Genomic DNA, 46401 nt, shown 5'->3' with positions numbered 1-46401 from the left:
ATACAGCCCTTTTGCTTTCAGATCTGTTTTCAGTGCATCTGCAAGTTTGCTTAAATAGATGACATCATTTGCCGCATAGCACATCTGCTCTTGTGTCAAAGGTCTCGCAAGCCAGTCTGAACGGGTCTGATCTTTTTCAATCTCAATATTCAAACAGGTTTTAAGCGCGTTTTGATAACTAACTTGAAGCCCATGTCCGAGAAATGCCAACGCAATTTGCGTATCGAACACATTATTGAGTGGTTTTTGATCGGCATAATGATAGATCAGATCAATATCTTCACCACAGGCATGAAAAATATTCTGTTGAGCCGCGAAAATCTTTGGCCAAAAATGACTGAGATCTAATGCTGCACCATCAAGTAATAGAATTTGACCATTTAAATTGATTTGGCAAACACCAAGTTTAGGGTATAAGGTATCAACCTTAATAAACTCGGTATCAAGGGCGTAGACAGAACACTGTTCCATCTGTTTGAGGAGAACAGCTAAATCTTGTTGCTGTTGGATAAACTGAAACATGTGTGCTCAAATAAAATAATAAAGAACCATGTGCAATAAAACTGCCAAATGTCAGTCATTGCTCAACTGAAAAATACAAAAAATTAATTGGTATTCCACATACACGACATGAAATCACTCCTCTACCCATTTTATCAAAAAACGAAAATCCTTTTCGCTTGATAATAGTGCCACAAATCACAATAAATTGATCTACGATAATGTTAGACAAAATGTAAAATTTAATTATTTGTTTAAATTAACAGCATGAATTTAATATAAATATAAAAAAATGCGAATGAAGCCTATTATTTCATTCGCATACGGTTATGTACAGCCTGACTTAAGGTATGGCTATCGACATATTCCAGCTCACCGCCTTGAGGTACGCCTTGTGCAATACGGGTCATATGAATAGGCAAATGTTTAGTGGCTTCAACCAGATAATGTGCTGTCGCTTGCCCTTCTACGGTAGCATTGGTTGCCAAAATGACCTCTTGAATCTGCCCTGCACTGAGACGTTGAATCAGATAAGGAATACCAATCTCTTCTGGACCAATTCCATCTAGTGGCGATAAATGTCCACCAAGAACATGATATTTTCCGCGAAAACTACCACTCTGTTCAATCGCCATTACATCAGCAGGAGATTCAACCACACACAACAGTTGCTCATCACGTTCTGCTGAAGCACATATATCACATATTTCATTTTCGGTGAGCGAGTGGCAGATACGACACTCATGAATATGGCTCGACGCTTCATGTAGGGCATGTGACAAAGCAAATGCACCTTCACGATTTTTCATTAATAAATGCAATGCCATACGCTGTGCTGATTTCGGACCAACACTTGGTAATATACGTAATGCTTGAACTAATTGTTCAAATCGTTCACTAAACACAAATCAACTCTCATAATCTCCCCTAACCCCTCTTTATTAAAGAGGGGTACTCCTCCCTTTATTAAAGGGAGGCTGGGAGGGATTTAAAATAAACCAGATAAGCCTGGTGGTAAGCCCATACCTGAATTTGCACCTTGTAATTTCTCTTCAGAAATTGCTTCAGCTTGACGAGCTGCATCATTCATTGCCGCAGCAATCAAATCTTCAATCATGTCAGCTTCGTCTTGTAGCAAGTCTGGGCTAATTTCGATACGCTTCACTACATTGCGGCAAGTCATCGTCACTTTAACTAAACCACCGCCTGCTTCAGCGTGAACTTCAGTATTTGCAAGCTCTTCTTTGGCTTTTTTAAGATTTGATTCCATATCTTTTTGCATGCGCTGAGCTTGCTGCATGAGCATATTAATGTTCATAAGTCTCTCTCGTTAAATTAAATCTAAACCGCGTGATATGTCGCGAATAATATCATCAATGTCTTCTAAACCAACAGACACACGAATCAAACCTTCTTCAATTCCTGCAGCTTGTTTAGCTTCAGCCGACATTCTACCATGTGAGGTCGTTGCTGGATGTGTAATTGTTGACTTAACGTCACCCAAATTACTGGTAATTGATAAGAAACGTGTATTATCGATCACCGTCCAAGCGCCTTCACGTTGACCTTTCACTACAAAAGATACAACACCGCCAAAGCCTTTTTGCTGTTTTTTCGCAAGCGCATGGCCTGGATGATCAGGTAGACCTGCGTAATACACTTTTTCAACTTTTTCGTGCTGATGTAACCATTCCGCCAATTTTTGAGCACTTTCACAATGGGCTTTCATACGAATGCTAAGCGTCTCTAAGCCTTTCAAGAAAATCCATGCATTAAATGGACTCATCGAATTACCTAAAGTACGGATCACACCATTTACTTCCTCAAGCAAATCATATTTTCCGACAACAGCACCACCCAAGGCACGACCTTGGCCATCAATATATTTGGTTGCTGAATAAAGTACTAAATCTGCACCAAACTTAATCGGCTGTTGCAATACCGGTGTACAGAAACAGTTATCCACTGCAAATAAAGCCCCATTGGCATGGGCAATATCGGCAATCGCCTGCATATCACCCACTTGGGCCAATGGATTAGATGGTGTTTCGATAAATAAAATACGTGTATTTGGACGAATGGCTTGTTTCCAGCCTTCTAAATCACCCAAATCCACAAAGGTCACTTCGACTGCAAATTTTGCAACGTATTTTTCAAATAAGGCAATGATTGAACCAAATACTGCACGAGAGCAAATCACATGGTCGCCAGCTTTTAAATAGGCCATACACATGGCATGTACCGCTGCCATACCTGAACTGGTTGCAACCGCACGTTCTGCACCATCCAATACAGCCAAGCGTTTTTCAAATGCTTGTACAGTCGGATTGGTATAACGTGAATAAGTATTCCCTGCGATTTGTCCTGAAAATTTTGCTGCAGCATCAGCCGCACTTTCACACACAAATGATGAGGTCAGGAAGATTGGTTCACTATGCTCACCTTCAGAGGTCCGATCATGCCCTGTGCGAATTGCCAGTGTTTCTAATTGGTATTCTAAATCATCGCTTGGATTCATCGTTCTGTATGCCTTATGATCATAATGTCGAAATGTGCCAATATTTTGAGCGCCTAAGGTATTTAAGGTCAAGGCGTAAGATGAAATTATCGCTTAGACTTCGTGCAATCTTGACTCATGATGAGACTTTCTAAGATGAAATCGCTTGTGGAACAGCAAAAAATAAATTTTAAACATCTAGCTATGCGTGTCTTCGATGCAGACAAACTGGTTTTGTCTCAATCTACGCCGTATCAAGTGATTGCTCAATTTAAACAGACCTGTGTGCGTTTCTACGCATCAGAGAACAAACGCTATAAAGAACCATTGGTATTTGTTGCACCTTTGGCCATTAATATGGATATCTATGATTTATATCCTTATCGTTCATTGGTAAAGCATTTTCAGGAAAGTGGTTTTGATGTCTATCTGATTGACTGGGGCAAGCTTACGTATAAAAACTATCAGGTTAACTTTCTATCTTTTATTGATAAGTTTATTCCAAAATGCATAGAAGCTATTCAGCAACATTCTACATCTGAAAAAATTTCGCTGCATGGTTGGAGCATGGCAGGAATTTTCGTCACCCTTTATACCGCACGACATCAACCGAGTGTAGTCAAAAATCTTGTGGTCTTAGGTAGCCCGATCGACAGCTATGCTTCGGGTTATATTGGCAAGCTATACAAAACTTTGGCTTATCTGACTAGCCGTAATCCGACCATTAAAGACTATATTTATAACCGTTTACCGAAATTAATGATTCATTCACCTGGCTTCCTAAACTCGCTTGGATTCAAACTATTAGATCCGAAAGGCTGGATTGATGGCAATATCCAGTTATTGAAAAACTTGGATAATCTAAAGCTGGTACAAGAAGATGCAACGCTTAGTCATTTCTTAAATAATATGATTGATTACCCCGGTGGTGTAAATCAAGACATGCTGTTTAATGTCTGGCTACAAAATCCGTTAAAAAATGGTGCAATTCAACTCAAGAACAAGACCATCGAGCTGAAAAATATTAATTGTTCTCTATTCGTCGGCGCAGGAAAAGGTGATCAGCTCGTGACTGCTGAGTCTGCATTTCCGCTGACCCAGTTGACAAGTAGCCAAGATGTCACGTTTACTCTTATCCCTGGTGGGCACTTAGGTTTAATGTCCAGTCAAAACAGTTCAATCGAGTTCTGGCCAACATTGACAACATGGTTAGCCGAACGGTCGACACATATAAAAAGGTAAGCTATGACTCAATCTGTTGCATTTATTGGTTTAGGCGCTATGGGCTATCGTATGGCGGCGCATTTGCCTAAATATTTCGAGAAGGTCTATGTCTGGAATCGAAATTTTAGTAAAGCTGAACAGCATGCAACAGAATATGGGACTACAGCAGTTGAACTTGCACAAGCGGTTCAGGCTGATATTATCTTTTCATGCCTACCCACCAGTGATGATGTTGAGAAACTCATCGAAGATGTTTCAATTAAATCAGGTGCCATCTGGATTGACTGTACCAGTGGTGTACCCGAGACAGCTCGCCGTTTGGCAGAGAAACTCAAAGTACAAAATATCGATTTTCTAGATGCACCTGTAAGTGGTCAAACTGTTGGCGCAGAAAATGCGACCTTAACTGTGATGGTTGGCGGGGATGTTAATGCCTTTGAGCGTGCCTATCCAGCAATGGCAGCAGTCGGTAAATTGATTCAACATGTGGGGGAATCTGGCGCTGGTTTTGCGGTAAAAGCCATTAATAATATGTTGCTTGCTGTGAATTTATGGTCTGTTGCTGAAGGCTTTAGTACTTTAAAAGCACATGGTGTCAACCTTGATGCAGCGCTGAACTGTATCAATGCATCGAGTGGTAAAAGTCTGGTCACAGAAACGATTTTTCCGCAGCGTGTTCTTAGCCGTGAGTTCCCTGTAACTTTTGGACTTCCATTACTTGCAAAAGATACAGGTATCGCTCTTGATTTAGTCAAGGATGCAAAACTTCCTGCACCTATCCTGTCTTTAACGCAAAGCTTGATTCAGGCAGCGAATTTAACCGCTGAAGCAGATAGTGACTTCTCAGCAGCCGTGAAAATGTATGAATCGTGGACTAAAATTACGCTGAAATAAGCAAGTTCTCGTGTAAAAACTCTTTTGCCAATATGAAAGCCGCTCTATTGAGTGGTTTTTTAATATATCGGGCCTTATTTATATTAGTCTTTATATCAATCAGCATAAAAATCCACTTCATTCACTGATCCACAAATCCTAACTTCATCACCCAATGACCATTCTGCTGCTCTGGCTGCCATAGCAGCAGGTACACCCTCCGATCCTGGCCCTGCGGGTACATCATACGTCGCATGCGCATCATGCGCTAACAACACATCATAACCTAGTGCAATTGCTTCACGCGCAGTCGCAGCCACACACATTTCGGACAATACACCGCATATTACTAAAGACTTAACTTTTAGTTCGTCCAGAATTTTCTGGAGTGATGTTCCATCAAAACCATTGTCCTCATATTTTCGTACGACAAACTCATTTGACAGCGGAGGAAAAAATAATGCCCAACCTGTTTGAAATGGCTCATCTATAGCTCCTTCATCTCCATCATTTTGCAGAAAAATCACTGGCGCGTGGGCAGATCTTGCTTTAGCAAGTAAAATACTGATGGATACAATCAACTGTTCTGATTCGGGTACAGCATCTATACCTGACACAAAAGCATTTTGTACATCCACGACAATCAATGCGTCGACCACATGAATTTTGGTTGAAATAGCGATCTCCTTATGCTTCGAATGCAATTTAACATATTGGTTTTAATTATTTATTATTTTCATCTATTTTGAAAACTCTCCAGTTTAAGACTAAAAATACCCAATTTTATGTACTCTTTTTAGTCCCTTTCTGCTCTATAACGAATCCATATGAGTTAAGTTTCCCTAGTGTAGAAAAATAGAAAACAACATAGAACCACCTGCAATCAAAAGCATCGCATCAAGCATAAAATTAAAGGTTCGATCTGACATTTTCAATACAAAGGTTTTACCAATATAATTACCAATGATTAAAGAGGTGCCCACTGCAACCCCTGCAATTAAGATATTTTGCTGTAAAACACCTAGTACCCCAAAAGTTAGACTTTTTGTCAGGTAAATTGCGAAGGAAGCTGCTGCTTCGGTTGCTAAAAGCCCACCTTTTATTAAGCCAAAACCATTAAAAATTGGCAGCAATAAAGGTCCTGTAGAAAACACGATCCCCGTAATGTATCCGAGCACCCCTCCAGCAACCACCATTTGCCAAGCATTCAAAGTAAAATTACGATGCTTTGCATAATGCCGCATCGGAATAAGACATAAGAAAAATAGACCAATACATAGATTAGAAAGAAATGGAGACATAACCCAAAGTGTATTTGCACCAAATACAGTTGCTGGAATACCTAGACTGATAAATAATAAGAAAGCTTTAATATTTAATTCGTTACGCCACATCACAACACGAGAAATATTTCCCATAATAGAAGCAATTGCCATAATTGGTACTGCAAGCTTCGCACCAAAAATATACGCTAAAATAGGCAATAAAATGATCGATGATCCTGTACCGACAATGCCGCTAATCAAGCCCGAAAGAACGCCAATCAAGGCAAGTGCAACATAGATCATAGGATAAAACACAAAGATAATTGTCTCGATTCTATAATACTTTAGCTGTTGAATTAAACTACGTTGCAAGCCGCAAAAGTGCTCCCTGTACTCATTAGACTCACAATAGTCCCTAACACGATCTTTTTCATTTATTAACTTATTTTTATAATTGAACAAACAGTATACATTCTTAATTAAATAAGTGATTAAAAACAGATAAATGGACGTAATTCGAATTAACATTATGAGGAAAAGACCAATAAAAACCCATGCCTAAGCATGGGTTGACCTTACAGACTGTGAAACTATACCGTCCCTACATATCGATAAATAGTACCATCTTTGGGATTTTCAAAAAGTAAATCGATATTGGGTAAAAGGATTTCACCCTCAACTTCAATATGTTCAATACGCTTAAACAAGGGAATTTCTTGATCATTAGCAACTTTTACTTTAGCTGTCGCGATCTTTTCGGCCTCAAATTGATCCTTTACTTTAATTTTTATATTGTTCATAAAAAACTCCTCTTTTTAAATTTTAAATACAGCAGCAAAACGAAAATTTAGAACGATGAAATTGCTGAATAAGCCAGCGGCATCGCAAAGAAAGTTAAAACAAATGCTGCTGAGCGTTGTAAATTGCGTTGATTCAGCCAAGAGATTTTGTTTGAAATTAAAATAGATCCAAATGCAATCCATAAAAAAGCAATCGGAGTAATTAAAGCCAGGAATACACCCATATGAACAACGTATTCATGTAGGTTAAGCCAAGCAGTGTGTGGAAAAATGGCTGAAGCGAATAATAAAGCTTTAGGGTTCAGTAAAGTCGCTACAAATAAAGCCTTAGACGCAATCAAAGGTTGGCTCAAATCCAGTTCTTTTGTAGACGTAAGCCACAATTTAACTGCCAAATAGATAATAAAAGTTGCACTGAGTAGTTTGATTAGCGGTGGTAACCAAGGCACATAATGTGAAACAGACTCAAGTAAAAAGCCCCATGTTGTAATGGTTATGAAATAACCAACCACCTCCGCAGGGATCAATTTCAATGAACGTTTAATGCCTGTCTGGATTCCCGACGAAGCCAATAATGTATTCGTTGGACCAGGTGTTAGCAAGATCGTAATGATCAAACCAATAAACATAAATGACACCATAGACAAATACCTTTGCTAAGTTTCGCAAACGCAATATGGCAAAATAAATCAGCAGTTGTCGACAAAATGGTTGTAACGAAAAATATTACGCCTATTTTTTTATATCTAAAATCAAAGCATTACCGTTTAATCTGTTTAATTAACAATTTAAGATATCTTTTTCAAGTTTGTGATAAAAGTCACATTTACCCAACAATTCCATGTAGATAGACATCATTTCAGTTCATTTAATAAGATGATGGTGGATCAAAACCCATCGCTAAAATTTAAGTAAAAGATTCACACCAACATCAATTCTAAAAGTGAAAATAATGATTAACTGCTTTTCTATTTTTATACTTTAACAGGTTGTTAAAAGAGTATTATTTACGAAAGCTGAAGTTCCAGTTACAGACTCAAGTATACAAGCTTTTGTTTTTTCTATATAACAAGAATTCAACCTTAAAAATGAGCAAAACTGATGAAGTCTGTCAGACTTTTATACGTAAGCAAAATTAAGAATATTGACTCAAACTTAAAAACAGATTTGATTAAGATCCTCGATGAGGCTGTAGATTTTAATTATCGTCACGATGTCAGAGGTGTTTTATATTATGGTCACGGCTATTTTGTACAATGTTTAGAAGGTCAAAAGAACATCGTTGATGATTTATTTTATAACAAAATTGTGAAAGATGAACGACATATCAATTGCGAAATTCTCTATTACACTGAATGCGAGAATCAATTTTTTTCACAATGGTCGATGAAGTTCTCACCTGTTAATCAGAACATTTCAGATTTTTTCATGAAGTACCATTTAGAAGAATTTAATCCTTATCTGTTAACAGCCGAAACTGTCGAGAAATTTGTTTCTGTTTTGGCTGGAGAGCCTGAATATGATGTAAAAGCTTATGTTTCGTAGTGAATGAGCTTTTTATTCATGATAATGATCTAAAAAGGTATCTGTCTTAAAGGTACCTTTTTACCAACTGGAATAAAATTTAACAAAAAGAAATTGAACTAACTGCTTAACAGTGCTTATATATCTAACGAAGAGGACGACCTCTTTATTCAAATTTCAAGCTTTAGGACGACCTAAAATATTAATAAAATGAGGTGTCGAAATGGCTTGGGCTTATCTAATTTTAGCTGGTATTTTTGAAATTGTATGGGCATATTCAATGAAAATGTCCGACGGTTTTACCAAGCTTACGCCTAGCATCATTACGATTGTTTTTATGATTTTAAGCTTCGGTCTATTAGCCGTTGCGATGAAAACACTCCCTTTGGGCACTGCCTATACGATTTGGGTGGGAATTGGCGCTGTCGGTGCATTTCTGATTGGGATTTTCTTCTTACATGAACCCATGGGATTTTTACGCCTTTTAGCAGCAGCATCCATCATATTCGGTGTAGTACTGATGAAAGTGACTACAAACTAATTCTGAATAAGTGAAATGTTTATCCCCCTAATTAAAAGACCATCTGCATAGATGGTCTTTTATACTCAATAATAAGCAAAATTATTTGGTCGCTAGAAATAGTACAGCATTTTGTCTACTATTGTTTTCAGCTGCAGCATAGAATGCCCTATTGGTTTTATTATAGTAGATAATTCCGCTTACGGCCTGACCTGCCATATAACATTGAGAATATCCAAATAATAAATCCAATTTAAAATACGCAGCACCAGGAATGGTTGTTGCCTTACCGGTAAAGGTACAGCCACTTATTCCACGTCCAGAAATCTCACCATTACTCGTGATCGAAACAGTAGCTTTTTCTACACCCTGTACAATTGCCGAAGTACCATTATAAGTACCAACGATATCAGATAGCTTCGCTGAAGATTCGCTCAAGCTTGCATCATATGTAGTATTAAAAGTGACTTGATTCATTCCCGAATAAGCGATCGTTCCATTTAGACTTTTTTTAGTTTCAGCATTGGCCATAATTGAGGTATTAGAACTGGTTGCTCCAGCAAAATAGTAGTCTTTACCATTGGTCGTTTGTGCTACTTTACCTGTCACTTTTAAATCGCCACTCATAAAACCTGAGACTACGTTCTGGTATGGTGGTGTATATAAAAACCAAAATTTATTGTTCTTTTCAATAATTCCAGTAACACTTTGGCCCTGACTCGTCGAACCAGAATAAACACCTTGGATTTCAGCATTATGAGAACCGCCATTACCATTATTATCTTTATCTATTGGTACATAAGTGGAGTCACTACCACCACCGCATCCAGTCAAACTCAACCCTAAAAACCCTATAAATACCAATTTTTTCATGAATTTACCACTTGTTATAAATTAGGGCTTTCTTATAGCAAATTGATCATCCTTTGTCACATATAAAAATAAAAATCTACCGATATATGTGGAATTTAGCTGGTATTTTTCATCTATTGTAAGTAATTAAAAAGCCCACTCTAATGAGTGGGCTTCCCCTTAATTCTTTTGCGCTGAACGAAGGTTATTGTTGTTTAGTTATTATCAAACAACAGGCTAAATATAGATAAAAGTGTGATATGAATCAATAAAATTATGCCCATTTTGATAAAATTTTAAAGCTCAGCTACACAATAGGCCTACAGGTCATACAAATTAGAACGTAGAACAAAGCTTTATTTTTTCTTGCTGAATAACAATTACCATGTCAGGAAGCTTGGTTCTCAAGAGATGACTGATTCATACAGTACTTATATTTCTCTTCTTTGTTTTCAATTCCAACGGTATGAATACACGAACAAAAGTGCAGGACATCGTTATGCTTAATGCGTTCAGGTACATCAACCCCATAGCACTGAGTATCAATCTCACTGAGTCTAGGCGCCATAATCCACTGACCTGAATAAAAGGGATAGCCTAACCCAGCAACTACAATGATGATCAGTATAAAAATCGGAAAGTTGTTTTTAATGTTTTTTAGCATCTTGTTTGATTCGTCGTGGGTTTTTATTAAAATTATATAAATTTCAAATAACTATAAATATAGTTTAAGTTTCTCGCAATCAAAAAACAAAAAATCCTTTTGTGCAAGGATTCGCTCTAATGGTCTTACAGGATTAAGCATTTCTTGGCCTATCTTATTTTCTAGCGGCTTTCCCCTCAAAGGCTGAAGCGTTAATCAATAAGTATTCAAGTTGATTTAGATAAATCCATAGTCAATCGAACTCTATGATCCCAAACAACGTTGATATTTGGGATTGTTAATTCCGAAACTCGACAAAATACAGTCCATAGCACCATTTACAATTTAATTTGTTAAAATGCATATGAGTGAAATTAAGGCATAAATAAATGTTAAAAAAGAGCAATATAGTGTAAAACCAAGTCAAATAATACAAAAGAAAATCACTTATAATTATTTGTTTTATATAAAATTATAAAAAAGTATTTGATATATAAGGTTTTTCAATATTATATGGATGAATTATGGAGTAAAATTACACTCCTACCATACAGTTTCATTGAAATTTCATTAATAAACCTTATATTGGTATATACGTAGCGATCAAATGCCCTATATCTACAGCTTTGATTTATACTTTTTTAATTAGAGGAACGCCTCATGAATAAGTTAATGGTTGCAGTTTTTGCTGGCTTAATGACCCTAACTGGTTTTAGTGCACAAGCTGCAACACCAGAACAAGAATGTAAAAAGTTACAGGATGACTATAACCTGATCTATGCTTCTAAAGGATTCTGTTTCAAAGATGCAGATGCTAAGGCAAAGTTTGGTAATGAAAATTGCCATACCACAAAGCCAAAGTTCTCTGACAAAGAGCAACAACGTCTTGATGAAATCAAAGCACGTCAAAAAGAGCTTAATTGCAAATAAAGAAAGCTCTCTGAAGTATTAAGCTTCCCTATTCACTCTCTTCCAAGAGAGTGAAATTGTCAGTTGTTAAAGAATACGCTCCATTTAAAGGATGAATTATGGCATACGATGACCAAAATATTTTTGCACGAATCCTTCGTGGTGAACTACCTGCAATCAAAATTTATGAAGATGATCAGGTACTCGCATTTATGGATATCATGCCCCAAGCAGATGGTCATGCTTTAGTGATTCCAAAGACGCCTGCTGTTACTTTACTCGATTTACCTGCTGATGCAGCGGCGTATACCATCCAAATCGTGCAGAAGATTGCTCAGGCAATGGAAACAGCTTTAGATGCAAAAGGTATTGTTCTCATGCAGCTTTCAGGTGCAGCGGCTGGACAAACGGTTCCCCATGTACATTTTCATTTGATCCCAAGCTCAGTTCATGAACTTGGTCGTCATGCAGCAAAAATGGGCGATCAAGAGAAAATTCAGGCGCTTGCTGAAAAGATCAAAGCCGCACTTTAAGTCATGCTTTGAACAAAACAACGGAGTACTGACTCCGTTTTTTATTTTTATAATTACATAAAAAATAACAAGAAATATATTTATTACCAAATGTGAATCGTCATCAAACTGTCATTTTTCTTTCACTTCTCTGTCACAAAGTTTACCGATACTGCATACAAGTCAGTGAGCTGTGTAACTTTATGTACACAAGCAAGCTTATAACAGTAACTAAGGCATCAGCCATTTACAAAAAAGTGTTTTGGAGAAATCTCAATGAAAAAATTGCTTCTTGCTGCTACTGTAGCAACTTTAGCCATGAATGCAGCACAAGCAGCACCAACATTGTATGGTAAGCTCAGTGTATCTTTGGATCAAATTGATAAAAATGGTTTTAAAGACGAAAGCGTAACAAAAGTGAACTCTAACGCTTCTCGTATTGGTGTGAAAGGTGAAGAAAAACTGACTGATAAACTTTCTGCAGTTTATTTAGCAGAATGGGGTGTTGCAACTGACGGTACTGGTTCAGACACAGATTGGGGTATGCGTAACCGTTTTGTTGGTATTAAATCAGATGGCATTGGTACTTTAAAAGTAGGTCAATATGATTCATACCTTAAAAATGCCGCAGGTAATAACCAAGACATTTATAACGATCACACTGAACTTGATATGACCAAAGTTCTAGTCGGTGAAGATCGTTTAAGTAACGTAGTTGGCTTTGAAACTGACAAAAAATTATTAGGCGGCTTGGCATTCAACATCATGTTCCAACAAGGTGAAGAATCTTCAGCTATCAAAAATGATGCTAAAGGTCAAAAAGGTAGCCGTGATGGTTTTGGTGATGGTATCTCAACATCTCTTACCTATGAAAACAAAGATATCGGTTTAGCGGCAGCTGTTGCGGGTAACCGTGGTGTAGCATCAACATATAATGCTTATAACAAAGAGCTTGGTGGCAAAATTTACTCTGATGCGGTGCGTGTAACAGGTTCATTAGATTTAACACCAGTTGGTGCTAAGGGCTTGGTATTTGGTGCATTATGGCAAACAGCTAAGCCGACTGATAATACAGTCGTTGTAGGCACTGCACCTGCTGCTGTTTCTTATAAAGGCTTAAAAGAAAATGCATTTGGCGTAACGGCTGCATATGTAATTCCTGAAACACCAATCAAGTTAAAAGCAGAATATATCTCTGCTAAAACTGAAGTTGATGGCCGTGAAGATCGTAAAAATGACCTATATGGCGTAGGCGCAGACTACAACATTAACAAGCAAGCTCGCTTCTATGGGGTTGTTGCTCAGCAAAAAATCGATTGGCAAAAAGATGATAACAAGAAAACTGTTATCGGTTTAGGTATGGAATACAACTTCTAATTTGAAGTTATATCCAAACTTATAGAAAAAGGGCAATCTGCCCTTTTTTTTATTTTTATAAAAAAAAGATATTTTTCAAAAAAAGTTTTTAATAATTTTACGGAAATTCTGAATCACAGGATCTTGGGTTCGGCCCCGTCTGAAAATAAGAGAAAAAGGTGCTGCATAGCCAAAAGTTGCGGGTAATAAGACCTTTAAACGCTGTTGCTCTAGCCAATAGTGTGCAAAGTGTTCGGGTAAATAACCGATATATTGCCCCGATAAAATAAGAATCAATTGTGCTTCCATTGAGTCAACTGTGGCAAACGAATGCTTAAAGCCCTGCTTTGCCAATTCAGTGTGACTCCAATAACCACGACTCACCATTTTTTCACGTCGAATTTTTTCTGCGGTTAAACCTTGCTGCTGATACAAAGGATGGGTATTACTGCAAAACAACCATTGTTGCTCTTTATGTAAGGGCTGATACATGACCCCATTCATTTTTAGAAAAAAACAACCAATCGCCACATCAAAACGGTTTTCCAAAACCCCGGTTTGTAGCTCATAAGGGGATTGTACTTGCAACTTGATATAAATATTCGGATTTTGCTCTGAAAACTGCTGAATAATTTGATCTAAAGGAATATTTTGATCTGTCACCATAGAATCCAGCATGCCGATTTTAATGGTTCCAGTTAGTTCACCTTTGATCTGTGCTGTATGTCTGGAAAAGTTATCCAGTTCATTCAATATACGCTTGGCTTCTTGAAAGAACATTTCTCCTTTTTGCGTTAAAGAAAAACCTCCACGTCCACGTTCACATAGCTTAAAACCAACCAGTTGCTCAAGTTGTGTCATATACGTACTAATGGCTGAAGTAGAAAGATTCAGCTCTTGCTGAGCATTAGCAAACCCCTGACTTCTTACAACACTGACAAAAATTCGAACCAACTTGATATCCATATGCGTCATGACTTCCATCTCATATATCGCTCTGCATTATTCGATCTTAAAGCATTCTTATAAGACTTAGTTTAGAAAAATCACAACTAAGTTTTTTAAAAATAGGATTTAACCCTGTTCAATGTTGGTCAATAAATAGAAAAAAGGAGAAACAAATGAACAAGACGTTAAATCAACCGCTCGGTGGAAATGAAATGCCACGCTTTGGTGGTATTGCCTCTATGTTACGACTACCAGTTGTGGATAATGACGCAGGTCTGGCAGAACTCGATGCCGCTTTTGTTGGGATTCCTTTAGATATTGGTACCTCCCTACGCTCTGGGACACGTTTCGGCCCTCGGCAAATCCGTGCTGAATCCGTCATGATTCGTCCATATAACATGGCAACAGGTGCAGCACCGTTTGACTCACTCAATGTGGCTGATATTGGTGATGTCCCGATCAATACCTTTAATTTGACAGAAGCGGTGCGCATTATTGAAGAGCATTATGACCGCATACTGGCACATCCCATTATTCCACTCACTATCGGCGGGGATCATACGCTGACCCTGCCTATCCTACGTGCAATCCATAAAAAACATGGTCCTGTAGGTTTGGTTCATATCGATGCACATGCTGACGTCAACGACGAAATGTTTGGTGAAAAAGTTGCACATGGCACCACTTTTCGACGTGCTGCCGAAGAAGGTCTACTTGATTGTCAACGTGTCGTTCAAATCGGTTTGCGCGCCCAAGGCTATAGTGCAGATGATTTTAACTGGAGTCGCCGTCAAGGCTTCCGTGTCGTTCAAGCAGAAGAATGCTGGCATAAATCACTTGCACCCTTAATGCAGGAAGTGAGAGCGCAAGTCGGTGGTGGGCCTGTATATTTATCTTTTGATATTGATGGGATTGACCCAGCGTGGGCACCAGGTACAGGAACACCTGAAATTGGTGGTTTGACCACGATTCAAGCGATGGAGATTATTCGTGGCTGTCAGGGATTAGATCTGATCGGATGTGATCTGGTTGAAGTTTCTCCGCCTTACGACACTACCGGTAACACCTCATTACTGGGTGCAAATTTGCTCTATGAAATGTTATGCGTGCTTCCCGGAGTGAAAATACGTAAATAATTCCCCGCTATAAAACAAGAAAAAACATGGATTTGAATAGGTCGATACGGAATGAAAAAAGATCAATCAAAACGGGCTGCGGCAGCAGCCTTCGTTGGTACAACTATTGAGTTTTATGACTTCTATGTTTATGCAACAGCTGCCGCCTTGGTTCTCGGCTTGGTATTTTTTCCTGAAACTGATCCTGTAACTGGCACATTAGCAGCTTTTGCAACCTTTGCTGTCGGTTTTATTGCCAGACCAATTGCTGCCGTTATTTTCGGACATTTAGGCGATAAATTAGGCCGCAAAAAAATGCTGCTGTTTACCATGCTACTGATGGGACTGGCGACTACAGGCATTGGCTTGATACCCAGTTATGATCATATCGGAATTTGGGCACCTGTTCTGCTGATTGGACTGCGCTTTTTGCAAGGCTTATCTGTCGGTGGTGAATGGGGCGGTGCCGTGTTAATGGCCAGCGAACATGCCCCTGCCCATAAAAAAACCTTTTTTGCTTCTTTTGCGCAAATGGGTAGTCCAGCAGGTTTGATTCTGTGTCTTTTAGTCTTTAAAGGCATTACGTCTTTGGATGAACAAGCCTTACTGAGCTGGGGCTGGCGAGTGCCTTTTTTACTCAGTTTTGTATTTATGCTGATCGGCCTTGCCATTCGCTTAGGCGTTGAAGAATCCCCAGAGTTCAAACAGATGCAAGCCAAGCAAGAAATAGCCAAATACCCTGTCAAAGAATTACTTAAAAACTATTGGCCGCAAGTGGTCTTTGCGGGTCTCGCCATCACCATTGGCACTGCGGGTTTCTTTTTTACCAATACTTTTATGATTAGCTATGTCACGCAGTATATGGGGATCAGCCGACCAACGATATTAGATGCATTGTTCTGGGTCACCCTATTTGAATTTTTAGCCATGCCTATTGCTGCTTGGTATGCCAGTAAAATTGGAGCACATCGCTTTTTATTCTGGGCAGCAATCCTCTGCATCATCATTCCTTATCCCATGTTTATGTTGGTCAGCACTAAAAATATCTATTTCATCGTGTTAGGTATCACCTTGGCTGTACTTGCCTTGTCATCTTTATATGCTGTGGTCGCAGGTTTTATGGCTGAAGCGTTTCCTGCACATGTCCGCTATTCAGGGATTTCCATTTCCTATCAAATGATTGCGGCAATCACCAGTGGCACTACACCCATCATTGGAACTTTGTTGGCTCAACATTATGCAGGCCAATGGCTCCCTTTAGCTTTTCTGTTTAGTTTCCTATCACTGTTATCTCTGATTGGAATTTCTGGCATTACCCGATTAAGACAACAACAGCTCAGCCACCAATACGAAAGCAACCAAGTCCCGAACAAGCTGCTGAATGGATAACTAACAAAAAGAACCTAGGGTTATTCATGAATGAATATGGAGAGTCGCTCATCATGCATAGAGATCGTTCTAAACAGATTACAACAATTGAAAGTTATGGTATCGAAGAAATCCCTGCGCATGCTCGGACAGCAACGCCATTTGATTTATTTCGCCTCAGTTTTGGCGGCGCCAATACGTTTTCCACCTGTGTCTTAGGCAGCTTCCCGATTGTATTTGGTCTGTCTTTTCAGGCTGGATTCTGGGCAATCTTATGCGGTGTCTTATTGGGTGGATGTATTTTAGCACCGATGGGCATTTTTGGCGCTCGAACTGGAACCAATAATGCCGTTGCTTCGGCTGCCCATTTTGGTGTCCATGGTAGAATTGTTGGTTCATTTTTATCCTTACTGACAGCCATTGCCTTCTTTTCCCTCTCCGTTTGGAGTTCTGGTGATGCCCTGATTGGTGCAACCGAGCGACTGTTTGCAAGCTCATATCAAAGTAATTGGCTGTATGGACTGGTGTATTGTGGATTTGCCTTACTGGTACTGATTATTTGTATCTATGGCTTTCGTTTTATGCTGCTGGTCAATCGCATTGCAGTGATCGCTTCCAGCCTATTATTCTTTTTAGGGATGTTCGCTTTTTCCACACAATTTGATTCAAGCTATGCAGGACAACTTCAATTGGGGCAGACTGGCTTTTGGGCAGCGTTCATGGGCGCAGCATTAATTGCATTCAGCAATCCCGTTTCCTTTGGTACATTCTTAGGTGGTTGGTCACGTTATATTCCAAAAGAAACTGCATCCCACAAGATTATGGCGGCAGTTTTTGTTTCACAACTCGCAACTTTAATTCCTTTTCTCTTTGGTCTCATGACAGCCAGTATTGTTGCCAATAGTGTTCCAACCTTTATGCAACAGAATAATTATATTGGTGGGCTAATCCAGATTGCACCTGCTTGGTATTTTATTCCGCTATGTTTAATTGCACTGATTGGTGGGCTGTCTACTGGAACTACAGCCTTGTACGGTACAGGTTTGGATTTGTCGAGTCTTTTTCCAAAGTCACTCACACGTGTTAAAGCCACTATCTGGGTCGGCCTACTGTCTATCCTATTTATTTTTATAGGCCGTTTTGCAGCCAACTTAACTCAAAGCGTCATGACGTTTGCCACCCTAATTGTGGTATGCACCAGCCCATGGATCATCATTATGATTATCGGGTTTATCACACGTAAAGGTTACTATAAAAATGATGATTTACAGGTATTTGCAAATGGTCTAAAAGGTGGTGCTTATTGGTTTCACCATGGCTGGAATTGGCGTGGCATCATCGCATGGATTCCAAGTGCCGTTATCGGCTTATGTTTCGTGCATTTACCTGATCAGTTTATTGGTATTTGGGGGCATTTATTCAATGGGCTCGATCTAAGTTTACCCATCAGTATCTTTCTTGCAGCACTACTGTATAGTTCACTGCTCAAGCTATTCCCTGAACCAAGCATCGTTTACAGAGCAGCACCGACCGCTGAAAAGTTAAAGCTAAAATGTAGTACATCATTCATTTCAGAGTAGCGATCGATACTTAGTCTAAAAAAAAGCCTGCTCAAATGAACAGGTTTTTTTGCATAAAAATATTTTACTTTTTAAGGAAGCCACTCACCAAATTCAAGACTTGCTGAATATCTTGATTGGCTTCTTGCGGATTGGTGCTGCTGCCTTGAGGTGTTAAAGAATCAATGACTTGGGGTAAAACAGAGGCAATTGCGCCATAAATGGCCTGTTTTGGTGCCTGAGTTTGTTGTGCAACCTGTTCAACATCCTGATCATCAAACAAACTTTGAATATTTTGTGCTGGAACATCTGCTGCATTTTGTTGTTGCGGATCAACCCAACTTTGTACTTGATTGGATAAACCCGCACTTTTCAGTTTATCTAATGCGCCTTGCAAACCACCTTGTTTTTGAATCCAAGCCAAAACCAAAGGTAATACTGCAATCAATAAGGTTTGTGCAGTATTGCCACCCGTAGCATTGCTTTGGGTTGAGCTATTTGCCCCACCCAATTGTCCCAATACAGAGCCTAATATCCCACCTAAACCACCTTGTTGGCCTTGAGTATTTTGCTGTTGTCCACCCAGTTGTCCAAGAACAGAACCTAAAATCCCACCTAAACCACCAGCTTGACCCGATTGCTGCTGACCGCCTAAAGCTTGCTTTGCTAAAATTTCAACAATGTTGGTTAAATCAGTCATGACTTAAACTTTCCTTTGGAATTATTTATGCAAAAAGCATACGCTGCTTTGAAAGCACAAAACAAAGTTAAATTGTTAAATTTTGCAAGAACTTGCAACCTTTCCCAGCCTGATTATTTTACCAGCGGAATTTATCCCAATTCTCAGGATTCGCCCAAAATTTAGAATTAAACCAATCAGGCACATGCTTATAAGTCAAAATATTGAATTGCCATAAAGCAAAATCATTGTCATGCGTCGTTTTATCGATCAATTGAGTAAAACCAAGCGAACGTAGTAACTTTTCATCATCCAACTTGCTAACCACCACAATCCGCTTTGCCATCAGGTCTCTTAACTTCACCAATAGCTGTGCTTTTTGTGTTTCGGTGATGTTTTGCATTTCTTCGGTATCAAATAATACAAAACCTAAATCATAACGCTGCGTAAATGGCAGACTTAAAAAGTCAGTTACGTTAAAATAATGCCATTGAATTGAAGCATTTTGGTCAATCTGCTGACCGATACAAAGTGCAGTATGAATGGGCTGTTCTTGAGATAAATCGTCTAGCATAGAAGTGATGACATTTTGTTCAGCCATAACTGCAACCCTTGATTGAAAAGATGAGAGTTTATTAATGGAACTACAAGGCATTTGTCATAAAATGCATGCAGCGCTCAAAACGCATAGTGTAACTGATCAATCAACAAGCAAGGCAAATGTTGAATATAAATTTATATTAGATCGTTCAGAAACTGACCTTCCCTTTGTTATAGGGCAAGAAATCGAGATTGAATGGACCGGTAATATTTTTTGTACCTCTTGCGGCGCAAAAACACCGAAGTCTTATTCACAAGGTCATTGTTTTAAATGTTTTAAAACTAAAGCTGAATGTGACCTCTGTATCATGAAGCCTGAAACCTGCCATTATCACTTAGGAACGTGTCGTGAAGACCAGTTCGCACATGATGTCTGTTTCCAGCCGCATATTGTATATTTAGCTAACTCAAGTGCCTTGAAAATCGGGATTACTCGTATCGTCAATATGCCAACACGTTGGCTAGACCAAGGTGCAACTCAGGCTTTACCTATTATGAAAGTCGGCTCACGTCGTTTGTCTGGTCATCTGGAAACTTTAATTGGTACACAAATCGCAGATAAAACAGACTGGCGTAAACTGCTCAAAGGTGAAGCTGAGCCATTAGATCTGATTGAAAAACGCGATCAGATTCTGGAAGAATTTGCGCCGAAAATTCAAAGCATCCGTGAAGAATTCAATCAGAACCTTGAATTTAACGAAAGCTTGGAATTCTTGGAAGACGAAACGCCACGTGAATTTATCTATCCAGTTGAGCATTATCCTGAAAAGATTAAATCGCTGAATTTGGATAAAACACCAAAAATTCGTGGTGTGTTGCAAGGAATCAAAGGTCAGTATTTATTAATGGATATTGGTGTGATCAATATCCGTAAATATACAGGTTATGAACTAATCCTTCGTGCCTGAATGATATGCATAAAAAAGGTGGCTTAATCGCCACCTTTTTTATTTAACCCATTTTTAAGCAATTCAGAATCGCCTGTACTGGATCTTCAGTATTTCCTGAAATCAGCTGCTTATGCATGCTTAAATGCTGCATCATTTGAATATGTGCCGTTTCGTGATCCATTAAACGTTCAATTTCAGTGGCTAAATGCTGTGGTGTTGCATCGGCTTGAATCAGTTCCTCAATCACTTTCTTACCCGCAATAATATTCGGTAAGGAGTAATACGGGATTTTAACCATGAATTTCGCAATCAGATAGGTCAACCAATTTAATTTATAGAACGTTACCATTGGGCGATGTAGTAACATCGCTTCCAGTGTCGCAGTACCCGATGCCAATGCCACAATATCACTGGCATTCATGACTGTACGACCAATTTTAGATTCCGCATCACTATTTTCTAAAACATGAATTTTTGCTTTTAAACTGACATCCAAGTGTTGAATACCCTGTTCAATCTGATGTTTACGTGCATCATTAATTGCTGGGATTAAGAACTCCAGATCAGGATGTTTACGGTGCAAGATTTCTGCAGCGCCAGTCAATAAGGGCAATAATCGCTCAATCTCACCACGACGGCTACCTGGTAGTAATGCGATATGGGTTTTGTTTGCAGACAGACCCAATTGATGTTTGGCCTCAGTAATTGGATTTTTTAAAGGCAGTTGCTTGGCCAATGGATGCCCGACAAACGCAGCTGCAACGTCATAGTTCTCATAAAAGGTTTTTTCAAATGGAAATAAACACAGAACCAAGTCAATACTGCGTTTAATCCCATGGACACGACCTTGACGCCAAGCCCATACTGATGGACTGACATATTGTACGGTCTTAATCGGTAACTGTTTTTCTTTAATAGTTTTTGAGAGGCGTAAATTAAAATCTGGCGCATCAATACCAATAAAAATATCAACGGGATGCTCAGTCCAGCGTTCAACCAGACCATCACGTACTGCAAATAGCTTCTTTAAATCTTTAAGAACTTCAACAATTCCCATCACTGATAGAATTTCCATCGGATAATAACTATGAAATCCTTCTGCAATCATTTGTGGACCGCCAATTCCCTCAAATTCGGCCTCGATACCTTGTTCGCGAAAACTGCGCATGAGTTTCACTCCTAGAGTATCTCCAGAAACTTCTCCCACTACGATACCAATCTTTAGTTTTTGCTTTGACAAGATCCACACCCCACAGAAATGTTTAAATGATTCTAACAGAATGATTTTACATCGAATCAGGCCAAACAATGCAATTTGTTCTTGATTGGTGAATATCATTTCATCTAATACATCATTAATTATTAAAAATATTATCTAGATTTACGATGGTTGAATAATTGATTGTGAGTTATTGAAGCCTTAACATAAACAAGAATCATTTTCATATGTGATTTATTTTCCTGTTCTCCCAGTTCAAGACCCTTTATGGCTAAATCTGCTTCTATTCCGCTTGTCTATCGACTGAGCATTTTCTATCGCTTTGTATTGACCTTTGTCATGGGCTACTTGTCGATGATGTACTTATGTCTGGCGCTTACATCCTTATTTATTTATGTTTTAAACAAAGCAGAAGCGATTTATCTTGCAGCCTTTATTTCAATTTTCTTTTACTTGTTTTTTATTATCCTGAGTTTTTGTGTGCATTCTTTACTAAAACTCAGCTTAACCAGCCTGATTGTTACAGGCACATTGTTTGGCTTATCTGTAGGTTTGAATTAAAAATGCAAAATAAAGGTGTTCGCCAATCAATGGCATGGTTACATGCTTGGACAGGTTTGATTTTTGGCTGGCTTTTATTTGCCATATTCTTGATGGGTACAAGTTCCTACTACCGCCATCAACTTAATTTATGGATGCAACCACAGTTAGCTCAATATCAAATCAATCAAGAGATTGCGATTCGTACCGCAACCGATTATTTAAACAAAAATGCAGCAGATGCCAAATCATGGTATCTCAAAATTGCCAATCATGAAGAACCTGTCAACCGAGTGTATTGGCAACAAGTCAGTGGCAGTTATGAAAGTAGAAGTTTAGATGCCAATACCGGACAAGCGCTTAAACTCTCAGCGACTCAAGGTGGTGATTTCTTTTATAACTTCCATTTTCAGCTCTATGGTGTTCCCATCATGGTTGGACGGCTGATCGCCTGTCTCGCTGCATTCATTATGTTGGTCGCTTTGATCTCTGGCATCATTACTCATAAGAAAATATTTACCGACTTTTTTACCCTGCGAACCTTTAAATCACAGCGCTCCTGGCTAGACTTTCACAATGTTTCTTCTGTTTTAGCACTGCCCTTTTTTCTAACCATTACCTTTACGGGTTTGGCGATTTTTTTCTATCTATACTTGCCTTGGGGCATGCAAAAGCTCTATCCAGAAAATTCTTTTCAATATTTCACTGAGATTCGAACAACTGAAAAAAATACTGTACACCAAACAGAACCTCAAAAAGCCGAGATGTTACCCATTGGCACGCTATTAGAAAAAGTAAAACAACAATGGGGAGATCAAGCCTTAGCATCCATTGAGGTGAAAAATCCAAATACAGATCAGGCAATCATTACATTTAAACAGTTAGAAGATCGTTCAATTAGCTTAAATCAGGCACAAATCACCTTTGATGGACAGGGCAAAATCTTAGGCAACACCCGCAATGAAAGCGCGGTTGCGACGCTGAATGCAGGTGTTTACGGCTTGCATATGGCAACTTTTGCACAGCCAATATTACGCTTTGCTTTGTTCTGCTCAGGTATTTTAGGTTGTTTGATGATTGCCTCAGGACTATTGCTCTGGAGCCTAAAGCGCCAAATTCAAAATAAATCCAATCAATTCCATTTTGGCTATTATTTGGTGGATCGTCTAAATGTAGCTGCTTTTGTCGGTCTTCCAACGGCAATGCTAAGCTATCTATTTGCCAATCGATTGGTACATATCACTGATACCACGCCAAACTATGAAATTTATACTTTTTTCAGCGTATGGGGACTGAGTTTTATTATCGCTTTATTGACTAAAAAGCAATATTTATGGAAATCACAAATCGCCGTCTTTGGACTCATTGCCGTAGCACTCCCACTCTATAACGCGCTGTACCTCATTCAGCATCAATTGATTCACGATTTGCACAGCTATTGGCTATTCTTGCGAGTTGATTTGTTCTTGTTGGTCTGTGCCCTATTTGCGGTGTTTATTTTTAGAAATATTCAACCGATTCAAGAAAAATCCGTTCAGAAAATCAAAAGTAAGTTAACTAAGCCACAAGAGGTTAAAGCATGATTCTGTTGAGCCTTGTATTGATCTTCATCGGGATGCTGCTGCTCTATAAATGTAGTTCTAAACAAATTAACAAAGCAAAACAGCAACTTTTCATACGTTATCGAACTATCTTGAGAATTGCGGCTTACCTCTGCTTTTTATGTGCGGGTAGCCTGCTTTGTTTAGAATATGGCAGTTCCATTGGCTTTATCAGTTGGTGGATCTTCGCTACACCAGTGACCTTTTTATTGGTGTTATCCGTGAATGAGCTTAAACCCACTAAAAAACTAAAATAATCTTGATTCAACAGCTATCCTCAACTTCTGCCAAGGATAGCTTCGTGACTTAAAAATTAATGCCCATGATAACTATGGTCTTCCTGAGAAGTAGCTTTGTCTTTGTCATCACAACATTTCATCTTTTTCTCACAGCACTCTTTTTTATTGGTGATCTCTTGTTCTTTGCAGCAATCAGTTGCAGCAAAGGCAGATACACTTATGACTGTTAAAAGAGTTGAAAGTAATACAGTTTTAATATTAAACATGATCATGTCCTTTAAATAAAAATAAGAAATTTACATTTATAAAAACAGGACATGATTTGGAGGCCGATAAGGCAGGCTGTAAACACCTAAACTGAGCTGATCCGTATAAGCTGAATTTGCCATTGTAATTGATTGTAGGCTTCGCTCAATGCAAGAAGACCTTTGCTCAAATGTAGCACCTAAGCAACACAGACTCTTTTGACAATGTGATGTATCGATTTTGCCACTGCTTTCCAAGTGATCATGCTTACTCATCATGGCTACACCACAATCAGATATGACAGCATGATTTGAAATCACTTGCTCTACAGGTTGAGCTGCTTCATTCATAGAGATCGCCATTGCAAAACTATTGCTTATAAAACATAGTGCAATCAGCAATGAAATGAGGCTTCGAATAAAAACAGACATAGGGCAAAATGATCAAATATACCATCCGTGTATGGGTTCAAAATAAATCAATCACCGTTGATAAAGCAAGCGGTTCTCAATCCCCGTAATCAAATAAAGCCAAAATTTAACTTTCTTTAGCTTTTTTTTGCATAAGTAAATCACTATTCATCACAACGGGTTATCTAAAAAAAGCATAAGATATGCTGATTTTTGCATAATTAGGCATATTGTCGATGTTTGGTCCTATAGAATTTATTATGGCTGGGGTATTGGTTGGCTTCTGTGTAGGTATTACAGGTGTCGGCGGTGGTTCATTAATGACTCCAATCCTGATTAGCCTGTTTAAGATCGAACCACATATTGCTATTGGTACTGATTTACTTTACGCCTCTATTTCTAAATTCTGCGGTTCAGTTGTTCATGCTAAAAAACTGAACATTGTTTGGCCCATTGTCTTATGGCTTGCGCTTGGTAGTATCCCTGCATCTTTTGCAACTGCTTGGGTGCTTGAACATTACCTAAGTCAATCTACCCATTATAAAGCTGTTTTGACCATGGTCTTGGGCTTTATGCTGACCTTGACGGGTATTTCAATTGTATTTCGTGCGCAAATTGAAAAGTTCTTTGACCGTTTCCGTAACCGCGAACAAGCCAATATGGAAAGCGAACAGCATGCATTGCAGCATAAGCGTCATTACATTGTGATTATGGGCATTGTATTAGGCATCTTTGTGACCTTGTCTTCTGTGGGTGCTGGTGCTTTCGGTATCATGGCCTTAGTACTTATGTTCCCCAATCTTCCTATGATCCGTATCATTGGTTCAGACGTCGTACATGCGGTATTGCTGACGGCAGTTGCCGGTCTAAGCCATATGTCTTCGGGTAATGTCGACTTTACCCTATTGATGTGGTTACTCGTTGGCTCAATTCCAGCAATTATTGTGGGTACGCTTATTAGCTCACGTATGCCAGAAAGACTGATTCGAAAAATTTTAGGCATCACTTTATTTGCACTCGGTGTCAACTTTATGCTCAATCCTATCAAGGCTAAACCAAAGCCAGTTGAAACGCAGCATGCCGTGGTCATTCAGCAAACAAAGCATGTAACTACAACAGTTTAAGCATTAAAATGCTGATTATTTCTGCATAATTTATAATTATCGCTAGTTAACCGATCGGCATTTCATGCTATATTCGCAGACAAAATAACCTTTTCTTCCGATTGAATTTGTGACAGCAATGAATACTCTACAGCCAAATACAGTTTCTCAGCCCGATATCGACGACGTTAATATTAAAAGCATTCAAACCTTGATTACTCCAGCTGAGCTGAAAGCAGACCTGCCTTTATCAAAAGCTGCGTCTCAAACTGTATTACAAGGACGTGCAACTGTACGTAATATTTTAGATGGCAACGACAAGCGCCTGTTTGTGGTGATTGGTCCTTGTTCGATTCACGATCCTAAAGCTGCTCATGAATATGCTGATCGCCTCAAGGTTCTTAGTGAAAAAGTAAAAGATACCTTATATCTGGTAATGCGTGTTTATTTTGAAAAGCCACGGACTACAGTTGGTTGGAAAGGTTTAATCAACGATCCAGACATGAATGACTCTTTCAATATTGAAAAAGGCTTACATATTGGTCGTGGTTTATTGATTGATTTGAATGAAAAAGGTTTGCCATGTGCAACTGAAGCACTGGATCCAAACTCACCACAATACTATCAAGACTTGATTTCATGGTCTGCAATTGGCGCACGTACCACTGAAAGCCAGACCCACCGTGAAATGTCTTCAGGTTTATCTTCACCTGTTGGCTTCAAAAATGGTACCGATGGCGGCTTAACAGTTGCAACCAATGCCATGCAATCAGTAAAGCATGGTCATAGCTTCTTAGGTCTAAATGAAGACGGTCAAGTTGCGATTATCAATACCAAAGGTAACCCATACGCGCACGTGGTATTACGTGGTGGTAATGGTAAACCAAACTATGATGCAACTTCCGTTGCAGAAGCTGAAGCCGCTTTGGCAAAAGCCAAAGTCAGCAATAAGATCATGATTGATACGAGTCATGCCAACTCAAACAAAGACCCGTACTTACAGCCTTTAGTTTTGAAAAACATCACGGAACAAATACTTGATGGCAACAAATCAATCGTTGGCATCATGGTTGAGAGTCACTTAAAAGGCGGCCGTCAGGATATTCCTGCGAACCTGAGTGATCTTGAATATGGTAAATCCGTAACGGATGGCTGTATTGATTGGGAAACCACAGAAAAAGCATTACTCGAAATGCATGAAGCCTTGAAAGACGTCTTACCAACACGTTAATTCAATCTTTCAAAAAACAGGCTCTTATGAGCCTGTTTTTTATTTATCGATTCGATTAACTCGTACAAACGCATAATACAGCTTATAGCTTTTTGCTCAATGTTGACTGTAGTTTTGATATGATTCATACACTTAATAATAAGAGAAAGTTTTAATTCTTGCTAAACAATCACTATCAGAAGCCCGAATAATCCAATCATGACGATTTACTGTTTTTGATAAGTTGATCTGCCTAAAAATATTAAGTTTAGCAGTCTGAATACCTTAATTTTACTTTGATCTAGCAGTCATTTTTTGATTATACTGCTGCCACATTTCTCCTACGACGTAGCGCTGATATGAAGTCCAGTTTTCGTCAACATTTGCTTAAGTGGCGTGCCAGTCTCGGCGCGGTTACTTTGCTGTGTTTGCTCTGGCATATCTTCTTACCAACGATGGTTCATACAGGCGTCGTACCTGCACTTTATGCAATGCCGAGTCATTGCCAGGTCACTGAAATTCAAAATGCACCGTTGATGTCTCAGACGCATTCAGGTCATCATCAACACAGCATGCATGACATGCATCAAGGACAGCAGCTACAGCATGCTAAACATGCTCAGCTCAGTGAATATGCACAACAGGTGTATGCACTGGCTAGCCAAATCATGAAGCATTGTCCTCTCTGCTCCCATGGTCTAGATGCTGCTGCAATCGTCCCGCTCATTGCATTCATTATTATATTTCTACTGGCTTGGTTCAGTCGCGTTCGCTGCCTGTGCCATACGTGGACAGAAGATCTGCACATCGCCCGTATCTTCTATATTTTCCCAATCAAACAAGCCCCGCCACTCGCTTTATAAAACGCAAATTTTACTTCGTACCCCGTAAATAACGGTGGTGCGTTCTCGTTTATTGCTTTTTATTGAGTTCAAAATGAATACTCCATTCCGTTTGTCTGTACTTGCGGCTGCGTGCCTGTCTGTTGGCTATAGCTCTGTTGTTTTTGCAGAAACTGTACCTTCTGATGCAACCAAAACCTTAACCACGATTGTAGTCACCGCAAGTCGTGAAGGTGAATCGATTAATAATACCCCTGCTGCGATCAGTAAAATTAGCAACAAGGACATTGAAGATAAACATGCAACCTTTATTGGACAAATCATTAATCAAACACCAGGTGTGTTGATGAATGATTTGGGCAATGAACAGCATATGATGTCGATTCGCCAACCGATGACCACAGCTGCTGTTTATCAATATTTAGAAGATGGGATTTCAATTCGTCCCGTGGGTGTGTTTAACCACAATGCCTTATATGAAGTGAATTTGGCAGGTATTGATAGTATCGAAATTTTAAGGGGCCCTGCCAGTAGCCTATATGGAAGTAATGCGATTGGTGGAACCATTAATTTCCTGACCAAAGCACCAAGTTCAACACCAACGGCCGATCTAGGCATCAGTGCCAGTTCTGAGGGATATCGCCGTGTCGATATGGGTGCTTCAAATACCTTTGACAGCGAATTTGGTGAACATGGTTTAAGGTTCTCAGCCTATGCCAGTGACCGTGGTGATAGCTGGCAAGACCATGCTGAAAGCAATAAACAAAGCATAACGCTCAGACACGATTGGCGCATCTCTGATGCCACACAAATCAAAAATATTGTCAGTTATAATCATTTAAAAGCAGATATGACCGGTAGCTTAAATCTGGAGGATTATCGTAAACGCCCAGGATATAGCTACCAAACATTTACCTATCGTGAAGTCGATGCCACCCGGCTTTCTTCTCAAATTAGCCACCAGTGGAATGATCAGCAACAAAGCCAAGTCACTTTATATTATCGTGATAATACCACCGAGCAAAATCCAAGTTATAACATTCGTACCGATATCCAAAATGGCAAACCGACAGGCACTTATAGTGGGCAAACTACCTATAATGCCTTTCAGTCTTATGGTTTAAATGCTCAACACGCGATTAGTTTTGATCAAGTCAAACTGATTGTGGGTGCAATGGCTGAACACTCTCCCAACCAAGCCAAAACCAATGATATTCAAGTTTTCCGTGATCCGAACACTTTGGTCTATACCGGTTATCAACAACGCCAACGCCTACGAGATTTTAATGTTGACGTGAATAATCAGGCCGTCTATGCGCAAGCCAATTGGCAAGTTTTACCGACTTTAAATTTAGTCGGTGGTGCACGTTATGACTGGATTGGTTATGACTATGAAAATAAATTAACGCCTTCAAAAATTACAGGTGCGCCAGATGAAAAGCGCAATTTCCACAAAGCCAGCCCTCAAGTCGGTTTTGTCTGGAACATGACGCCAGCAATTGACCTGTATAGCAATTGGTCACAGGGCTTTGTCCCACCCGAAGTCAGCAGTTTATATGGTGCGAATCTGGTCACGCCAGACCTAAAGGAAGCCACATTTGAGAATATTGATGCGGGTTTACGCTTCAAATTATTGGATGATCGCTTAGATGGTGAAATCACTGTATATCGTTTAGTAGGTGAAGATGAAGTGATGAGCTATACCAAGCCAGACAATACCCGTGAGCCACGCAATACAGGTAAGACTTTACATCAAGGCATTGAAATTGGGGGAACTTGGAAGCTCAGTGAACTTTATGATCAGCGCTTAAAACTCTCAGGCAGTGTTGCCAGACATGAATATAAGCAGTTTCAACCTTCCAGCGTTTTAGATTACAGCGGCAACAACATGCCAAGTGCACCTAAAACATTTGGTACGCTTGAATACCAGATCAAGCCAATACCTGAACTATTACTTTCTGCGGAAGCCGTTTATGTCGGCTCTTACTGGATTAATGATGCCAACACGGAAAAGTATGATGGCCATACTTTGCTGAATCTACGGGCCAACTACCGTAAAAATGCCTATGAAATCTATGGGCAAATCCTGAATGCCACAGATCAGCATTATGCGGAAAGTACTTCGTTCAGCAATAATCAGGCCAGCTATACACCTGCTGCGCCTCGAACCTTTTTATTAGGCTTAAGCTACCACTTTGGGAAATAAGCCATGAATGCCAGACTACTGAAAAAACTACTGTCATTACACCGTAATTTTGGGATGGTGTTCGGTATTCTCGTTTTGCTTTGGTCTTTAACAGGTGTGTTGCATCCAATCATGAGTGCAACACAACTTCAACCTGTAAAACGAATGCCCCCATCTCAACAATTGGATTTAACACATGCATTAGCGGCAACGGATGTTTTAAAACAACATCAGATAGCACAATTTTCAGCACTACAGGTGATTGAATTAAAGCCTCAGCATTTTGCTTATCGCGTCTTACAACCCAATCAAAATATTGCTGAATATTATGATAGTCAGACAGGTCAATTGCTGATTGATGCAGAACAACAAGATGCCCAACGTTTAGCACTTTGGTATACAGGCTTATCGCGACAGGACATTGTATCCAGCCAAATCATCACCACATTCAGTGATGATTATCCGAGTGTCAATCGTTTACTGCCTGTTTGGCGTGTTGATTTTCAAAATGGTTTACGTGCCTATGTTGATCCTTCACAAGCCCGATTGGCCACACTCTCCAATGATCAAAAGATGTGGATGGCAAAAATCTTCCGCTTAGGTCATACCTGGACATGGGGTGATCAAGCTTGGACAGGTCAGACTATTCTCATGCAGCTGGCTTTGATTGGCATACTGTGCATGACTTTTATGGGCATTGGCTTATTTTTTAAAATTCACAATCGACGCAATCACCGCTTAGGGCATAAGCCAACTCGTTTTCTGCACCGCTATTTAGGCATCAGTCTAAGCGTGTTTATTCTGCTTTGGGTGATGAGTGGTTTCTATCATCTTTGGCAGAAAAAACCTGATATTAAAAACATTCAACCTGTTTTTCATACTACTGATTTAACTACTCAAGCATGGCAGCAGGTCACGACACACCCCATTCAACGGCTGGATCTTGTTCCAACATCCTTTAGCGAAACACATAGCCATGCAGCATGGATGATTCAAGCCATTGGACAAGCGCCACTACAAGGAAGCATGACAGCAGCAACGAAGGAGCACAATCATCACCCTAGCAAAACAGCGGCACCTAACATTCAATTTGTTGATGCCAATAATACTAAGGCACTTGATATTCTTGAACAAAGCAAACTATTGGCTGCAAGCTATTTAGGATTACAGCCTGAGCAAGTGCAACACGCTTCATGGGTGACCAGCTTTGGAGGAGAATATGGTTTTATCAACAAACGCCTACCCGTGATCAAGGTTGAGACGCAGTTAGAGAATCAACTCAGACTGTATATTGAGCCTAGCAGTGGCGTAATTGCAGCACAAGTTACCCAACAAGATGCTTTAGAAGGATTTAGCTTTGCTTATTTGCACAAATGGACATGGTTGCCAATAGATAAAACGCTTCGAGATATCATTCTGGGTACGATTGCCGGGTTAGTTGCTTTGCTCGCCATACTTGGTTTCTTGGTTCAACTACGTAAGCGCTAACATCATGAGAGTGATCCTTCTTTTTTAGCAGGATCACGTCACCTCAAGCGATTAATTTTTTTAAATGATATAGAATGAAGCAATCACAACACTGAGAATCACACCCGTTTCAGTCAGCTCAATTGCTGCGCCTACAGTATCGCCAGTAATCCCGCCAATACGTTTAATAAATACAGAACGCAGATAGAAAAGCATCAGTAAAAAAACCAATAGTGCAACTAAACCCACCCATTTGAAGATACAAAGCAATGAAATTGTAATGACAAAAACCATCCAAAGTTGCTTATTTGGCATAAAATCAGTCATAGAACACCCTAAGCCTTGAGCACGCACATAAGGTGTAGTGAGGAATAAAAACAGTGGCACACTGCGCCCCAGCATAGGCAAGACAATTAAAAAAGCTGCCATTTGTTGTTCGAGCAAAACGTATAAGGCCACAAATTTCAGCAAGCAGACACCGATTAAACTCAGCACGCCGATTGGACCACAAGCGGGGTCTTTCATAATTTTTAGGGTTCGTTCAGGATCACCAAATCCACCGACCCACGCATCTGCACTATCCGCTAAACCATCGAGATGTAATCCACCTGTTAGCCAAATCCAAAGTACGAGAATCAGCGCCGCGCTCAAGATAATCGGAAGCTTTACTAACAGCATTGCTGAGGCAAATAAAATCAATCCAAGCAACAAGCCAACCAAAGGATAAAATAGTAATGCCTGACCATTCTGCTTTGCGCTTGGCATCGTTTTGAGTTCAATTGGTAAAACAGTCAAAAACTGCAAGGCAATCCAAAAAGGTGTCATGCAACCTCTCAATCACATCAGGTTCATCGTGCATGGATTATGAAGAAATAAAATTGGGAATAGCAAGCTATTCCCAAATGAAAAGACTGTATATCTTAGCTTATTGAATTTGATAACATTGTTTAAGCTTCAAATAATCATAATAAAAACTGTTATTGCTATAACGTGCATAGTTACAACTCGACTTAAACAAGGTTTCTTTCTCGTTATAGAACATCTTGACCAAGGTTGTGCCTTGCTTATCTTGATAAATATCCCACTGTAGATTTGCTGCCATTGGTGACACCGTCTCACCACGCCAAGCACTGGTGTTATAACTATAAGTTTGACGTAACGGTAACGGCTGCATCATGTTATGCAACTCTAAACTGGTCGCCAAAGGAATAATGATTTCAGCATGGGCAAAACGTAATACTGCACGATGAGTTTGCTGTTTATCCACAATCGCATCGACCTGTTTAAATAAGTCCTGTTTTAAACCTTGGGCAATTGCACTGGTGACATTCTTCGATTCGGTAAAACTTGGACCTTTAGTGTAAAAATCATTGGCATCGTTAAATTCAGCATAGAACTTTGCTGCATCTACAGGCATATACTGATCAAAATCAGTCCCTTTCAGTTCAGTTTTCATGCCGCCTGAAATCGAATACAACTCATAGATATAGGCCGCTGCATCCACAGCACTGGCAATACTATTTTTTCCCTTACCTTTTTCAGTGATGGTTTCACCTTTAGGTGACGTGACGCTATAAGAGCCGGTATTGCTAAATACATATCCCGTTGTTCCCAATTTTTTAATAAATTCAGACTTAAAAAGTGGATTCAACACGCTAATTGCCACCTGTTCAGCACGGTTATTTTTCACAAGCTCATTGAGTTTATTGACCAAATCTGCATCATCTTCTTCAAAATGCTGATAGGCTTGACTGGCATCGTAAATCGCCTGTTGTTGCGCCGATAAAGGTTGTACTAGATCTTGCTCTTTGTTCAAACTATGAAAATAGAGTTTAAAACGATCAACGCCACCATCTTCAATTGATGGCACACTGCTACTGGCTAAGCTGGTGTAGGAGACTGGGATGATATGTGTCTTTAATTGTGGCTGCTGTTGGAGCAATTCAGCAGTAAAAAACTTGGCACTATCCACCGCGCGATCTACACCCGAGCTTTGTACTAAAATTGATGATGATTGCTGGGCTGCAGTTTGGAACAAAGTTGGAAGCCGTTGCAATAAACGATCGGCAATACCGCGATGCTCCTGAATACCTTGCATGCTTTCATTACCATAGCCAAACTGACGGATGCCATCTACACCATAACCGAGAAGAATATTAGCCTTCATCATGCTTTCCAAATCTGCCCCCAGCTTTTCGCCTAAAGGTGTGAGCGCATTTTCAGCTTTGGCCTGTTTCCATAGGTTATACAGCGCTAAATCATATTTGATGCTGGATAAGCCGCGAGAACCATGACGGGCAACCAGTTCAGTAAATACTGGCTGAAACCCTTGCGGAATGGCTTCATATTTTTTTAGATCTTGTTGCGGTTGGTATGGAGTTTTAGTCTGATAATATTTTGATGCAGTACTCGTTTCTGGCGGATTTTGCGATTCTACGTGATCGTCATTATTACATGCCGCCAATACAATGCTTGCGCATAACACACTGCTTTTTAATAATATATTCATGAATGATTTGCTTATAGGTTAAGAAATGCCCTGTATCATAGGCAGTGGCAATGACAGTTCGATTACAAGACCAAAGCAAATACTGGAAATAGAATAAGATTTTATCGCTGCTAAGTTGCTATTTTTTCAGAAAAATGAATTTTATTTTCAATTTGAGTTAAGTTTAAAGAATATAGCTTACCTAACTCTGCGGGCATGGTTAATAGATCATCTAACTTATAATGACGTGCCAAACAAGTGAGTAATTTAATTACACCACCGTGTGTCACCACCAAAGCCCTGTTCCAATGATGCTGCTGCATTTGCATGTAAATATCATCAAAACCATGCATAACGCGCTGCTGAAATTGATTCAGTGACTCCCCATTGGGTGCTTGATATCGGGTTGGAAATTGCCAGAAATTTGCCAATAACTCAGGCTCTGTTTCATAAATGGTTTGCGTGGCAATACCTTCCCAATCGCCAAAATACATTTCCTTAATTTCTGTATGGAGCAGCAAAGGTAATTCAAGTTGTTTCGCCAGTGCTGCCGCAAACTTTTGACAGCGTTGCAAGGGTGAACTGATGATTACATCCCATTGTACTTGAGCAGCAAGATGCTGCTCAACGGTGGATTGCATTTGCAACCAACCTTGTTCAGTAAGCGCATCATCCAAATGTCCACGTAAGGTATGGCTGAGTGTCGTTTCCCCATGCCGCAGTAAATCAAGGTGCAACTTTATCACCCGTAACCGCAGCTTCGGCAAAGGTTGCCATTTGATTATGCAGCACACAAGCCAGTTGCAACATAGACAGTGCAGCTCCTGCACCACTACCTTCACCCAAACGCAAATTCATATTTAAAATAGGTTGTGCATCCAATGCATTTAAGACACGTTGATGTCCATACTCAGCTGATTGATGTCCAAACAGCATCCATGCATGGCTTTGTGGTTGCATACGTACTGCACACAAGGCTGCAACCGAGCTAATAAAGCCATCTACCACAATCGGCAAACCGATTTGTGCACAGCGAATATAAGCACCTGTCATTGCCGCAATTTCTAGACCGCCAACAGCTGCCAGAATTTTTAAAGCGTCATCCGCCACATTCTGTTGATGCAGCTTCACGGCTTGATCAATGACAGCGATCTTATGTTGTAGTTGTTGGTTATTAATTCCTGTCCCCACACCCGTCAGTTGTGCAGCACCTTCATGCAACAACAAACAGGCCAGTGCTGAAGCTGAACAGGTATTTCCTATCCCCATTTCCCCTGCAATAAAAATATCAGCAGCTTGTGCTTTAGCACGATCAACGCAGTCTTTACCCAGTTGTAAAGCCGCTAAGCATTCCTGTTCCGTCATTGCGACTTGTTGAGCAAAATTAGCGGTACCTGCACGAATGCAATGCCGCTCAACCCCAACATAATCATAGGCTTCACCCACTGTACCGCAATCCACCACTTGTAAATGTGCATGATGATGTTTGGCAATCACACTGATCGCTGCACCGCCTGAAGCAAAATTTTGCAGCATTTGACGGGTCACGGCCTGCGGATAAGCCGAAATATTTTCGGCTACAACGCCGTGATCGCCTGCAAAAATCGTGATCCAAGGCTGCTGAATCTGTGGATGGAGCGTGCCTTGTAAGCTGGCCAACTGTATTGCAAGTTGTTCAAGTTGGCCCAAAGCACCAGTTGGTTTGGTCAATTGAAGTTGTCGTTGTTCAGCTTGTTGTTTCGCATCTAAATCGGGTTGCTGTACTTGGGCTAAAAACCATGGCGCTTGTTCAGTCATGTTATTTCTCATCTTTTAAAATCATTGGAAAGCCTGCTACACAAAACACGACTTTATCGGCAAGTTGCCCCAGAGTCTGATGCAAACGCCCTGCTTCATCGACAAAACGACGGCTAATTTCTCCCATTGGTACCACTCCCAGCCCAGTTTCATTGCTGACCAGAATAATTTGAGATTTTAGTTGTACTAAGACTTCGAATAATTTTTGCATCTGTTGTGACTGAAAATCTGGGTCTTCAGCCAATAATAAATTACTCAGCCATAAAGTCAGGCAATCAACCAAAATCACTTGGTTTGCTTGATCGCATTGCAAGAGTTGATCTGCCAGATAAATCGGTTCTTCAAGTACCTGCCAATGTGCTGGGCGTTGCTGTTGATGATGTGCAATACGCTGCTGCATTTCTGCATCTAAGGCTTGCGCCGTTGCAATGTAAATCACCGATAAACCTGTATCTTTGGCAATTTGTTCTGCCAAACGGCTTTTACCTGAGCGTGCTCCGCCTAAAATCAGTTGCAACATATCTAACCTAGTTCAATTTGATGATAAGGATACAGTAATCCTTGTAAAATCTGAGCTTTATAATAACCGAAAGTTATTTTTTCGACCTGAAACTTTATATTTTTTATTGAAAGTTGTTGTATCCGCTCCAGTACAATATTACTGAGCCAAGCTTTACGATACAGACCTAAAGTAATATGCGGACAATATTCAAGTGCAGCAACCTCATTCGTCACTTGAACAAATTGTTGGCGAAGCTGAGCCAGTACATGATCTTGGTCTTTGATATGCAAAAATAAAGCACTGCTAAAGCTATCTATCTGTCTAATTTCCAGCTCAAAAGTTGTCAGCTGTAATGCTTTAAGCATTTTGATCTGTTGCTCTAACTTCTGAATCTGAAAATCATCATCGTACTGCTGAGCAGCAGGTTGCAAGAAACCACAAACAAATAGGGTGATGTGATATTGACGTTGTTGTTTCGGAAGCAGCAAATCTGAAAATTTTGCCTGGATTTCATCTAAATATTGAATCAGTTCTGGCTGAGCAATCTCGATATACCACACCCCATAGTCCGAGCGCCCCACATGCCATTCAGGATAATCACGCTGTTCGGTTGCAATCAATTGCGTCTCTGTTTGTAATAACACAACTTCAGCATTCTGTTGAAAGTTGTGTTATTCAAACATAAACCTGTTTAGAAGTTAAGATATCTTCCCCAATCACGGGCATTTAAGCTGTCTGAAGTTTCAGTTCATCTAACTGTGACAAGAATGCTTCATGATTTAGTTCTGCCTGAATCCCTTGATAGAGTTGATTTAATAAGGCTTTCTTCTGGTTTTCAGTAATATCCATATGTTCAATATTGGTCTGTACATGCTTTACGATTTTAATTTCGTCCAACTCAAGCATTTTCAAGGCATAGACATAACCATAAATTGCGCCTTGCATTAACTTTTGATAAGGAAGCTGTTGTTGCACATGGCCTTCTAAACTGCCTAACACCCGCTCGCTTAGATTGAGTTTTCTGAGTGGATCACGAGCCACGCGCTCGCAGGGATCTTTATAGGCAGATCGACAAGAATGCAGGAAACTGTCTGCCATACGATCCAGTTCTTTGGCTTGGTTGGGAATCATATTGGCTAGGCCCAATTTAACTTCGTTGACCACCTGTTCAGCATATTTCATGATCTTTGGATCCGCCATGGCAATACCAATGGTGTCATGTCCAAGTGCACTGGCATACCACGCCAGCATGGCATGACAACCATTCCATAAGCGATTCTTAATGATTTGAATCTCAGAAATCTGATCGACTAAAATCATTTGGCGCATTTTACTCAATAAGGGACTACGGTTCTCCACATAAATCGGCATATCCGTTTCACTATGGAACAGGATGAGATCCATATTCTGTAGGAATTGCCCTGTTTGAAACTGCCCACGCATATCATCTAAACAATGTGTGATCTGCTGTTCCTGCTGTTCAGTCAGCGCGGTCTCATCTGACAACTCAATCGCTTCAGGATTCAGCTCATTTTGATATTGCTTAAACAGGTTATGCTTGATATTAAGCTGGCGATATAAGGCTTGATCACTAAGTTTGGATACCATTCGATTGACCACGGTATCGCAAAAATAATGCTCACTTAAAATATGTTCGGCAATATCCTCATCCGTCATGGTCAGTAAGGCTTCACGGATATGTTTCAAGACCAAATATTTTGCGCAGACTTTATTTAAAATAATCAAAAAAGTAATCGGCTCATTATTTTGTACATCTGCTGACATAAAACGAGCCAGTAGCCCCTTGGCAATGGTTTTGGCCTCAGACGCAATTGCCTGTTCAGGTAAGCAAAGTGCAATCAGACTAGATTGCATATACATTTCTAGCATCTGCTGTTCATTATCAGCATCAATCACTGTGAGATTATCAATACGCTCATCATAAGAAGACTGACCATATCGAATACTGTAGCGACCAAAACTATTCACGGACTCTAGGTATAGACGATTTCGGGTTGAGGCTAAAATACATTTCGGTCGCGTATAACCATCCCAATAGGACAAGATCTGAGCCACATAACCGCCACCAATGGCACCAAAACCATGAATGCCGACGGTCAATTGATTGGAACTCTGCGGAAATAGCTCTTGTAACTGCGGCATGCCCTTTTCGGGAATATATTGGTCTAAAGCATTCAGACAGTCATACATGTCGGGATAATAGAAATTTGCTTTGGAGAGCATATGATCGTTAGGTTCTTTAATGTCTTTAAATAAAATCGTGATTCCGCCTGCATCATAGGCTGAACAAATACCATTCTCCGAGTCTTCAAACATTAAACATTGCTGCGGTTGTAGGTTTAGTTTTTGTGCGGCTTTTAAAAAGATTTCTGGATGCGGTTTGCCCTTTTCAACTTCATCCCCACAGACCAAAAGATCAAAAAATTTATAAACATTCGCATTAATGAGATATTCTTCGGCAATTGCTCGACGGCTTGAGGTCGCGACTGCCATTTTTAAGCCTGATTTTCTTAGGCGCTCTAAGACCTGAATCAATCCTTTTTTAATTGGTACACCATTGTTACGCACAAATTCTAGTTCCACTTCATCTGCACGTTTGCGAATCGCACCATAAGGAACATCTGCACCATAAAACTTTTGTGCCAGTTGCTCCGATGCTTTCGCACTGAGCCCTAGACACTGCATCAAATATTCATCTGAAAATTCCTGTCCAATCAGCTCTTTTGATGCCTGTTTCAATGTCTGGAAGCGTAAGCGCTCGGTATCAAACATTGTTCCATCCATGTCAAAAAGTGCGCCTTGAACAGGATAATCATGAAAAATAAGCATCTTTACTCCTTTTATCTATCTTGTTATGACGTTTTATAGGGTACATAAAAAGTGACGCTAAAATTCAAATCTTCAATAAATGAAATAAATTTGATTAAAAAACAAACAATAAAGCCATGTTTCTAGACAATATTCGACTGAAATAGTCTGAATACTTGCATTACCATGAAAAAGATGAGTCTTTTTTAACCAAAAACTCAGCTTTATTCATCCAGTAATAGCGCTGCCTCACCTTCTTTTCGAATCAGTATCCAGCTAAAATACAGCCCAATTGACAGGGTTAAAAACAGCAATAAATAGAATGGAAAATGGCTGCTAAAACGATATAAAAAAGTACTGAGTAAAGGACCCACAATTAAACCCAATGCTTGTGTCGCAGTACAGAAACTTGCCATTTTAACCTGCGACTGTTGTGAAACTGCTTGAGCAGCACCCGTAGTAAATGCAGGTAATAAACATGCGACTGAAACGCCATAAAAAATATAGCTGGCCTGAAATACCCAAATTGTAGGTGCATACAATGAAAGTGATAAGCCAAAACACATGGTGACTAAGCCAATAATCACTAAGCTATTTAATTTAAGCTGCAACACTTTCACGATTAAAAGTTGAGTGAGTAACAGACAAACGCCAACCACCAGCATGCATTGAGAGAAATACACTGCGCTCTGCTGGCTACTGAGATAAAATTTATCCTGAATGTAAAAACCTGCTGTCATGTTTAAGGTCACGATCGCAATATAAGTCACAAAACCTAAGGCTAGCCAAATCAAGCTTCGTTTGAGAATTGGCTCCTGCTCTAAAGTGCTATTCTCCTCTTGTTTGAGCTGAGAAATATCCGACTGAATTTGTGCAGTTTTGCCAAACAAGATACTGAGCGCAATACTGACTAAACCCAGTAATCCCACGGCAATCCACATCGGAAAAAGTAGACCGCCGAATAATAAGACTGACGTCGCAAATGGCCCAACAATCATGCCAAAACTATTCATTGCACCAAACATTGCCATCTGCTTACTACGATCATCCGCTTCTACTGCATGCGTCATCACATAACTTTGCAGACCAATTTGTGGCAAAGCCATAAAAATGCCTGTAGAAGCACGACTCAGTACCAGCAAAATAAAAATCAGTAATGTCGGTAAAAACGCTTGTGTTCCAAAATACAGAATCAAGCTGAAAATAGCCCAAGTAAAGGTCATTCCCCAAAAACCATAATTAACGAGCTGGTTGGGAGATAGCTGACCTTTCTTTTTCGCAATCCAGATTGAGGCAATCGCCATACAGATTGCCCCTGCTGAAACAATCACACCACCCTGAAATTCAGATAAATGGAGCTGGCGTGTCAAAGGTGCGAGTAATGGGAGAATCATGGAAAAACAGGTGCCATTGATCAAAGCAGCCAGTGCTAAAAATTTTAAATTATTGTTCATCATGAAAATCATCAAAAGAAAAGGCATCTAAACAGATGCCTTTTTGATTAGATTAATATTTGAGGGTGTAGCTCAAACCATAAGTACGGCCTTGTGCAGGCAGGCTAGAGATTGGCCCATAAACCGCCTCAGCTGCTTGGCTAAATACAGTTTTATATTCCGTATTCCAAACATTATAGACACCAAAGCCCACCGTTCCGGGACCTGCTTTCGCATTGGCAATCACATCCATAACGGCATAACCTTTGATCTTCGTAGCAGCATTTGGTCGGACGTTGGTATCATATTTTGCCTTTAGAGAATCTTCATATGCTTTATCAGTTCCCTTCACCGCCAACATCTGCACTCTTAGACCATTGCCTTTATCATCATTCCATTCACCAAACAATGTACCTTTGACTGGTGAAACTTGTAATGCATTAAGCTCTCGCCAAGAGCCTGCAGCATCTTTGAATTGTCCACGGGTATATGCCAGTGTTCCACCAACACTAAACTGATCTAAAATAGGCATACTTGCATTCGCTTCAACGCCGTAAATTCGTTGATCTGTATCTGCAACCGTAACTGAGCGATCTGCTTTAAATTGAACCACTTTATCAGATGTATTATAGAAAGTGGTTAAACCTAAATTTGCGCCAAGGTCGTTTTGGAATCTCCAACCAAGTTCATAGTTGTTGACCGTAATTGGATCGACATTACCTGAGCGAACGACATAACCTGCTGAAACATCACGTAATAAGCGTTGAATATCAGGCAAACTAAAACCTTGCGAGAAATTAGCAAACACTTGTTGTTGATCATTTAATTTATACACTGCCCCCAAATTAAACAGTGTCTTATCATGTTTTACAGAGCCCGCTGCGACTGTACCGACGGGTTGACCAGTGATATCCCCTTGAATGGCCGAAACTGTTGGTTTAAATGCCGCGGTATCACTTTCAATACGTTGATAACGCAGACCTGCCTGTACATTTAACGCATCTGTTAAATCATAGTTCCCTTGAATAAATGCACCTAAATTTTTAATGGTCGCATCGGGGCCAAAATCATAACTACGGCCAGTATTCTGATATTTCAATCCATTGTCGGTAAAACTATATAAGTCAGCTACTTGCTTATCTTTTTCATGATCATAATCAACACCATAAGTCAATTTTAAATCACGATCTGCAAGATTAAGCTTTGATGTCATCGCAGCTCGTACACCAGCGACATCAATATCAGACTCTGATTGATAGGCTAAGTAGTACCCTGCTGGGATAAAGTTACTAAGTATGGTTGGATAAAATCGGGCTTTTTCGTTACGGTAATAAGCTTCAACATTCAGCTCTTGACCTAATAAGTCGGTATTTTGATACTGGGCATTGACAGCATAGCGCTTGGTAAATGGCTGATCATCAATTTCAAACCCTTTTAATGCTTTTAAGCTTGGCGGATTACCTCTTAAAACTGCAAAATTAGGGCCATAATCAGGACCGTAATCTGAGTCTTGTTTATCGTCATAATATTGTGCCCCAACGCTTAACTTCTGCTTATCTGTAAACTGCCAGCTTAAACGTCCATTGATATCAACGGTTTTCGTATCTTGACGATCTGTCTGTGCAACTTCAGGCCCAATTCGGTCGCCGTGACTGTCTTGAATCTCGCCACGTTGAGTATAGCTTGCACCCAGAAAACCATTCCAGTCACCTTGTTTGAAAGCAACGGATTGGTATGCTTCATAGGCCAAAGCATCACTTTTAAAATTATCACCAGAAGTCACACCAAGTTTTGATTCAAAGTTTAAGCCTTCACCAGAACCCTTTTTAGTAATGATATTGATGATCCCACCCATTGCACCAGAACCATAAATACTGCTCGCACCAGAAACAACCTCGACACGCTCAATTGAATCGGGGCTAATACTATTTAATTGACGTGAGGCATCACGAGATCCAGTTTGCGCGACCCCATCAATCAAAATGAGAACCTGACGACCACGCATGGTTTGCCCATAGTTAGTAGTTGTACCACTGCTTGGACTTAGAGAAGGCACCAATTGAGCCAAAATATCAGCCAATTTACGTCCCGCAGCTGATTGTTGTTCAATCTGTTTTTGCTCAATGGCCTGAACTGTTCCTGCAATTTCAGCAATACTTTGTGCTGAACGTGATGCTGTCACTACGATGGGTGCCAATTGGGTTGGTTTTTGGCTTGCTACTGCAGCAGTGGTTTGAACAGTGGCATCTGCTTCAACCGTCTCTGCATACAATTGTGTGCTGATGGCTAAGCTGAGCAATGTTAATGATGTCGAAAGTGAACGTACTTTCATAGATTTCCCCCTAGGTGAGTTGTTCCGTTTGTTTTGCTTTGTGGATTAACACTTGGCTGAGCAAGACGCTCAAGACAGATGCTGCCGCTAAAATGAGATAAAAATTTCCATAGCCAAAAGCTTTGGCCAAGAAGCCTGACATTGCACCGCCAATGAAATAAACCAGCAGCTCAAAACAGACCAAAATGGTAAAATCGGTTCCTGCTTGTTCTTTGGAGCTGGTATGCATGAAATGGGCGTATAAAGCCGTCATGGCGATATAGCGGATTGCCAGAATAACGACAACGAATAGTCCCAATAACATATGCCACTGGTTAAACCAGCTGAGTAAAACGGCTAGGCCAAGTAAGGCATAGACCAGACTGCGTGCCCAACCGGCCCAAATCAGTAATTGTGTTGCTGCTATTTTTTTTAATAGGAAAGCGGCTGTCACTGCGGCCAATAAACCAATGCCCGCACCAATCACAGACATCAATACACCAATCTCTGCCAAAGACCATTTTTGATCAATCAACATCGGGTTCAGCATGGCCATTGCAGGTGCTTCGACTATGCGATAACACACAATCAATGCCAAAGCCCATAATATTTCTGGACGTTTAAATGCCCGAATCAGACTCGGTGGCTGCTTGGCAATTTTTTCTGTATTTGAATTTTCTTTGATTAGAAAAATTGCAATCATGGTCAATGCCGTCATCGCAGCCAAACACATCAGTGCGGTTTGCCAACCATATAATTGATACAGCCATAAAGTTGCAGCCCCACCAATCATACTGCCGAGCGCCACACCAATACTTTGCGCCATACTGCCTAATCGGTATTCGGACTCGGCAAAGGTTTCAACGGTATAGCCATCAATCGCAATATCTTGGGTCGCAGCAAAGGTTGAAATCCATAACCCGACAATGACAAAGATGCTTAGACCATAGTCAAATTGCGTCAAAGCCAAGGCAACGACACCCAAGACCAAGGCGATCTGGGTGAATAAAAGCCAAGTTTTACGTTTACCAAGCGCTTTAAAATAAAAGCGATCAATTAAAGGTGCCCAAAAAAACTTAAATGCCCATGGGATATACAGTAGCGACAACATCCCAATCCAGCGTAAATCGACGCCCTGATGGCGTAAAATCGCAGGTAAGGCGACATTGTAAAAATATAGTGGTAACGCATGTGCAAGATAGAGCACAATAACAACTGATAGACTCAGTGCTGAAACTGTTTTTATTGGAAAATCCTGATCATGTTTTAATGGTTGGTTCATACATACCTCTGCATGGCCCATTGCATGGCAGCGGTTTTTTCTAAACTAACAAAATAAGGAACATGCCAAGCTTTTTGTAAAGCTGGTGTGTCCAGTCGAATGCGATCTGCTTCATCTTGGGCAATTCGGGCAAGTCCTAAGCAATATTGGTAAAAATCTTGTTTATATTGCTTGTACCACTTGCCCTGAATTTCGCGATATTCTTCGGGAAATTCAGTGTTTGGTTCGGTTTGCATAATCAGCACAAAACTTCTTTTTTGCTCGAAATATTGCTGAATATGCGTTAACCATTGTTCAAATTCTGTCACTGAGACATGCGCTGCAAAGCGCATGTCCAAGATGTGTACCTCATTGATGGATAAGCTCATGTAACACTCAAGGTTTTGGCTGGCTGATCAGCGAGCTGTTGTTGTGACGTTTGGTAATATTCCCCAAACTTGTTATAAAAAGTTTCTCTAAAGCAGTAATACAACATTGCCGTTTTTTCTGGCATCGGAATTAAACGCTGGCTTTCATAGCAAAGCTCTGCAACAACCGCGGCATAAGGCTTAACCGTATGATCTGGTTCACCCACGATTTTTTTCGCTTGCGAATGTTCAAAAATATAAAAACTCAGTAAACGAATGGTTGGGCGTAAGAAACCTTTACCAAATACGGATTTATCACCAAATAGCAAATGCCAGCCGAGATCATTGTCATCACCGTCGTAATAACGACCTAAACGATCACGCTTACCTTCATAAATCTCGGTATAGCCCACATCTTTGCCATCTACCCCCACAATCAATAAACGTTGATGGTCATCTGCCAGCATTTTGTCGAAGTAAACCTGTAGATCTAACTCTGATTTATTTAATTGCCATTGTGGAATAACATGCGGCTCATGCATCCACTGATGCAGCAAAGGAATATCTTGTGGATATTGCACTTGGCGTAAGTAGTACTGTGTTCCATCTTCGTGGTATTCAAAATAATCGGGTAATTGCTGAGAAATAGTTTTCATATCGAACCTTTATAAAATTTAGAAGAAGACTTAACCCGCTTTCGACTCAGCTTGCTGAGTTGACCAGTCTGCCAATGTTTCAGGGCTGACTGGGTTCGGGATTGGATCAAGGAATACAGGCACTGGACGCTCTGCTTCATCGTTATAACTGGTGGTAAACAGGCGCACACGGTTCAAACAAATTTTGGTGTAGGTTGGGCGCAACATGGCAAATTTTTCAGCACGTTCAGCCAGCTCTGGATGTTGTTGGTTAAACGCAACAATGGTGTTGGAAATGGTCTGCCAGAAATCAAGTTCGGTGTATTCAGGATAATCTTGCAAGAACACATTACAGATATAGCGGTAATGCACCATGAACAGACCTGTGAAAATGAAATGGCTTAAATCGGTAGCTTCATGGCGTAATAACAGATCGCCTTCGGTTGGCAATTGAGTCAGTTCAGGAAAATCTTCATCCACTAAATTAATGTCATCAATAAAGTCTTTTAAGACCAATGCTTTCGGCACGCCATTTTCATGTACCAACATGGTGTTTTCACCATGCGGTGAAAAAGCTAAGCCATAGCGATATAGACAAAGTAATAACGGACTTAAGCAAACTTGCGCAAATTGCGCCAACCATGTCAAAGGACTTAGACCTGATGCTTGAATCAGTACGCTCAGGATTGATTGACCTGAAATATCTCGGTGTAATAAAGCTGCTTGAGAGAGGACTTGCTGAGATGGATCAACATAGCGATCGACACTTTCACGCCATAAACAGCCAAATAACTCTTTAAACTGATATGGTGCGCCGTCAATTCGGTCAAAACAGGGTTGATGAATCGTTAAAGTTGCAATTTCACCCAAGAAAATCACGCCAGTTTTTTGTAGGTCTTGATCTTGGTGACGGATCTGTTTTAACCATCCTGTCACGGCTGGGGCTGCAAGATTCCGCTTGGAAGGTAATCCACGATAAACAGCGGTATTGAAAATACTCACTGGCAGCTTAATGTAATGACGTTGTAAGTTTGATGTGTTGCATAATGTACGAATCGACTGCATTGGCACATAGCTGTC

Annotated in this window: 47 protein-coding genes and 1 pseudogene (1 of these 48 running past the window's edge); 19 read left to right on the top strand and 29 right to left on the bottom strand. The window is 40.1% G+C overall.

The annotated features are described in order from the left end of the window. The 4 genes and pseudogenes from Aba26S_RS02300 to Aba26S_RS02285 form a co-directional block, all read right to left on the bottom strand. Window positions 1–522, bottom strand: a pseudogene (locus tag Aba26S_RS02300) (ribonuclease D); the annotation flags it as partial. A gap of 287 nt (window positions 523–809) precedes the next feature. After that, a complete protein-coding gene (gene recR, locus Aba26S_RS02295) occupies window positions 810–1406 on the bottom strand; it encodes a recombination mediator RecR (protein WP_005241464.1) in 597 nt (198 codons plus the stop codon). 83 nt (window positions 1407–1489) lie between these two features. After that, a complete protein-coding gene (locus tag Aba26S_RS02290) occupies window positions 1490–1819 on the bottom strand; it encodes a YbaB/EbfC family nucleoid-associated protein (protein WP_004662103.1) in 330 nt (109 codons plus the stop codon). Window positions 1820–1831: 12 nt separating this feature from the next. Further along, window positions 1832–3019 carry an O-succinylhomoserine sulfhydrylase gene (locus Aba26S_RS02285; protein WP_005241461.1) on the bottom strand — a complete coding sequence of 396 codons (1188 nt, stop codon included), beginning with the start codon at window positions 3017–3019 and terminating at the stop codon, window positions 1832–1834. Between the two features lie 135 nt (window positions 3020–3154). Here Aba26S_RS02285 and Aba26S_RS02280 point away from each other — a divergent pair, with 135 nt between their 5' ends. Beyond that, a complete protein-coding gene (locus Aba26S_RS02280; RefSeq protein ID WP_005241460.1) occupies window positions 3155–4240 on the top strand; it encodes an alpha/beta fold hydrolase in 1086 nt (361 codons plus the stop codon). A 3-nt stretch (window positions 4241–4243) separates the two neighbouring features. Continuing rightward, complete coding sequence (locus Aba26S_RS02275) at window positions 4244–5116, top strand: NAD(P)-dependent oxidoreductase (protein WP_043969937.1); 873 nt, start codon at window positions 4244–4246, stop codon at window positions 5114–5116. Between the two features lie 95 nt (window positions 5117–5211). On the opposite strand, the gene Aba26S_RS02270 is transcribed toward Aba26S_RS02275, so the two are convergent. From Aba26S_RS02270 to Aba26S_RS02255, 4 genes are all read right to left on the bottom strand, one after another. Further along, window positions 5212–5799: an isochorismatase family protein gene (locus tag Aba26S_RS02270; RefSeq protein ID WP_043969936.1), complete on the bottom strand. Its 588-nt coding sequence runs from the start codon at window positions 5797–5799 to the stop codon at window positions 5212–5214. Between the two features lie 138 nt (window positions 5800–5937). Continuing rightward, on the bottom strand, window positions 5938–6663 hold the full coding sequence (locus Aba26S_RS02265) for a sulfite exporter TauE/SafE family protein (protein ID WP_026040127.1): 726 nt from the start codon (window positions 6661–6663) through the stop codon (window positions 5938–5940). Window positions 6664–6950: 287 nt separating this feature from the next. Continuing rightward, a complete protein-coding gene (locus Aba26S_RS02260) occupies window positions 6951–7160 on the bottom strand; it encodes a hypothetical protein (RefSeq protein WP_005241455.1) in 210 nt (69 codons plus the stop codon). Window positions 7161–7207: 47 nt separating this feature from the next. After that, window positions 7208–7801 (bottom strand): LysE family translocator, encoded by a 594-nt coding sequence (locus tag Aba26S_RS02255; RefSeq protein WP_043969935.1) that lies wholly within the window; start codon window positions 7799–7801, stop codon window positions 7208–7210. Window positions 7802–8261: 460 nt separating this feature from the next. Between Aba26S_RS02255 and Aba26S_RS02250 the strand changes: the two genes are divergently transcribed. Continuing rightward, window positions 8262–8705 (top strand): BLUF domain-containing protein, encoded by a 444-nt coding sequence (locus Aba26S_RS02250; protein WP_043969934.1) that lies wholly within the window; start codon window positions 8262–8264, stop codon window positions 8703–8705. Window positions 8706–8907: 202 nt separating this feature from the next. Next, a complete protein-coding gene (locus Aba26S_RS02245) occupies window positions 8908–9225 on the top strand; it encodes a multidrug efflux SMR transporter (RefSeq protein WP_005270556.1) in 318 nt (105 codons plus the stop codon). 81 nt (window positions 9226–9306) lie between these two features. Here Aba26S_RS02245 and Aba26S_RS02240 read toward each other — a convergent pair whose 3' ends face one another. Both Aba26S_RS02240 and Aba26S_RS02235 read right to left on the bottom strand, forming a co-directional pair. Beyond that, window positions 9307–10077, bottom strand: a complete 771-nt coding sequence (locus Aba26S_RS02240) for a hypothetical protein (RefSeq protein ID WP_043969933.1) — start codon at window positions 10075–10077, stop codon at window positions 9307–9309. Between the two features lie 367 nt (window positions 10078–10444). Beyond that, window positions 10445–10720, bottom strand: coding sequence for a hypothetical protein (locus Aba26S_RS02235; protein ID WP_005241445.1), 276 nt, complete (start codon window positions 10718–10720; stop codon window positions 10445–10447). A gap of 639 nt (window positions 10721–11359) precedes the next feature. Here Aba26S_RS02235 and Aba26S_RS02230 point away from each other — a divergent pair. The 3 genes from Aba26S_RS02230 (at window position 11360) to Aba26S_RS02220 (ending at window position 13497) form a co-directional block, all read left to right on the top strand. Further along, window positions 11360–11629 (top strand): YARHG domain-containing protein, encoded by a 270-nt coding sequence (locus tag Aba26S_RS02230; RefSeq protein ID WP_005241443.1) that lies wholly within the window; start codon window positions 11360–11362, stop codon window positions 11627–11629. A 98-nt stretch (window positions 11630–11727) separates the two neighbouring features. Then, window positions 11728–12141, top strand: coding sequence for an HIT family protein (locus Aba26S_RS02225; protein ID WP_005241441.1), 414 nt, complete (start codon window positions 11728–11730; stop codon window positions 12139–12141). Window positions 12142–12396: 255 nt separating this feature from the next. Beyond that, a complete protein-coding gene (locus Aba26S_RS02220) occupies window positions 12397–13497 on the top strand; it encodes a porin (protein WP_005241439.1) in 1101 nt (366 codons plus the stop codon). 75 nt (window positions 13498–13572) lie between these two features. On the opposite strand, the gene Aba26S_RS02215 is transcribed toward Aba26S_RS02220, so the two are convergent. Beyond that, window positions 13573–14451 (bottom strand): LysR family transcriptional regulator, encoded by an 879-nt coding sequence (locus Aba26S_RS02215; protein WP_043969932.1) that lies wholly within the window; start codon window positions 14449–14451, stop codon window positions 13573–13575. Between the two features lie 146 nt (window positions 14452–14597). On the opposite strand from Aba26S_RS02215, the gene speB reads away from it, so the two are divergent. From speB to Aba26S_RS02200, 3 genes are read left to right on the top strand one after another with little or no spacing between them, the layout of a single operon-like run. After that, window positions 14598–15560: an agmatinase gene (gene speB, locus Aba26S_RS02210; RefSeq protein WP_005241436.1), complete on the top strand. Its 963-nt coding sequence runs from the start codon at window positions 14598–14600 to the stop codon at window positions 15558–15560. Window positions 15561–15611: 51 nt separating this feature from the next. After that, the gene (locus Aba26S_RS02205) at window positions 15612–16928 is read left to right on the top strand and encodes an MFS transporter (protein WP_043969931.1); all 1317 of its coding nucleotides are present in this window, start codon (window positions 15612–15614) and stop codon (window positions 16926–16928) included. 26 nt (window positions 16929–16954) lie between these two features. Continuing rightward, window positions 16955–18487 (top strand): cytosine permease, encoded by a 1533-nt coding sequence (locus Aba26S_RS02200; protein WP_370538951.1) that lies wholly within the window; start codon window positions 16955–16957, stop codon window positions 18485–18487. Between the two features lie 64 nt (window positions 18488–18551). On the opposite strand, the gene Aba26S_RS02195 is transcribed toward Aba26S_RS02200, so the two are convergent. Together Aba26S_RS02195 and Aba26S_RS02190 are read right to left on the bottom strand one after the other, a co-directional pair. Further along, window positions 18552–19166, bottom strand: coding sequence for a YidB family protein (locus Aba26S_RS02195; protein WP_043969929.1), 615 nt, complete (start codon window positions 19164–19166; stop codon window positions 18552–18554). Window positions 19167–19284: 118 nt separating this feature from the next. Next, complete coding sequence (locus Aba26S_RS02190) at window positions 19285–19746, bottom strand: DUF6231 family protein (RefSeq protein ID WP_005241424.1); 462 nt, start codon at window positions 19744–19746, stop codon at window positions 19285–19287. A 37-nt stretch (window positions 19747–19783) separates the two neighbouring features. Here Aba26S_RS02190 and Aba26S_RS02185 point away from each other — a divergent pair, with 37 nt between their 5' ends. After that, entirely contained in the window at window positions 19784–20653 is an 870-nt protein-coding gene (locus tag Aba26S_RS02185) for a DUF2797 domain-containing protein (RefSeq protein WP_043969928.1), read from the top strand. 43 nt (window positions 20654–20696) lie between these two features. On the opposite strand, the gene lpxB is transcribed toward Aba26S_RS02185, so the two are convergent. Next, on the bottom strand, window positions 20697–21875 hold the full coding sequence (gene lpxB, locus Aba26S_RS02180) for a lipid-A-disaccharide synthase (protein ID WP_168926876.1): 1179 nt from the start codon (window positions 21873–21875) through the stop codon (window positions 20697–20699). Window positions 21876–22121: 246 nt separating this feature from the next. On the opposite strand from lpxB, the gene Aba26S_RS02175 reads away from it, so the two are divergent. Genes Aba26S_RS02175 through Aba26S_RS02165 form a run of 3 tightly spaced genes read left to right on the top strand, consistent with a single transcriptional unit; the run spans window position 22122 to window position 24252 of the window. After that, complete coding sequence (locus Aba26S_RS02175; RefSeq protein ID WP_043969926.1) at window positions 22122–22415, top strand: hypothetical protein; 294 nt, start codon at window positions 22122–22124, stop codon at window positions 22413–22415. A gap of 2 nt (window positions 22416–22417) precedes the next feature. Continuing rightward, window positions 22418–23977: a PepSY domain-containing protein gene (locus tag Aba26S_RS02170; protein WP_043969925.1), complete on the top strand. Its 1560-nt coding sequence runs from the start codon at window positions 22418–22420 to the stop codon at window positions 23975–23977. Further along, on the top strand, window positions 23974–24252 hold the full coding sequence (locus tag Aba26S_RS02165) for a hypothetical protein (protein ID WP_043969924.1): 279 nt from the start codon (window positions 23974–23976) through the stop codon (window positions 24250–24252). The genes Aba26S_RS02170 and Aba26S_RS02165 overlap by 4 nt, the downstream gene beginning before the upstream one ends. Before the next feature lie 56 nt (window positions 24253–24308). Here Aba26S_RS02165 and Aba26S_RS02160 read toward each other — a convergent pair whose 3' ends face one another. Beyond that, entirely contained in the window at window positions 24309–24500 is a 192-nt protein-coding gene (locus tag Aba26S_RS02160) for a hypothetical protein (RefSeq protein ID WP_043969923.1), read from the bottom strand. 36 nt (window positions 24501–24536) lie between these two features. Then, window positions 24537–24911 carry a hypothetical protein gene (locus Aba26S_RS02155; RefSeq protein WP_043969922.1) on the bottom strand — a complete coding sequence of 125 codons (375 nt, stop codon included), beginning with the start codon at window positions 24909–24911 and terminating at the stop codon, window positions 24537–24539. 215 nt (window positions 24912–25126) lie between these two features. Between Aba26S_RS02155 and Aba26S_RS02150 the strand changes: the two genes are divergently transcribed. The 5 genes from Aba26S_RS02150 (at window position 25127) to Aba26S_RS02130 (ending at window position 31718) form a co-directional block, all read left to right on the top strand. Further along, entirely contained in the window at window positions 25127–26014 is an 888-nt protein-coding gene (locus Aba26S_RS02150) for a sulfite exporter TauE/SafE family protein (RefSeq protein ID WP_005241407.1), read from the top strand. 118 nt (window positions 26015–26132) lie between these two features. Continuing rightward, the gene (locus Aba26S_RS02145; RefSeq protein WP_005241405.1) at window positions 26133–27224 is read left to right on the top strand and encodes a 3-deoxy-7-phosphoheptulonate synthase; all 1092 of its coding nucleotides are present in this window, start codon (window positions 26133–26135) and stop codon (window positions 27222–27224) included. Between the two features lie 338 nt (window positions 27225–27562). Next, window positions 27563–28066, top strand: a complete 504-nt coding sequence (locus tag Aba26S_RS02140) for a hypothetical protein (RefSeq protein WP_043969921.1) — start codon at window positions 27563–27565, stop codon at window positions 28064–28066. Window positions 28067–28139: 73 nt separating this feature from the next. Next, window positions 28140–30251, top strand: coding sequence for a TonB-dependent receptor (locus tag Aba26S_RS02135; protein ID WP_043969920.1), 2112 nt, complete (start codon window positions 28140–28142; stop codon window positions 30249–30251). 3 nt (window positions 30252–30254) lie between these two features. After that, window positions 30255–31718, top strand: a complete 1464-nt coding sequence (locus Aba26S_RS02130; RefSeq protein ID WP_043969919.1) for a PepSY domain-containing protein — start codon at window positions 30255–30257, stop codon at window positions 31716–31718. A 60-nt stretch (window positions 31719–31778) separates the two neighbouring features. On the opposite strand, the gene Aba26S_RS02125 is transcribed toward Aba26S_RS02130, so the two are convergent. From Aba26S_RS02125 to Aba26S_RS02065, 13 genes are all read right to left on the bottom strand, one after another. Next, window positions 31779–32522: an adenosylcobinamide-GDP ribazoletransferase gene (locus Aba26S_RS02125; protein WP_043969918.1), complete on the bottom strand. Its 744-nt coding sequence runs from the start codon at window positions 32520–32522 to the stop codon at window positions 31779–31781. 100 nt (window positions 32523–32622) lie between these two features. Then, a complete protein-coding gene (locus tag Aba26S_RS02120; protein WP_043969917.1) occupies window positions 32623–34206 on the bottom strand; it encodes a histidine-type phosphatase in 1584 nt (527 codons plus the stop codon). A 110-nt stretch (window positions 34207–34316) separates the two neighbouring features. Continuing rightward, entirely contained in the window at window positions 34317–34922 is a 606-nt protein-coding gene (locus Aba26S_RS02115) for a histidine phosphatase family protein (protein ID WP_043969916.1), read from the bottom strand. Further along, entirely contained in the window at window positions 34912–35982 is a 1071-nt protein-coding gene (gene cobT / locus Aba26S_RS02110) for a nicotinate-nucleotide--dimethylbenzimidazole phosphoribosyltransferase (RefSeq protein ID WP_043969915.1), read from the bottom strand. The genes Aba26S_RS02115 and cobT overlap by 11 nt, the downstream gene beginning before the upstream one ends. A gap of 1 nt (window position 35983) precedes the next feature. After that, entirely contained in the window at window positions 35984–36502 is a 519-nt protein-coding gene (gene cobU / locus Aba26S_RS02105; RefSeq protein ID WP_043969914.1) for a bifunctional adenosylcobinamide kinase/adenosylcobinamide-phosphate guanylyltransferase, read from the bottom strand. 2 nt (window positions 36503–36504) lie between these two features. Continuing rightward, window positions 36505–37128, bottom strand: coding sequence for a 2'-5' RNA ligase family protein (locus tag Aba26S_RS02100; RefSeq protein WP_043969913.1), 624 nt, complete (start codon window positions 37126–37128; stop codon window positions 36505–36507). Between the two features lie 82 nt (window positions 37129–37210). Continuing rightward, entirely contained in the window at window positions 37211–39334 is a 2124-nt protein-coding gene (gene mtlD, locus Aba26S_RS02095; RefSeq protein WP_043969912.1) for a bifunctional mannitol-1-phosphate dehydrogenase/phosphatase, read from the bottom strand. A gap of 203 nt (window positions 39335–39537) precedes the next feature. Beyond that, entirely contained in the window at window positions 39538–40794 is a 1257-nt protein-coding gene (locus Aba26S_RS02090; RefSeq protein WP_043969911.1) for an MFS transporter, read from the bottom strand. Window positions 40795–40819: 25 nt separating this feature from the next. Beyond that, a complete protein-coding gene (locus Aba26S_RS02085; protein ID WP_043969910.1) occupies window positions 40820–43078 on the bottom strand; it encodes a TonB-dependent receptor in 2259 nt (752 codons plus the stop codon). 10 nt (window positions 43079–43088) lie between these two features. After that, window positions 43089–44339, bottom strand: a complete 1251-nt coding sequence (locus tag Aba26S_RS02080) for an MFS transporter (protein ID WP_043969909.1) — start codon at window positions 44337–44339, stop codon at window positions 43089–43091. Then, the gene (locus Aba26S_RS02075) at window positions 44336–44707 is read right to left on the bottom strand and encodes a hypothetical protein (protein WP_043969908.1); all 372 of its coding nucleotides are present in this window, start codon (window positions 44705–44707) and stop codon (window positions 44336–44338) included. Before Aba26S_RS02075 ends, Aba26S_RS02080 begins: the two co-directional genes overlap by 4 nt. Continuing rightward, a complete protein-coding gene (gene acbD, locus Aba26S_RS02070) occupies window positions 44704–45342 on the bottom strand; it encodes an acinetoferrin biosynthesis acetyltransferase AcbD (protein ID WP_043969907.1) in 639 nt (212 codons plus the stop codon). The genes Aba26S_RS02075 and acbD overlap by 4 nt, the downstream gene beginning before the upstream one ends. A gap of 30 nt (window positions 45343–45372) precedes the next feature. Beyond that, a protein-coding gene (locus tag Aba26S_RS02065) for an IucA/IucC family siderophore biosynthesis protein (protein WP_043969906.1) crosses the window boundary here: on the bottom strand, window positions 45373–46401 show its 3' portion. The gene runs 789 nt beyond the window's last position; the window shows 1029 of its 1818 coding nt (coding positions 790–1818); the start codon falls outside the window, past its right edge; it ends in the stop codon at window positions 45373–45375.

This window comes from Acinetobacter sp. NBRC 110496 (assembly GCF_000876115.1).
Taxonomy (GTDB): domain Bacteria; phylum Pseudomonadota; class Gammaproteobacteria; order Pseudomonadales; family Moraxellaceae; genus Acinetobacter.
This window is presented reverse-complemented; position numbering and strand designations above follow the sequence as displayed.

Bases quoted from the DNA above. Each gene is read 5' to 3' on its own strand.
- Aba26S_RS02275 (WP_043969937.1), top strand. From the start codon at position 4,244: ATGACTCAATCTGTTGCATTTATTGGTTTAGGCGCTATGGGCTATCGT.
- Aba26S_RS02150 (WP_005241407.1), top strand. From the start codon at position 25,127: ATGTTTGGTCCTATAGAATTTATTATGGCTGGGGTATTGGTTGGCTTC.
- Aba26S_RS02140 (WP_043969921.1), top strand. From the start codon at position 27,563: ATGAAGTCCAGTTTTCGTCAACATTTGCTTAAGTGGCGTGCCAGTCTC.
- Aba26S_RS02155 (WP_043969922.1), bottom strand. From the start codon at position 24,911: ATGTCTGTTTTTATTCGAAGCCTCATTTCATTGCTGATTGCACTATGT.
- mtlD (WP_043969912.1), bottom strand. From the start codon at position 39,334: ATGCTTATTTTTCATGATTATCCTGTTCAAGGCGCACTTTTTGACATG.
- Aba26S_RS02195 (WP_043969929.1), bottom strand. From the start codon at position 19,166: ATGACTGATTTAACCAACATTGTTGAAATTTTAGCAAAGCAAGCTTTA.
- Aba26S_RS02265 (WP_026040127.1), bottom strand. From the start codon at position 6,663: ATGATCTATGTTGCACTTGCCTTGATTGGCGTTCTTTCGGGCTTGATT.
- Aba26S_RS02200 (WP_370538951.1), top strand. From the start codon at position 16,955: ATGAATGAATATGGAGAGTCGCTCATCATGCATAGAGATCGTTCTAAA.
- Aba26S_RS02240 (WP_043969933.1), bottom strand. From the start codon at position 10,077: ATGAAAAAATTGGTATTTATAGGGTTTTTAGGGTTGAGTTTGACTGGA.
- Aba26S_RS02205 (WP_043969931.1), top strand. From the start codon at position 15,612: ATGAAAAAAGATCAATCAAAACGGGCTGCGGCAGCAGCCTTCGTTGGT.
- speB (WP_005241436.1), top strand. From the start codon at position 14,598: ATGAACAAGACGTTAAATCAACCGCTCGGTGGAAATGAAATGCCACGC.
- Aba26S_RS02165 (WP_043969924.1), top strand. From the start codon at position 23,974: ATGATTCTGTTGAGCCTTGTATTGATCTTCATCGGGATGCTGCTGCTC.
- Aba26S_RS02125 (WP_043969918.1), bottom strand. From the start codon at position 32,522: ATGACACCTTTTTGGATTGCCTTGCAGTTTTTGACTGTTTTACCAATT.
- Aba26S_RS02175 (WP_043969926.1), top strand. From the start codon at position 22,122: ATGGCTAAATCTGCTTCTATTCCGCTTGTCTATCGACTGAGCATTTTC.
- Aba26S_RS02280 (WP_005241460.1), top strand. From the start codon at position 3,155: ATGAAATCGCTTGTGGAACAGCAAAAAATAAATTTTAAACATCTAGCT.
- Aba26S_RS02215 (WP_043969932.1), bottom strand. From the start codon at position 14,451: ATGACGCATATGGATATCAAGTTGGTTCGAATTTTTGTCAGTGTTGTA.
- Aba26S_RS02170 (WP_043969925.1), top strand. From the start codon at position 22,418: ATGCAAAATAAAGGTGTTCGCCAATCAATGGCATGGTTACATGCTTGG.
- Aba26S_RS02160 (WP_043969923.1), bottom strand. From the start codon at position 24,500: ATGTTTAATATTAAAACTGTATTACTTTCAACTCTTTTAACAGTCATA.
- cobT (WP_043969915.1), bottom strand. From the start codon at position 35,982: ATGACTGAACAAGCGCCATGGTTTTTAGCCCAAGTACAGCAACCCGAT.
- Aba26S_RS02130 (WP_043969919.1), top strand. From the start codon at position 30,255: ATGAATGCCAGACTACTGAAAAAACTACTGTCATTACACCGTAATTTT.
- Aba26S_RS02260 (WP_005241455.1), bottom strand. From the start codon at position 7,160: ATGAACAATATAAAAATTAAAGTAAAGGATCAATTTGAGGCCGAAAAG.
- Aba26S_RS02135 (WP_043969920.1), top strand. From the start codon at position 28,140: ATGAATACTCCATTCCGTTTGTCTGTACTTGCGGCTGCGTGCCTGTCT.
- Aba26S_RS02080 (WP_043969909.1), bottom strand. From the start codon at position 44,339: ATGAACCAACCATTAAAACATGATCAGGATTTTCCAATAAAAACAGTT.
- Aba26S_RS02255 (WP_043969935.1), bottom strand. From the start codon at position 7,801: ATGGTGTCATTTATGTTTATTGGTTTGATCATTACGATCTTGCTAACA.
- Aba26S_RS02245 (WP_005270556.1), top strand. From the start codon at position 8,908: ATGGCTTGGGCTTATCTAATTTTAGCTGGTATTTTTGAAATTGTATGG.
- Aba26S_RS02145 (WP_005241405.1), top strand. From the start codon at position 26,133: ATGAATACTCTACAGCCAAATACAGTTTCTCAGCCCGATATCGACGAC.
- Aba26S_RS02230 (WP_005241443.1), top strand. From the start codon at position 11,360: ATGAATAAGTTAATGGTTGCAGTTTTTGCTGGCTTAATGACCCTAACT.
- Aba26S_RS02235 (WP_005241445.1), bottom strand. From the start codon at position 10,720: ATGCTAAAAAACATTAAAAACAACTTTCCGATTTTTATACTGATCATC.
- Aba26S_RS02120 (WP_043969917.1), bottom strand. From the start codon at position 34,206: ATGAATATATTATTAAAAAGCAGTGTGTTATGCGCAAGCATTGTATTG.
- Aba26S_RS02075 (WP_043969908.1), bottom strand. From the start codon at position 44,707: ATGAGCTTATCCATCAATGAGGTACACATCTTGGACATGCGCTTTGCA.
- Aba26S_RS02290 (WP_004662103.1), bottom strand. From the start codon at position 1,819: ATGAACATTAATATGCTCATGCAGCAAGCTCAGCGCATGCAAAAAGAT.
- Aba26S_RS02225 (WP_005241441.1), top strand. From the start codon at position 11,728: ATGGCATACGATGACCAAAATATTTTTGCACGAATCCTTCGTGGTGAA.
- Aba26S_RS02090 (WP_043969911.1), bottom strand. From the start codon at position 40,794: ATGCCTTTTCTTTTGATGATTTTCATGATGAACAATAATTTAAAATTT.
- Aba26S_RS02220 (WP_005241439.1), top strand. From the start codon at position 12,397: ATGAAAAAATTGCTTCTTGCTGCTACTGTAGCAACTTTAGCCATGAAT.
- acbD (WP_043969907.1), bottom strand. From the start codon at position 45,342: ATGAAAACTATTTCTCAGCAATTACCCGATTATTTTGAATACCACGAA.
- Aba26S_RS02185 (WP_043969928.1), top strand. From the start codon at position 19,784: ATGGAACTACAAGGCATTTGTCATAAAATGCATGCAGCGCTCAAAACG.
- Aba26S_RS02190 (WP_005241424.1), bottom strand. From the start codon at position 19,746: ATGGCTGAACAAAATGTCATCACTTCTATGCTAGACGATTTATCTCAA.
- Aba26S_RS02085 (WP_043969910.1), bottom strand. From the start codon at position 43,078: ATGAAAGTACGTTCACTTTCGACATCATTAACATTGCTCAGCTTAGCC.
- Aba26S_RS02250 (WP_043969934.1), top strand. From the start codon at position 8,262: ATGAAGTCTGTCAGACTTTTATACGTAAGCAAAATTAAGAATATTGAC.
- cobU (WP_043969914.1), bottom strand. From the start codon at position 36,502: ATGTTGCAACTGATTTTAGGCGGAGCACGCTCAGGTAAAAGCCGTTTG.
- Aba26S_RS02285 (WP_005241461.1), bottom strand. From the start codon at position 3,019: ATGAATCCAAGCGATGATTTAGAATACCAATTAGAAACACTGGCAATT.